The sequence below is a fragment of the Sphingomonas corticis genome (assembly GCF_012035195.1).
Taxonomy (GTDB): Bacteria; Pseudomonadota; Alphaproteobacteria; order Sphingomonadales; family Sphingomonadaceae; genus Sphingomonas; species Sphingomonas corticis.
This window is the reverse complement of record NZ_JAAVJH010000017.1, coordinates 1-47,910: the sequence shown is the minus strand read 5'-3', so window position 1 is coordinate 47,910 and position 47,910 is coordinate 1. Positions and strand designations below refer to the sequence as shown.

Sequence of the window (47,910 nt, the reverse complement as noted above, 5' to 3'; positions counted from 1 at the left end):
CCAGCATCCCGATCTCGCCGCCTGACACACCGCCAAGCGAGCAGCCTAGACCACCGGGATGAGGGGTCCTTTTTCGACGCCGATCACCCCGCTACCGGGGTCCCTTTTCCACGCCGATCCACAGCCATGTTCACCAGCGCCGTCTCGAACTGGCTCGGATCGGCCTCTACGTAGCAGATCTCGCAGTCCGTCCGAGTGACAAGGCTGACACAGCTTCCCACCACCGTCCGCAGCATGTCGGTAATCGCGTCGATCCGCTGACCGACGTTGAAGACTTCCGGCTTGAGCGCCTGCCGTCGCGAGAATGCCAGTAGCTGGCCGGTCAGCTTCGCGGCCCGGTCCGCGGTGTCGGCGATCGCCTCGACGTACCGTCCACGTTTCTCCTCAGCGAGGCTCGGCCGGCGCAGCATCTCGGCCGCGCCTTTGATGACCGTCAGAAGGTTGTTGAAGTCGTGGGCGACGCCGCCCGTCAGCTGCCCCACGGCCTCCAGTTTCTGGCTTTGCCGCAGCGCATCCTCGATCTTCATCCGCGCCGAGACCTCCTCGATGACGCGATGTTCGAGCGTTTCGTTCAGCTGCTTGAGGGCGGCCTCCGCTTCCTTGTGCGGCGTGAGATCGTGGATGGCGCCGACCATCCGCCTCGCAATCCCATCCTTGTCCCGCAACACGGTGCCTCGGTCGAGCACCTCGGCATAGCTGCCGTCCTTCCGTGCGAAGCGATATTGAGCCGTCCAGGACGTATCGCCGTCCGAGATCGCGTGCTCGATCCCACTGACGACACGATCGCGATCGTGCGGATGCACCTTGCTCTTCCACCAAGCGCCGGTTTCCTCGATGTCGGCGGGATCGTAGCGGGAGAGGCGCTCGATGGCCTCGTTCCAACGGAGGAAGTCCGTGTCTAGGTTCCAGTCCCAGATGACATCGTTGGTCGCCTGCGCCGCGAGACGATAGCGTTCTTCCGCTTCCTGAAGTGCCAGCTCGGAACGCTTCCGATCGGACTCGTCGCGCCCGATTTTGAGGAACGCGACCTCTTTCTCATTGGCGCGGCGCAGGTGATTGGATGATCCGTTGATGAAGACCAGACTTCCATCTTTGCGCACGTGCCAGCGCACGTCGGGGGCACTGCCGTTGCGACGAGCAAGATCGGCCTCTTGTGCCGGCACATCTTCCCGGCGATCCTGATCCGTGAAGAGGATATCCACTGGCTGACCGATCGCTTCCGAAGCCCCATAGCCGAAGGTCTCGGCTGCACCTGGCGACCAAGTGAGGATGCGTCGGCTTTGATCGAGTGTCATGATGGCGTAGTCGGTGGCGGAGTCGACGATCAGCTGAAGGCGCTGTTCGCGGTCACGCAGCGCCTCTTCCGTCTCGCGACGCTCGGTTACGTCGAGGACGAACTCGACCACTTCCTCGGTGCTGACACGACGTGGAGCGAACAGGCCCCACCAGCGGCTCCCGTCCTTGCGAAAATATTGTTTTTCGTAGGGCACCGCCTCGCCGAAGGTGTTGACCTGATAAACGGCAGCTTCCGACTGGGGCCAGAATTCCTTGGGTGTCAGCTCTTGCCACGTCAGCCCGATCGCCTCAGCGCGCGTGAAGCCCGTCATGCCAAGAAAGGCGTCGTTCACCTGTGTAAGGCGGAAATCGACGCCCCAATAGATGATCCCCACAGTCTTGATGTCGAAACTGCTGCGGACCCGCTGCTCCGCCAGCACCCGGTTGGTGACGTCGTTGCCCTGCACGAAGATACCAGTGACGGCGCCATCCGAATCACGGATGGGCTGCAGGATGAGGTCGAGAACCCTGTCCCTCGGCTCTCCCGGGATGCTCGTTTCAGACGGGAGGCGCACGCCCTCCAAGCGAACTGGCTCGCCCCGTTTGTAGGCTTCGTTGAGCCTTCTGACCGCGGCCGCGGAAAGCTCGGGAGGCAACACTTCACCAGCGGTGAGCCCGACGGTTCTACTCGCCCCGAACAATTGCTTAAACGCCTCGTTCGCCAAGACGATGCGGTGATTAGGCTCGCGGAGCAGCGCCATGAGGCTCGGCGCCTGGTCGAACATCTGCGCGAGGCGATCGCGCTCGTCGCCGTGAGTGAGGGATTGTTCAGGTGTAGGTGAAGCGAAAGACATGCACCAAAAACGCCGCTGTCTCAAATAGTTGCCGTCCGCGGCCCGAAAGGGGGTGCAGTATGGGCGCTTTATGGTTCGCGTGCTCAGCAACTCCTCTGGGTACGCCAGACAGCGGAACGAGCGGCCGGACCATCGATGCGCTCGGATTAGTATCGCCGTACCAGTCGGGATTAACGTACGGTCACTCTCGGGGACGCGGTATTCATCGTGCCATGGCCGATTATGGGTCTTGGCGTTTATGAGAAGCCAACAACCCTATGGGGGACGTAGGGCTCCTCCAGTCGGGCAATCTCGCTTTCAGACAGATCACGAGTGGGAAGCGGCGATCCACGACCGGCCGGATGCCGCTGGCATCGAGGGCGCGTACGAAGTCCTGCTGCTCGCGCCGGCTGCCGACGATCAGGCCCTGCAGCCGCGCCTGCTTCGCCATCAGCGCCGCGGTCGGCACCTCGCCGGCGCTGCCGGTCGGATCCTCCAGCGACACGTCCTTCAACATGATGCCCCCGGCACCGGCCCGGATCGCAGCGACGACGAGGTCGCTGTCGTCGAACGCGTTGGTTAGTCGGACGACCCGGGGGCTGGATGCCCGGCGAAACGCTCTCGCGATCGTAGTCGAGGACGTCACACTCCACATCGCCGCTCTGGATCGCTTCCAGAAGCTGCGATTTACCGGTCCCGTTGAGTCCAACGGCCCATGAAGTGGTCTGCCGAGCGACGAGCGGGCAAGCGTCGGCGAGACGAGAACATAAGGCGCCTTACCGCAGACGTCAGGCGCATGAGCAGTCGTGCAAGCGCGAAAAAGCCCGCCAAGCCTTTGGCCTAGCGGGCTAATTCGATGGTGGGCGTGGCAAGGATTGAACTTGCGACCCCTGCGATGTCAACACAGTGCTCTACCACTGAGCTACACGCCCACTCGGGAAGTGGCGCCTCTAGCCGCGTCGGCGGCGGGGCGCAAGCGGTTAAAGGCCGTTCGCCTCCCCCACCTGGAACAGTCGGTCGACCTCCATCACCAGGTCGCGCAGGTGGAACGGCTTCGACAGGACGCGCGCCTGCGGCATCGCGCCGCCCGCCTTCAGCGTCACCGCCGCGAAGCCGGTGATGAACATGACGCGCAGCCCCGGCACCATCGCCGCGGCCTTCTGCGCCAGTTCGATCCCGTCCATCTCCGGCATGACGATGTCGGTCAGCAGCAGGTCGAACGCCTCCCGCTCCAGCAGCGGCAGCGCCGCGGTGCCGCGATCGACGGCGGTGACGGCATAGCCCGACCGCTCCAGCGCCCGGGTCAGATACTCACGCATCACGTCGTCGTCTTCGGCCAGCAGAATGCGTATCATCGTGTCCCCGTTCTCCACGCGACGCCTTATGCCCTCCGCGGGTAAAACTTTCCACCCGCGCTTATGGTGAACATGGCCGCAACGCGCCGGATCGCCCGCATGTTGCGGCGCGGCGCGGTGTCACATAGGGTTCGTCCCATGCCCACCTCGTTCCGCGTCATCGGCAGCCCGTCGCCCGCCAGCCCGGTGGTGCTGTCCGTGCCGCACGCGGGGCGCGACTATCCGCTGTCACTGCGCGCCGCGCTGCGGGCGCCGTTCGCCAGCCTCGCCGCGCTGGAGGACCGCCACGTGGACGCCATCGCGCTGGCCGCGCGGGAGCGCGAGACGCTGCTGCTGCAGGAAATCCCGCGCGCCTGGATTGACCTGAACCGTGCCGAGCACGAGCGCGATCCCCTGCTGGACGAGGGCGCGCGGCCGGCGAACCTGTCGGCGAAGGTGCGCGCGGGGCTGGGCATCGTGCCGCGGCGGACCACGGTGGCGGGGGAATTGTGGCGCCGCCGGCTCGGCGCGGACGAGGTGGAGGCGCGGATCGCGGCCGATCACCGCCCGTACCATGGCGCGCTGGCGGAGACGCTGGCACAGGCGCGCGACCGATTCGGCACCGCGGTGCTTCTCGACATCCACTCCATGCCGCCGATCGCGGGCGGACGCGCGCGGATCGTGCTCGGCGACCGGTTCGGCCGCGCCGCGGCGGCACGCTTCGTTCACCGGATGGAGGCGGTGCTGGAGGCGGCGGACATGCCCTACGCGATCAACACGCCCTACGCCGGCGGCCACATCCTCGAGCGGCACGGCCGCCCGCACGATCGCATCCACGCCATCCAGCTGGAGATCGACCGCTCGCTCTACCTCGACGACCGGCTCGACGCGCCGGGGCCGGGCCTTGCGACGGTGACGCGGCTGGTGCGCGCGACGATCGACGCGCTGGCGGACGAGGCGTCGGCGGCGGGCCTGGCGCAGGCGGCGGAGTAACCGCATAAAAAAACCACCGCGTGCGACGCACGCGGTGGCCTAGGTTCAGGGAGGAGACACGCCAGACGGCGTGTCATACGGCCTCGCGAAAGGGGGGACACGAGAGCCGTACGGTATAAATGTAGGAGGCCCCCCGCAGGTTTCAAGCCCCGCGAAAAAAGCCCGACCTCTAGCGTGCGCTTGGCAGGATCCGGATCAAGGTGCGGTCGTGCAGGATGAGGTGGTGGCGCAGCGCCGCCGCGATGTGGAGCAGCACCAGCGCCGCCATCATCCAGCCCAGCACGCCGTGCACGTCGTACCCCATTCCCGCCTGCGCGGCCGAAACCGGCAGGTACGGGAGGTCGAAGGCGCCGAACCATGTCAGCGGGCGGCGGCGTTCCGGATTGGACGCCATCGCCCAGCCCGACAGCGGCATGAGCACCAGCAGCCCGTAGAGCGTCCAGTGCGTCGCGTGCGCCACCGCGCGCTCCCAGCCCGGGATGCTCCCCGGCAGCGGCGGCGAGCGATGCCCCAGCCGCCACACGATCCGCCCCAGCGTCAGCAGGAGGACGGTGATGCCGATCGCCTTGTGCAGCGGGAACAGCGCGCCGAGCGCGGGCACCGCGTCGCCGCCGAGCCCGCTGGCGAGATTGACGAGGACCAGAAGCGCGATCGTCCAGTGGAACGCGATCGCCACGGCCGAGTACCGGTCGTCCATCACCGGCCGTGTCGCCATCGCGCGTCCACCCGTTCGTGTCGCCTCAGACCAGCTGCGGCTGCGGCATCTTGCCCTGGGTCGCCTGGCGCGAGAAGATGTCGCGCATCAGCGCCAGCGAGAACAGGTGCGCGTAGATCAGCGGCAGCATGCCCGATTGCGTGATCTTGCGCAGCTGGTCCCCGCGCAGGTTCGTCAGCTTCTCCTCGTTCACCATCTGGAAGCCGCGGTAGACGAAGGGCTGCTCGACGCCGTCCTGCTGGATCGACACCTCGCCCTCCATCAGCAGCTCCATCTCGCGCAGCTCCTTTACGAACTGGCCGGTCTTCTGCGCGGCCTGCTCGAACTGCTCGGCGAAGGTGAGGATGTTGCGCGTAAACTCGGTCGGCTGCCCGTTCTCGAACAGCGCCTCGCCATCGTCGAACGCGCCGACCGTCGGTGCGGTGGGATCGAAGCACAGCGACAGCTCCTGCGCGTCGGGCCGCAGCCGGGCGAGCATGTACGGGTAGCGGCGCACGTAGGCGGGAACGTAGAAATTCTCTTCGGTCAGCGTGCCGTCCTCGCCGATGAAGACGTTGACGCCCTCGTTCAGGCCCATCAGCGCCAGCGGCACCGGTTCGTCGCCCGTGGCGAACACGATCGGCATGAAGCGCTGCACCATCGGGAATTCCTCCACGGTCAGCGGCACGGCGTGCTGGCCGACGAGGAACGGTGCGGCGTTGACGGAGCGCATCCGATAACCGGCGTGGGTCTCGCTCGAGAGCGGCTCCAGACCGTTGTAGAAGAGCGGAAGCTGCGGCGCGCTGGCCATGGTAATACTCCGTCGGATGGTTCAATGGCGCGCGGGCGCCGGGTGGCGCGGGCCTATTGCGTGGCGCGGCTGGGCGCAAGCGCGACGAGCTTGCCGGGATTGAGCAGTTCACCCGGATCGAAGGCTCGCTTGATCGCGCGCAGCGCGGCCATGCGCGCGGGCGAGGACAGGCGTTCCAGCTCCCCGCGCTTCATCTGCCCGATGCCGTGCTCGGCGGAGATCGAGCCGCCCGCGGCGGTGACGAGATCGTGGACGAAGGCGGAGACGACCGGCACGTCCTCGGCATACCAGCGCCCCGCATCGCGACCAGCGGGCGCGCGCACGTGGAAGTGGACGTTGCCGTCGCCCAGGTGGCCGAAGCCGGACGCGCGGGTGCCGGGGAAGCGCGCCTCGCACGCCGCCGCCGCCTCGATCATGAAGCGCGGCATCGTCGCGACCGGGACGGAGATGTCGTGCTGCGCCGCGGGACCGGTCGCGCGCTCCGCCTCGGAGATCGATTCGCGGATGCGCCAGAACGCGTCGGCCTGCGCCTCGCTGGCGGCGAGCGTGGCGTCGGCGGCGAGGCCGCGCTCGATCGCGTCGGCGAGCAGCCGTTCCAGCAGTGGCGCCGGATCGTCCTCCCCCGCTGCAACGGCCAATTCGACCAGCACGTGCCACGGATGCGCACCGGCCAGCGGTGCGCGGGTGCCGGGAATGTGGGCCAGCACCGCGGCGAGCGATTCGGCGGGCAGCAGCTCGAAGCTCTCCACAGCGTTCGTGACGGCGCGCGCGTGCCGCAGCAGCGCCATCGCCGCCTCCGGCGAGTTGACGCCGACCCACGCCACCGCCCGCGCCGCCACTGCCGGCACCAGCCGCAGGGTGGCGGCGGTGACGATCCCGAGCGTCCCCTCCGCGCCGACCAGCAATTGCGTCAGATCGTAGCCGCGGTTGTCCTTGGGCAGCGCGGACAGCCCGTCGTGCACCGCACCGTCCGCCAGCACCGCCTCCACGCCCAGCACCAGCGCGCGCATGTTGCCCCAGCGCAGCACCTGCGTCCCCCCCGCGTTGGTGGACACGAGGCCGCCGACCGTCGCCGACCCCTTGGCGCCCAGCGACAGCGGGAAGCGCTGGCCGGTGGCGGCGGCGGCGTCGTGCAGCTGCGACAGGATCACCCCGGCCTCGGCCACCGCCTGTCCCTCGCCCATCGCGCGCACGCGGGCCATGCGTCGCAGCGAGAGGATCGCGGCCGTGCCGTCCGCCGGCGGGGTCGCGCCGCCGACCATCGACGTGTTGCCGCCCTGCGGCACCAGCGGCACGCCCGCCGCGTGTGCGGCGGCGACGATCGCGCTCGCCTCCGCCGTGGTCGCGGGCTCGAACAGTGCGTGGGCGACGCCGTGGTAGCGGCCGCGCCAGTCGGTCAGCCACGGCGCGATCGCGGCGGGATCGGTCACGATCGCGCGCGGCGGCACGATCGTGCCAAGTCGGGACAGCAGCGTGTCGAGGGGCGTGGTCACGCGCGCCTCTTGAACGCAATTCATGCGTGGTTCAAACGACTCTGCGCATCGCGAAGGCTTCGCCATGATCGCCCGCTCCCTCCCCCTCCTGCTGGCTTGTGCCGCGCCGCTGCTGGTCTCGGCACAGGAGCCGCGCTCGCTGGACGGCACGCGGTGGGCGCAGCTGACGATCCGCGAGCGCATCGTCATCCGAATCCCGCGAGTGCGCCCTGTCACCGACGCCAGCGTGCGCAGCCTGTCCGCGCTGCCCGCGGCGGCGACGCCGGTGTGGATCGAGAAGCGCGCCGCGGACTGCGTGCCGGTGGCCGCGCTGACGGGCGCGTCGGTGGACCGGTCGGGCGCGGTGGATCTGACGACGGACGACGGGCGCCGGCTGCGCGCCAAGCTGGAGGACGAGTGCCCGACGCTCGACTTCTACTCCGGCTTCTACCTGAAGCGCACCGCCGACGGACAGGTGTGCGCGAAGCGGGACGCGCTGCGGTCGCGGTCGGGCGCGCATTGCGCGATCAAGGGTTTTCGGACGCTGACGGCGCGGCGCTGACGGCAAAGGTGGCTGTGGCGGCTTGACATCGCGCGCGCGATGGGGAAGCGCGTGGGGCGTGGGAAGGCGCGTCCGGCCGCCGTCCCGGCTAACCGGACATCTGCATGAGCTTCGCCGACCTCGGCCTTTCCGACGAACTCCTCCGCGCGGTGGGCGACACCGGCTATACCGAGCCGACGCCCATCCAGGCGAGCGCGATCCCCAGCGTGCTGATGATGCGCGACATGATCGGCATCGCGCAGACGGGCACGGGCAAGACCGCCAGCTTCGTGCTGCCCATGATCGACATCCTGGCGCACGGGCGCAGCCGCGCGCGGATGCCCCGCTCGCTGATCCTCGAACCAACCCGCGAACTCGCCGCTCAGGTGGCGGAGAATTTCGAGAAATACGGCAAGTATCACAAGCTTAGCATGGCGCTGCTGATCGGCGGCGTGCAGATGGGCGATCAGGTGAAGGCGCTGGAGAAGGGCGTCGACGTCCTGATCGCGACGCCGGGCCGGCTGATGGACCTGTTCCAGCGCGGCAAGATCCTGCTGAACGGCTGCTCGCTGCTCGTCATCGACGAGGCGGACCGGATGCTCGACATGGGGTTCATTCCCGACATCGAGGAGATCTGCACGAAGCTGCCCGCGCAGCGGCAGACGCTGCTGTTCTCCGCCACGATGCCGCCGCCGATCAAGAAACTGGCGGACAAGTTCCTGAGCAATCCGAAGACGATCGAGGTCGCGCGTCCGGCGTCGACCAACGTCAACATCACGCAGTGGGTGGTCCCGGTGAAGGGACCGGCGTTCGAGAAGCGCGCCACGCTGCGCCGACTGCTCGCGCAGGAGGAGGTGCGCACCGCGATCATCTTCTGCAACCGCAAGACCACGGTGCGCGAGCTGAACAAGTCGCTGAAGAGCCATGGCCTCGCCAGCGGCGAGATCCACGGCGACATGGATCAGCCGGCACGCCTCGCCGAGCTCGACCGGTTCAAGAAGGGCGACGTCAACATCCTGGTCGCCAGCGACGTCGCCGCGCGCGGGCTGGACATCAAGGGCGTCAGCCACGTCTTCAACTTCGACGCGCCCTGGCATCCCGACGATTACGTCCACCGCATCGGCCGCACCGGTCGCGCGGGCGCGACGGGCACGGCCTACACTTTCGTCGGACCGGACGATCAGGAGAATATCGACAATATCGAGAAGCTGACCGGGCAGAAGATCCAGCGGCTCTCCGACCTGCCCGATGCGCCTGCGCGCGACGAGCGTCCCGCCGCGCGCGAGGACCGATCGCGCCGCGTTCGCGCCGAGCGGCGCCCGCGCCGCCCGGAGACGGGCCCCGACCAGGCGGAGGCGCCGCCCCGCCGCGAGCGCGAGGAGCGGCGACCCCACCGGCAGGAGACCGCTCGCGACGACGCGCCCCGCACGGCGCAGCCGGAGCGGTCGCCCGATCCGGGCCGCGAGCGTCGCCCGCGCCGCGAAAGCTGGCGCGACCAGCGCGACGACCAGCGTGGCGAGGCGCCGGATGTGGGCTGGAACGGCCCGGTGCCCGATTTCCTCGGAGTGGCGCTGACCCGCTGACCCGCTGACCCGCTGACCCGCTGACCGGGCGATTGGCCGTGGACACCGACCCTCCATCCCCCTGCACGCTCGTCTGCACGATCGACGCGCGCACCGGCTGGTGCCTCGGCTGTCATCGCACGCTGGACGAGATCGCGGGCTGGAGCCGCGCGGAGGCGGACGAGAAGCGCGCGATCCTGGCGCGGGTGGCGGCTCGGTCGGGAAGCGACGGCTAGGGCACGGTCCATTTGGACCTGCCGATGACATCGCCTGCAATCGACTGTCGTCCGGCACGTGTCCCGGATAACGCGACGGGCGACGGATGATCGTCGGCCATCCTGCCGCCGCACTGCGCCTTCATGCCGCTTGTTGCGGATCGGCGCTGCCCTTAAAGCGGCGGCGACGATGATGTTCCTCCTGCATCGATGACCGCCGAGTTCGGCCTCGCCGCCTTGTGGCTCGCCGCGGCGCTGGCGGTGCTCCAGTGCGCGCTGGCGACGCTGGGCCTCGCGCGCGGCCGTGCCGAGGCGTTCGGCGCGGTGCGGGCGGCGGCGGTGGTGCAGGGCGCGCTGGTCGCGGCGGCGATGGCGGCGCTGATCGCGTGCTTCCTCGCCAGCGACATGTCGGTGGCGCTGGTGGCGACGAACAGCCACTCGATGAAGCCGTGGCTCTACAAGCTGGCGGGCGCGTGGGGGAACCATGAAGGCTCGATGCTGCTGTGGGTGACGATCCTCGGCCTCGCCGGCGGGGCGGTGGCGCGCTTCGAGCGGCGGTTGGCGGAGCGGACGCTGATGGCGACGCTGGGCGCGCAGGCGGCGATCGCGCTCGGGTTCTACGCCTTCCTCCTCTTCGCCTCCAATCCGTTCGCGCGGCTGGATCCGGCGCCTGCCGACGGCGCGGGGCTGAACCCGCTGCTGCAGGACCCTGGGCTCGCCTTCCACCCGCCGACGCTCTACGCCGGCTACGTCGGCCTCTCCGTCGCCTTCTCCTTCGCCGTGGGCGCGCTGGTGACGCGCGACGTCGGCCCGGTGTTCGCGCGCGCGATGCGGCCCTGGGTGCTGATCGCCTGGACCTTCCTGACGCTGGGGATCACCGCGGGCAGCTATTGGGCCTATTACGAGCTCGGCTGGGGCGGTTGGTGGTTCTGGGATCCGGTGGAGAACGCCTCGCTGATGCCGTGGCTCGCCGCCACCGCGCTGCTCCACTCGGTCAGCGTGCTGGCGACGCGCGACGGCCTGCGCGCCTGGACGGTGATGCTGGCGGTGGTCGCCTTTTCCATGTCGATGCTGGGCACCTTCCTCGTCCGCTCGGGCATCCTGACGAGCGTCCATGCCTTCGCCGTCGATCCGGCGCGGGGCAGCTTCATTCTGGCGCTGCTGGTGCTCTACATCGGCGCCGCGCTGGTGCTGTTCGCGCTTCGCATCGGTACCGTGCGGCAGGGGACGCCGTTCGATCCGCTGAGCCGCGAGGGGTCGCTGGTCGCGAACAACCTGCTGCTCACCGTGATCCTCGGCATCGTGCTGATCGGCACCTTCTACCCCATCGTCGCCGCCGCGTTCGGCACGCAATTGTCGGTCGGCCCGCCGTTCTTCGATTCGACTGCGGGGCCGGTCGCGCTGCTTCTGGTCGCCGTCATGGCGGCGGGGCCGCTGATGCGCTGGCGGCGCGAGGACGGCGAGGCGCTGCTTCAGCGCATGACCTGGCCGATCGCCGCGACGCTGGCGGCGGGCGCCGGCGTCTTCGTGCTGGCGGGGCCGATCCGCCCGCTGCCGCTGGCCGGCATTGCGCTCGCCGCCGGCCTGGCCGTCGCCAGCCTCGCGCCGCTCGCGCGTCGCAACCTGCGCCGGGCGCCGCTGTTCCTGTACGGCATGGTCGTCGCGCACCTGGGCATCGCCGTCAGCCTGGCCGGCATGGCCGCCTCCACAGCCTTCACGCGGGAGACGCTGGCCGCGGTCGGCGCGGGGGAGCCGGTGCGCGTGGCGGGCTATTCGGTGACGCTGGACGGCGTGCGGCCGGTCATCGGCGACAATTGGACCGCGCTGGAGGCGCGTCTGTCGGTGCTGGACGACGACGGCGCGCGCTTTGTCCTGCGCCCGCAGGTGCGCTACTTCACCGATCCCGTCACCTCCACCAACGAGAGCGCGATCGCGACGCTGGCGGGCGGGCAGCTCTACACCGTGCTGGGCGCGATGGGCGAGGACGGGCGCTGGCAGCTGCGGCTGTGGTGGAAGCCGTTCGTGACGCTGATCTGGTTGGGTGGCGCACTGATCGCGCTGGGCGGGATCCTCTCGCTCGTCGGTCACGTCCTGCGCGAGCGGCGGCAGCGACGGCCGGTCGCATCAGAGGTGCCGGCATGAGGCGCTGGTTGCTCTGGCTGCCGCTATGCGCGTTCGGCGTGATTGTGGCCGTGGTCGCCTGGGGCCTGTACCGGCCGGCAGATCGTACGGTCTACTCGCGCCTGGTCGGCCAGCCGCTGCCCGATTTCACGCTGGCGCCGATGGTGCAGGGCAAGCCGGGCGTGTCCAGCGCCGACTTTCGCCAGGGCACGCCACGGCTGCTGAACGTCTTCGCCAGCTGGTGCGTGCCCTGCATCGCGGAGGCGCCGCACCTGATGACGCTGAAGGCCGCGGGCGTGCCGATCGACGCCGTCGCGATCAACGACAAGCCCGATGCGGTCACGCGCTTCCTGCGCCGCAACGGCGACCCCTATGCGCGGATCGGCGACGACCGGCACAGCCGCCTCCAGCTCGCGCTCGGCTCGTCGGGCGTACCGGAGACGTTCGTCATCGACGCGCGCGGGCGGATCGTGAAGCAGCACGTCGGCGACATCCGCGCGGAGGACGTGCCCATCCTGCTCCAGACGCTGGCGGCGGCGAAGTGATCGCGGCGCTGCTGCTCGCCGCGGCGACGCCCAACCTCGCCTACACGCAGCTGCGCGATCCGGCGCAGGAGGCGGACGCGCGCGCGCTGATGGAGAGCATTCGCTGCCTGGTCTGCCAGGGCCAGTCGATCGCCGATTCGGACGCCGACATCGCGGGGGAGATGCGCGCGCTGGTGCGCGGGCGCATCGCCGCGGGGCAGACGCCGCGGCAGGTGCGCGATTGGCTGGTGGCGCGCTACGGCGCCTATGTCACCTACGATCCCCCGCTCGGCTGGGCCACCGCGCCCTTGTGGCTCGCGCCGGTCGCGCTGCTGGCGCTCGGCGCCTGGGTGGCGCGGGGTAGCTTCCGCCGCAGGGGCCGGTAGGCGGCCCCAACTTTTTGCTTGGCGCACGCCCGTCGGCGACATAGGTTCCGCACCAGAACAAAAGTTACGGCAGGAGAGCGGGCATGACGGACCGGCTGCGCTTCGGCGCCTTCATCGCGCCCTTCCACGCGCTGGACGAGAACCCGACGCTCGCGATCGAGCGCGATCTCGACCTCGTCGTCCTGATGGACCGGCTCGGCTACGACGAGGCGTGGATCGGTGAGCACCACTCGGCCGGCTACGAGCTGATCGCCTCGCCCGAACTGTTCATCGCCACCGTCGCGGAACGGACGAAGCGCATCCGGCTCGGCACCGGCGTCTCCTCGCTGCCCTATCATCACCCGCTGATGCTGGCCGATCGCATCAACCAGCTCGACCATATCACCCGCGGGCGCGTGATGTTCGGCGTCGGCCCCGGCGCGCTGCCGTCCGACGCCTTCATGATGGGCATCCCCGTCGCCAAGCAGCGCGACCGGATGGACGAGGCGCTCGACGTCCTCGTGCCCCTCCTGCGCGGCGAGACGGTGACGAAGACGACCGACTGGTTCACGCTGAACGAGGCGCGGTTGCAGATGACGCCCTATTCGCGCCCCTCGGTCGAGATCGCAGTGGCGAGCCAGGTGTCGCCGACCGGCGCCTCGGCCGCCGGTCGCCACGGCGTCGGCGTGCTGTCGATCGGCGCGACGCAGGCCGGCGGCTTCAACGCGCTCGCCACCAACTGGGCGATCGCCGAAGAGGCGGCGCGCGACGCCGGGCGCACGATGGACCGGTCGCAGTGGCGCCTCGTCGGCCCGATGCACGTCGCCCGCACCACCGAGGAGGCGCGCGCGCAGGTGCGCCACGGCATCGAGCAGTGGCTGTATTATTTCAGAGAGGTCGCCGCGCTGCCGCTGGCGCCGCAGGACGGGTCGGACCCGGTCGATTCGCTGGTGAACTCGGGCATGGCGGTGGTCGGCAATCCCGACGAGGCGGCGGCGCAGATCGCACGGTTGCAGGAGCAGTCGGGCGGCTTCGGTGCGTATCTGACGCTCGACACCAACTGGGCCGACTGGGCGGACAAGACGGCCAGCTACGAGCTGATCGCGCGCCACGTCATGCCGCGCTTTCAGGGAAGCAACACGAACCGCGATGCATCCTTGCGCTGGGCGGCGGACAATCGCCCGCGCTTCATCGGAGAGGCGCAGAAGGCGGTCGGCGCGCGCGTGGCGCAACACGTCGCGCAGAAGGGAACGGACAACATACGGCCGGAGATCCTGGCGGCGATGGGGTTGGACAAGAAGCCGGAAGCCGCGGAATGATGCGCGCGGTCGTCCGCCGCGGCCGGGCGCTGGCGCTCGACACGCTCGCCCGACCCGAGCCGGGGGCGGGGCAGGTGCTGGCGCGGACGCTCGCCTGCGGCATCTGCGGATCGGACCTGCACGCGGTCCACTCGATGGAGCAGATGGTCGAGCTCTCCGCCCGCGCGGGCGAGCCGGTGCTGATCGATCCCGCGCGCGACATCGTCTTCGGGCACGAATTCTGCGCCGAGATCGTCGATCACGGCCCCGGCACCGACCGCCGACTGAAAGCGGGCACGCGTGTCGTCTCCGTGCCGGTCGCGCCGACGCCGCTCGGGTTCGAGACGATCGGTTATTCGAACCGCTTCCCCGGTGGCTTCGCCGAGGCGATGGTGCTCACCGAGGCGATGCTGCTGGAGGTGCCGGGCGGCCTGTCCGAGGTCCACGCCGCGATGACCGAGCCGTTCGCGGTGGGCGAGCACGCCGTTGCCGAATCGGATGCGGGCGCCGACACGGTCAACCTCGTCGTCGGCTGCGGCCCGGTCGGCCTCGCCGTCATCGCCGCCCTGAAGGCGCGCGGTCTGGGGCCGGTGATCGCCAGCGACTATTCGCCCGCGCGTCGCCGCATAGCGGAGGCGTTCGGCGCCGACGTGGTGGTCGATCCGGCGCGGGACAGCCCGCACGCGCGCTGGCGCGACTGGGGTGTGCCCGTCAGCCGGACCGAGCGTTCGGTGCTGGCGATCGGCGGCACCGCGGGCAAGCGTGCCATCGTCTTCGAGTGCGTCGGCGTGCCTGGCGTGATCCAGTCGCTGGTGGAGGGCGTGCCGGTCGGCACGCAGATCATGGTCGTAGGCGTCTGCATGCAGACCGACGCGATCGAGCCGTTTCTGTGTATCAACAAGTCGATCGAGCTGAAGTTCGTGCTCGGCTACACGCCCGACGAGTTCGCCGCCACGCTGCACCGCATCGCCCAGGGCATGATCGACGTCGCGCCCGTCGTCACCGGGGAGGTGGGTCTGGAGGGCGTCGCCGATGCCTTCGCGGCGCTCGGCGATCCGGAGAAGCACTGCAAGATCGTGGTGCGGCCGTGAGGGCGCACCTGGGCAAGATCGTCGTGCGGCCATGGGGCCGCACGCGGGCAAGATCGACGTGAGACCCTAGACACCACCCCGTTCGCCCTGGGCGAAGTCGAAGGGCAGCCTCCCTGGCTTCGACTTCGCTCGGCCCGAACGGATGTTGCGGAGAGAGAGCATGCACCTCGTCAGCGACCGTATCATCGAAGGGCGGCAGGGCCCGACGCGACCGCTCGCTTATCCCACCGTGCCGGGGGTGGACCTGACCGACATCTACCGCTTCACGAACGGCCAGCCGTGGGACGATTTCCGCCGGATGCGCGAGACGGCGCCGGTGATGTGGCACCCGATGCCGCGTGACGGAGTGGGGTTTTGGGCACTCACCAGCTTCGCCGCGGTGAAGCAGGTGAACGGCGATCCGGAGGCCTTCTCGTCGGAGAAGGGAGGCATCCTGATGGCATTGGGCGCGGAGGAGACGCGGCACCCCACCTTGTTCTCCGCCTCCACCAACTCGATGATCAACCTCGACGGGCGCCCGCACCGCCAGCTTCGCAAGGAGCACATGCCCTATTTCACCGCTACCTATATGCGGTCCCTGCGCGACCGCGTGTCGGCGGAGGTGACGCGGCTGCTCGACACCATGGCGCCGCTGGGCCGCTGCGACTTCGTCGAGAAGTTCGCGCAGCGGCTGCCGATCTTCACCCTGTGCGAGATGCTGGGTGTGCCCGAGAGCGACCGCGAGCGCTTCATGAGCTGGATCCACTTCCTCGAGATGGCGCAGCAGATCGCGGTGGAGCAGATCGACCAGCTCGCCGGCCTGTCCGAACCCAATCCGCAGATCGCCGCCTTCATCGAGCTGTTCAACCGCAACGTGGCGGAGATGTTCGAGTACGGCCGCGACATGCTGGCCAAGCGCCGCGCCGACCCGCAAGCCGACCTGATGAGCGCGATCGCCAATGCCGAAGTGGAGGGCGAGAAGCTGCCGGGCGAGTATCTCGACGGCGCGTGGCTGCTGATCGTGTTCGCCGGCAACGACACGACGCGCAACTCGCTCTCCGGGGCCATGAAGCTGTTCACGGAGAATCCGGCGGAGAAGGCGGCGCTGCAGGCGGACGGCGGCCTGCTGACCAATGCGGTGCACGAGATCACGCGGATGGTCTCCCCCGTCATCTACATGCGCCGCACCGCGACTCGCGACGTGGAGGTGGAGGGGCAGGTGATCGCCGAGGGCGAGAAGGCGATCATGTACTACGGCGCCGCCAACCGCGATCCGGCCGTCTTCGCCGATCCCGACCGCTTCGACATCCGCCGCGCCAATGCGGAGAAGAACATCGCCTTCGGCCACGGCCCGCACATCTGCATCGGGCGGATGACCGCACAGTTGCAGCTGGAGGATGCGTATCGGCAGATCTTCGCCCGCTTCCCCGACATCCGCTGGTCGGGCGAGATGGACATCGCGCCGAACAACTTCGTCCACGCGGTGAAGCGGCTGGAAGTGGAATTCACGCCGGAGCGAAAGGCCGCGGCGGCGTAGGTCCGTCGCTCCGTTCGTACTGAGCGAAGTCGAAGCACAGGCTCGTCACCCGAGGCCTTCGACCGCGCTCAGGCCGAACGGCGGGCGCGTCGCCGTCAGCCCTTAGCCCGGCTTGTCCACCCCCCGCGCACATCTTGCTGGCGGGGCGCCGGCGCGCACGCCACATAGCCTGCCCATGACCGACGTTCCCGATCGCGCGCGTTTGCTGGAGGCGATGATCGCCCTCGCCGAGGAGGCGGGCGACGTGGTGTGGCGCCACTTCACCGCCGGCTGCGCGGTCATGCACAAGGCCGACGAGAGCCCCGTCACCGCCGCCGACCGCGACGCGGAAGCCGCGATCCTCGCCGGCCTGGCCGAGGCCGCCCCCGGCATCCCCGTGGTCGCGGAGGAGGAAGCCGCCGCGGGGCGGGTGCCGGACGTGGACGGCGCCTTCTTCCTCGTCGATCCGCTGGACGGGACGAAGGAGTTCGTGGCGCGGGGCGACGATTTCACCGTCAACATCGCCCTGGTCGAGGGCGGCGCGCCGACGATGGGCGTCGTCTACGCCCCCGCGCGCAACGCGCTCTACTGGGGCGACGTGAGCGCGGACGCGCACGTCGCGGTGCGCCGGCCCGGTGCGGTGCGGGGGTCGGCACAGCGGATCCGCGTACGCGCGCCCGGCGCGCCGCTCGCCGCGGTCGCGTCGAAGAGCCACGCCATGCCCGGGCTGGACGACTGGCTCGCCGCCGCCGGCATCGCACGGCGCGTGTCGGTCGGCTCCAGCCTGAAGTTCGCGCTGGTGGCGGCGGGGGAGGCGGACGTCTATCCGCGCACCGGCCCGACGATGGAATGGGACACCGCAGCCGGCGACGCGGTATTGCGTGCGGCGGGCGGACGGACGCTCGACGTGGACGGTGCGCCGTTCCGCTACGGCAAGCCGGGGTTCCGCAATGCCGGCTTCGTCGCCACCGGCGGCTACGATCCCGCGCCGCTCAGGCCCTATCTGCCATGAACCATCTCGATCGCCTGGAAGCGGAGAGCATCCACATCATTCGCGAGGTCGCCGCCGTCGCGCAGAAGCCGGTGATGCTCTATTCGATCGGCAAGGATTCGGCGGTGATGCTGCACCTTGCGCGCAAGGCCTTCTTTCCCGCCCCGCCGCCGTTCCCGCTGCTCCACGTCGACACCACATGGAAGTTCCGCGCCATGTACGCGCTGCGCGAGAAGGCGGCGGCGGACGCGGGGATGGAGTTGATCGTCCATCAGAACCCCGACGCCAAGGCGCGCGGGATCAACCCGTTCGACCACGGCAGCCTCCACACCGACCTGTGGAAGACCGAGGGGCTGAAGCAGGCGCTGGACGCCGGCGGCTTCGACGCCGCGTTCGGCGGCGCGCGGCGCGACGAGGAGAAGGCGCGGGCCAAGGAGCGGATCTTCTCCTTTCGCACCGCCACGCACCGCTGGGATCCCAAGGCGCAGCGGCCGGAGCTGTGGCACCTCTACAATGCGCGCCACGCCAAGGGCGAATCGATGCGCGTCTTCCCGCTCAGCAACTGGACCGAGCTGGACGTGTGGCAATATATCGCGCGCGAGCGGATCGAGATCGTGCCGCTCTACTTCGCCGCGCCGCGTCCGACGGTGGTGCGCGACGGCCTGCTGCTGATGGTCGACGACGACCGCTTCCCGCTCGCGCCCGGCGAAGTGCCGGTCGACCGCTCGATCCGCTTTCGCACGCTCGGCTGCTACCCGCTGACCGGCGCGGTGGAGAGCGAGGCGGCGACGCTGGACGACGTGATCCGCGAAATGCTGCTGACGACGACCAGCGAGCGGCAGGGGCGCGCCATCGACAAGGAGGCGGGAGCGAGCATGGAGCTGAAGAAGCAGGCGGGGTATTTTTGATGGAGGTGTCGCGTATCCTCCCCGGCACGGGGAGGGGGACCAGCCGTAGGCTGGTGGAGGGGGCTTGCCGCATGCGGTGCGCCTCGTGGCACTCCCCCTCCACCACCGCGCTGCGCGCGGCGGTCCCCCTCCCCGTGCCGGGGAGGATACGATGACCGCCTACCAGCCCGACGACCTGATCCGCACCGACATCCGCGCCTATCTCGCCCAGCATGAGCAGAAGTCGCTGCTGCGCTTCATCACCTGCGGCAGCGTGGACGACGGCAAGTCGACGCTGATCGGGCGCCTGCTCTACGATTCCAAGCAGATCTTCGAGGACCAGCTGACCGCCCTGGAGGCGGACAGCAAGCGCGTCGGTACGCAGGGGCAGGCGATCGACTTCGCGCTCCTCGTCGACGGGCTGGCCGCGGAGCGCGAGCAAGGGATCACGATCGACGTCGCCTACCGCTTCTTCGCGACGGAGAAGCGCAAGTTCATCGTCGCCGACACGCCGGGGCACGAGCAATATACGCGCAACATGGTGACGGGCGCGTCGACCGCGGACCTCGCCGTCATCCTGGTCGACGCGAGGAAGGGCGTGCTGACGCAGACGCGGCGTCACTCCTTTCTCGCGCACCTGCTGGGCGTCCGGAACATCGTTCTGGCGATCAACAAGATGGACCTCGTCCACTACGATCGCGCCGTCTTCGACCGCATCCGCCTCGCCTATCGCGCCTTCGCGAGCGAGATCGGCGTCACCGACTTCAAGGCGATCCCGGTATCGGGCCTCAACGGCGACAATATCGCGGCGCCGACGCAGAACATGGCCTGGTACGAAGGGCCGACACTGATCGAGCATCTCGAAACGGTGCCGGTCGATGCCGACCGCGAGGCACGCGGGCCGTTCCGCCTGCCGGTGCAGTGGGTCAACCGCCCCAATCTCGACTTTCGCGGCTTCGCGGGCACGATCGCGGCCGGCGCGGTGCGACCCGGCGACGCGGTGCGCATCGTGCCCTCGGGCCGGACGACGACGGTCGATCGCATCGTCACCTTCGACGGCGACCTGAATGAGGCGCGCGCGGGCCAGTCGGTCACCGTCACGCTGGCGGAGGAGGTCGACTGCTCGCGCGGGGACGTGATCGCCGCCGCGGGCGATCCGCCCGAGACGGCCGACCAGTTCGAGGCGACGATCGTGTGGATGGCGGACGAGCCGATGCTGCCCGGCCGTGCCTATGTGCTGCAACTGGGCACGCAGACCGCCTCGGCGACGCTGCGCACGCCCAAGTACCAGGTCAACGTCAACACGCTCGAACAGACCGCCGCGCGCACGCTGGAGCTGAACGCGATCGGCGTCGCCACGCTGGCGCTCGACCGACCGATCGTGTTCGAACCGTATGAGAAGAGCCGCGAGCTGGGCGGTTTCATCCTGATCGACAAGGGGACCAATGCCACCGTCGCGGCGGGCATGATCCGCTTCGCGCTGCGCCGCGCCGCCAACGTCCATCGCCAGCATCTCGACGTCACGCGCGAGCGGCGCGCAGGGCTGAAGAACCAGCGGCCCGCGGTGCTATGGTTCACCGGGCTGTCGGGCGCGGGCAAGTCCACCATCGCGAACCTGGTCGAGACGAAGCTGGCCCGGATGAACCGCCACACCTTCCTGCTCGACGGCGACAACGTCCGCCACGGCCTGAACCGCGACCTGGGCTTCACCGACGCCGACCGGGTGGAGAACATCCGCCGCGTCGGCGAGGTGGCGCGGCTGATGACGGATGCCGGGCTGATCGTGCTGACCGCCTTCATCAGCCCGTTCCGCGCCGAGCGCGACCTGGTGCGCCAGCTGATGGCGCCGGGCGAGTTCGTCGAGGTGCACGTCGACACCACGCTGGCCGCGGCGGAGGCGCGCGACGTGAAGGGCCTCTACGCCAAGGCGCGGGGCGGGCAGCTCGCCAACTTCACCGGCATCGACAGCCCCTATGAGGCACCCGAGGCGCCCGACCTGCACGTCGATACGGCGACGGAGAGCGCCGAAGACGCGGCCGAGCGGATCGTACGCTGGTTGCTGGAGCGCGAGGAGGCCTGACCGGCCGTTCAGCCCAGCCCCGCCGCCAGCACCGCGCGCGTACCCCGGTGCGCGGAGTCGTATTCCACCACGCAGTCCAGGCTCTGCGCCATCGCGCGGATCAGGCGGGTGCCCACGCCCGTGCCGCGCGGCACCGCATCGGCGACGATGCCGACGCCGTCGTCCTCGACGGAGAGGCGGAAGCGGTCTGAGTCCTCGCGCGCCAGGATGACGCGCACCGCGCCCGGCCCGTCCGGATAGGCATATTTGCAGGCGTTGCTGACCAGTTCGGTCACGATGACGCCCAGCGACACCGCACGGTCGGTGGGCAGGCGCAGTGGCTCGGCCGTCAATTGCAGGTCGCGCGGGCGCTCCGCGGTGGACCAGGTGGCGGACAATTCGGCGATCAGCGCGGCGAGATACTCGCGCATGTCCACGCTCTCCACGTCGTCGCCGGTGTAGAGGCGACGATGCACCTGCGCGATCGCGGTGATGCGCGCCTGCGTGTCCTCCAGCGCGGCGCGCGCGGCCTCGTCCGCCACCGCGCTCGCCTGCATCCGCACCATGGCGGAGACGATCTGCAGCGAGTTGGCGACGCGATGGTTCACCTCCGCCAGCAGCGCCTCCAGCCGCGCGTTGCTGGCGCGCACGTCCTCTTCCGCGCGCGCGGTCTGGCGCGTCAGCTCGCTGCGGCGGATCACCTGCGCGAAGGTGGCGTCGAGCAGGTCGAAGAAGTCGTCGCCGACCGACTTCACGACATAGTCTGCCGCACCCGCGCGCAGCGCCGCCACGGCGACGCGGCTCTCCTCCGATCCGGTCACGTAGACGACCGGCGGCGCCTCGGGCAGCGCGCGCAGCCGCTCCAGCGTCTCCAGCCCGTCGATGCCCGGCATGTAATGGTCGACCGCGATCAGGTCGAACGGCTCCGCCGCCGCCGCCGCGATCCCCGCCTCGCCGCCATCCGCGGTCGTCACCGCGTGGCCGCGCCGCTCCAGCGCGCGCGCGACCAGCCGGCGGATGCCGGCATCGTCGTCGATGTAGAGGACGCGCGCCACTTGGCGTCCGTCAGCCGTCGGCCTGGTCGGGGATCTGGATCACCGACAGGAACAGGCCCAACTGGCGGATCGCCTGAGCGAAATTCTCGTAATTGACCGGTTTGGTGATGTAGACGTTGGCGCCGAGATCATAGCAGCGCTGGATTTCCTGCGCGTCGTCGGTGGTGGTCAGCACGACGACGGGGGTGCGGCGGACGGGGCCGTCGGAGTTCTTGATCTTCGCCAGGATGTCCGTCCCGCTCATGTCCGGCAGGTTGAGGTCGAGCAGGACCAGCGCGGGGCCGTTCAGCTGCGGCCCGCCGGCGTCGTTGAAGATATAGTCGAGCGCGGTCGTGCCATCGGTGAAGTGCCGGATCGGGTTCATGATCCCGGCACGTCGGATGTTCTTCTCGATCAGCCGGGCGTGGCCCTCGTCGTCCTCGATCATCACGATGCCGACGGATTGGTGCGCGTTCATTCCTTGCTTTCCTGCAGGTCGAGGGTGAGCGGGAGATTCAGGCGAAAGGTCGTGCCCTGCCCGAGCGTGGATGTCACGTCGATCGTCCCGCCCAGCCGGAAAACGAGCGCGCGGACGGTAGCGAGGCCGATGCCCTCGCCGGCGACGTCCTGCGTGCCGGACCGGCGGAACAGGTCGAAGACGCGCTGGTGGTCGCGCGCATCGATCCCGCGGCCGTTGTCCGCCACCTCGATCACCGCGCGCGCGCCGGCGCGATAGCCGCGCACGACGATGCGGCCGGGCACGCCGCGGCGCAGGTATTTCACCGCATTGTCGACGAGGTTGGACAGCACCTGATCGATCGAGAATCGGTCGGTGACGATCACCGGCAGCTCGCCCGCCACCTCCAGCGTCGACTCCGTCTCGTCCAGCCGGTGCGCCAGCGTCTCGCCGATCTGCGCGACCAGGGCGGCGAGATCAATCGGCTCGGGCGCCAGCACGCGGCGGCCCTGGCGCGAGAGCTGGAGGATCGCGTTGATGAGCCGGTCCATCTTCTGCGTGGAGGAGCGGATGAAGCCGATCGCCTCGGGCAGGTCCTCGCGCGCGGCCAGCCGGTCGTCCTCGGTCACCACGTCGCTGCCGGCGGCGTCGGCGCGGTCGACCAGGGCGCGCAGCGTGTCCGCCGACGCTTCCAGCTCGGCGGTGAAGCCCATCACGTTGACCAGTGGCGAGCGCAGGTCGTGGCTGACGATATAGGCGAAGCGCTGGATCTCGTCGTTGGCGCGGGTGAGGTTGGCGGTACGCTCGTCGACGATGCCCTCCAGGCTCTCGTTCAGCTGCGACAATTGATCGCGCGAGTGCGCCAGGTCGCGGGTGTACGACAGGATCGTCGCCAGCGAGGTGAGCGCCACGCCCAGCAGCAGCAGCCCGGCGACGAGAAGGATGGCGTAGAACAGCTTCTCGCTGCGCTCCAGATCGGCATCGCGCATCGCCAGCAGCCGGCGCTCCTCCTTCAGCATCGCGTCGAAGGTGGCGCGGATCGCGCGCATCCGGCCCGCCGCGCTGTCGGTGCGGAACGCCTCGCGCGCCGCCGCGGCGTCGCCCGCCTGCAACAGGTCGAAGGTGCGCTGCCGCCGGACGGCGAGGTCCGCCACCTGCGCTCCCAGCACCGCGTTCGCGCGCTGCTGCACCGGATTGTCGCGCGTCAGCCGCGTGAGCCCGCGCAGCTTGGGCGACAGCGCCTCGCTGGCTTCGCGATAGCTGCGCAGGAAGCCGGCCTCTTCGGGGACCAGCAGGAAGCCGCGCCGCGCCGTCTCCCCCTGTTCCAGCAGGCGGCGGGTGTCGAGGATGACGTTCTCGACCTGATAGGTGTGCGCCACCCAACGGGCGTGGCGCTGGTTCTCGGCCACCACCCACGCCGCCGCGATGCCGGCGCCGATCAGCGCGAGGAAGCCCAGCAGCATGAAGGTCGCCAGCCGCCGGCCCAGCGGGCTGTCGCGGACAGCGAGGAGGGGCGGGGCGGTAACGGCCATCGGCCCCGTGGTTAGCGCCACGCGGCGGAGGGCGCCAGTGACTTAGGTCAGGCTGCGTGTCACAGCAGCAGCTCCTGCGCGGTGGCGCGCCCGACGTGGCCGCCGCCGCGCCGACGCGCCATCTCCGTTTCCGCGGTGAAGCGGATGTCGGGATCGCGGTCGGTCAGGAACTTGACCAGGCTCTCCTCCTCGATCTCGCGCCAGTCCTTGCCGCGATCGGGGCCGTAGCGGACGCGCGGCAGCAGGCCTGGCGCCTTGGTCCACTCGATCAGCTGCGCCACCGACGCCTCGTTCAACTGGTCGCGCAGGTGGTGCGCGGTGACATAGGCGTCGGGAAAGGCGCGGTGCGCGGGCAGGCCGCGCTCGTGCACCAGCCCGTGCGGCTTGCGCCAGTAGCGCAGCACCTGGTTGGAGAAGCTGGGTGAATCCGGCCACAGCCGCAGCGCGCACTTCCACGTGCAGATCCAATCGGCGCCGTGGGTCAGCGCGGGCGTACAGAATTGCTCCTCGAACGCGGAGCGATGCGCCGCCAGCGCGACGCGGCGCGGATAGGGATCGAGCACCTGCCGCGCGACGTCGTGCCACCACGGCGCGTCGGCCACGTCCTCGTCGCGGATGTGGTGCACCGCCTGCGTGATCGGCGGCATCGAGCGGCCGGGATTGACGAGGATGTTGCCGCCTTCGCCGTACAATTCCCAGCGCCCGTCCTCGCCCAGTGCCACGTCCTGCCAGCCGACCTCGCACACCGCGTGGGCGGGCGGGGCGGAGCCGGTGGTCTCGAGGTCGACGACGCGGATGATCTGGGGCTGGGGACGGCGCACGCCCGTTACATGGGGCTTCAGGCGCGCGAATACCACCACACGCCGTCGCGCGTGGTGCGCACCGCCCGTCCCGTCACCTCCAGACGGCGCAGGTGCGCCAGCGTCTCGCCCGTGGCCATGCCGATCACGTCCGGTCCGATCGGGCGACGGAACAGCTGCGCGAAACAATCCACCGCACGGCGCGGCTCGGCGAGATGCGCGTGGAGCGCCTCCAGCCGGTCGAGATGCTCCCGCTCCAGCGCATCGAGCCGGGCATGGAGGCCGGTGAACGGATCGCCGTGTCCCGGCAGCACCAGAAGGTCGTCGGGCAGCCGGCGAAAGCGCGCGATCGACGCCAGCCACTCGCCCAGCGGGTCGGCGCCCGGCTCGTTGACGTGGAGCGACACGTTGGAGCTGATCCGCGGCAGCACCTGGTCGCCCGCGATCAGGATGCGGCGCTCCTCGTCCAGCAGGCAGGCGTGCTCGGGCGAGTGGCCGCTGCCGACCACCACGCGCCATCGTGCGCCGCCGATCGTCAAGACCTCGCCATCGACGATGCGCGTGTAGCCGAGCGGCAGCCGCGCGATCATCTTGCCGAACCGGGCAAACCCGCCCTTTTCCGCGCTCGCGATCTGCTCCTCGCTCCAGCCGCAGCCGCGCCAGAAGTCGATCTGCTCGTCGGGCACCCGGTCGCGCTGGTCCGACGACAGCATCCGCGCCATCAGCCACTCGGTCCGCGTCATCAGGATGGGCGCGTCGAAGCGGCGCGCGAGCCAGCCGGCGAGACCGATGTGGTCGGGGTGCATGTGCGTGCACAGGATGCGCGTGACGGGCGTTCCGGCCAGCGGCCCGTCGAGGATCGCGTTCCACGCCTCGGTCGAGCGTGGGGACGCGGTGCCGGTGTCGATCGCCATCACGCCCTCACCGTCGTCGAGGATCAGGCCGTTGACGTGCTTCAGCGGTCCCGACATCGGCACCCGCCACCAACGGATGCCGGGGGCGACGGTCAGCAGCTCGCCCGGCTGCGGCGCGCGGTCGCCGAACGGGAAGGTGAGGCCGGCGGCGCTGGTGGGCGTCAGGCTCTCGTCGCCGATCAATGCGCGCTGGTAGTGGGTTGCCATGCGCGCGACGCTATCAGGCCGGCGGGCGCAAGTGAAGCGATCGGCTTAGCGCGCCGTGCAGGGCGCTCCGAGAATGACGAACAATGCGACGACAAGCTCAGCACCAACGACAGTCGGGCGTGGCTTCAGCGGCTCCCTCCAACCCCCGTTCGCCCTGAGCGAAGTCGAAGGGCACGCACAACGCATGGGCTTCGACTTCGCTCAGCCCAAACGGATCGGGATGCGCGGCTCAGCGCCGGAACGGATCGACGAACCCGCCCGGCAGCGTCGGCGCATCCTCGCCCGCGTGCTCGGCATCGCGCGCGGCCTGCTCGCGCTCGGCACGCAGCGAGGCGATCAGCGCCTCGCGGTCGCCGTCCAGCCGCGTGTCGGTCGGCGCGTTCTCGATCCCCGCCGCCTTCGCCGCCTTCGACACCGCGGCGTCCAGCTCGCGCTGCGACGTCAGGCCCAGCGTCACCGGGTCCTTTGGCGTGATGTTGGCGATGTTCCAGTGGCTGCGGTCGCGGATCGCCGCGATCGTGGTGCGCGTGGTGCCGATCAGCTGGCTGATCTGCCCGTCGGTGATCTCCGGATGGTTGCGGATGATCCAGGCGATGCCGTCCGGCTTGTCCTGCCGCTTGCTGACCGGGGTGTAGCGCGGGCCCTTGGTGCGGCGCACCTGCTCCGGCCCCTTGGTCATCGTCATGCGATAGTCGGGATCGGCCTGCGCCTTGTCGATCTCCTCCTGCGTCACCTCGTGCGCGCGCACGGGATCGCGCCCGGTCAGCTTCGTCGCGGCGGTGTCGTCCGCGATCGCCTGCACTTCGAGGATGTGGAGGCCGCAGAAGTCGGCGATCTGCTCGAAGGAGAGCGCGGTATTGTCGACCAGCCAGGAAGCGGTGGCGTGGGGCATGAGCGGCTGGGCCATGCGGAACTCCTGAAAACGTAAAACGGCCGCCCCTGCGCGGAGCGGCCTGTACGGCGGCAGACTTAGTGCGGTCGCGCCGCGAGGGCAAGTCGTCAGGCGGCGAGGCGGTCGGGCGGCAGGGGAGCGAGCGCGGCGAGGAACTGGCACGCGGCCGCGGTCCAGTCGAAGCGGGCGCCTCGGCGCGCCACCGCCGCCCGGTCGAGCGCGAGCGCGGCGGAGACCGCACGGGCAAGGTCCGCGTTCATCGCGCCGCCGCCCCCGGCCAGCACGTCGAGCGGCCCGGCCACCGGAAAGGCGGCGACCGGGGTGCCGCACGCCATCGCCTCCGCCATGACCAGGCCGAAGGTGTCGGTCAGGCTGGGGAAGACGAGCGCATCGGCCGCGCGGTAACAGGCCGCCAGCGCCTCGCCGCCGCGCTGGCCCAGGAACAGCGCGCCAGGGAATCGCGCGGCCAGCGCAGCGCGCGCGGGGCCGTCGCCCACCACCACCTTCGTGCCGGACACGTCCAGCGACAGGAAGGCGGCGATGTTCTTCTCCACCGCCACGCGGCCGACGTGGAGCAGGACCGGACCGGGCAGCGCGGCCATCGCCGCGTCGCGCGGCCCCGTGGTGCGGAACAGCGCCCGGTCGACGCCGCGGCCCCAGCGGCGCACCTGCGCGATGCCGTGCGCGCGGAGCGTCGCCTCGACCGAGGGCGTCGCCGCCAGCACCGCGGCGGCGGGACGGTGGAACCAGCGGATGTAGCTCCACACCCATTCCGGCCGCAGCCCGGTGCGCGCCGCGACATAGTCGGGGAACTGCGTGTGATAGGCGGTGGTGAACGGCAGGCCGCGCGTCAGGCACCAGTGCCGCGCGGCGAGGCACAGCGGCCCCTCCGTCGACAGGTGGATCGCGTCCGGCGCGAACGCCGCCAGCCGCTGCCCGACGCCGCGCGGGGCCAGTGCGAGCCGGATCTCGGGATAGGTGGGGCAGGGGACGGAGCGGAACAGGTCGGGCGAGACCACCATGACCTCGTGCCCCATCGCGACCAGCGCCGCGCGCGTGGCGGTCAGCGTGCGCACCACGCCGTTCACCTGCGGCGCCCAGGCGTCGGTGACGATTGCGATCCTCATGCGATTTTGCCCCAGGGCATCGAGAAGGCCACTAGCTGCCGTTCGCACTGAGCTTGTCGAAGTGCGTGCCCGTGGCACGGACTTCGACAAGCTCAGCACGAACGGGGAGGGGATTGTGGATGTGGAGAAGAATGCCCATCACGCCGCGATCGTCACTGCGGCGACCACCTCGCTCGCCGCCCGCGCGGCGATGACGTCGGCCCAGTGCAGCACCTCCATCCGGCCGTCGTGATGTTCGACCAGCGCGGTGCAGCTCTCCACCCAATCGCCGTCGTTGTAATAGGCGACGCCGGCGATCTCGCGCATATCGGCGGTGTGGATGTGACCGCACACCACGCCGTGGACGCCGCGCGCGCCCGCCGCCTCCGCGACGATCTCCTCGAACCGGGAAATGAAGGCGACCGCGTTCTTCACCTTCGCCTTGGCGTGCTTGCTGAGCGACCAATAGGGCATGCCGAAGCGCCGCCGCACCGCGCTGACCCGGCGGTTCAGCGCCATCAGCAGCGTGTAGGCGGCGTCGCCGACATGGGCGAGCCAGCGGTGCGACAGCGTGATCGCGTCGAACTCGTCCCCGTGGAGCACCAGCAGGCGACGCCCGTCGGCGGTCTCGTGGATCGCCTTGCGCCGGATCTGTATCCCGCCGAAGTCGAGGCCGGCGAACTGGCGGAACATCTCGTCGTGGTTGCCGGGGATGTAGATCATGCGCGTGCCCCGCCGCGCCCGCTTCATCAGCCGCCAGATGACGTCGTTGTGCGCGGCCGGCCAGAAGAAGCGGCGCTTCAGCTGCCACCCGTCGATGATGTCGCCGACCAGGTACATCGTCTCGCTGTCGACATGGTCGAGGAAGTCGATCAGCAGGTCGGCGTTGCACCCGCGGCTGCCCAGGTGGACGTCGCTGATGAAGATGGTGCGGTAGCGCGTGCGCGAAACGCTCGCCTCCGGCCGGCTGGGCCGCGCACGGGGCGAGAGGCGGGCGATGGTGGCGGTCGGCATGGCAGGTTCCCGCGTGATCCTGCCGGCGGCGTAGCGCGGCGATGTTACACCGGCGTCGCGGCACGGTGACAATCGCGTGGCGCGATCATGCCGGTTCGGCGACAATCATGTCGCACAAGTGCAACACGTCGGTGCTTTAGCCGTCGCGCCACGCGCGCCCCGTTGACTCGGCCAGCCGGGCGGCGAAGGGAGCACGCGACAGGGAGACACCAACATGCGCATCATCTCGATCCTCGCCGGGTCGGCTCTTCTCGCCGTTTCCACCGCCGCCAGCGCCGCGCCCGCCGCACCCGCGCCGGCGAACGGGGCCGCGTCGCTGTCCGTCGCGCGCGCGGCGTCCAAGGCACCGAAGGCAAGCCGCATCGGCGCGGACGTCGGGTCGTCGACGCTCATCAACATCGGCATCCTGGCGGCGCTGACCGCAGGCGTGCTGGTGCTGACCTCGGACGACGACGACGACAGCGACAGCAACTGATCGCCACGCCGATGGCAGGGGGAACGGGTCGTGCCGGCGTCGGTGCGGCCCGTTCTCTCGTTTTCGGCCCGCGGGGTGCAGGCCGGCGGGCGTCAGTCGCGCGCCATCGTCAGCACGATCTTGCCGACATGGTCCCCCGCCTCCATGCGGGCGTGCGCCGCCGCGGCCTCGGCCAGCGGGTAGGTGCAGTCGATCACCGGCTTCACCCGCCCGGCCTCCACATGCGGCCACACCGTGCGTGCGATCTCGTCCGTCACCAGCGCCTTGAAGCCGGCCTCGCGCGCGCGCAGCGTCGATCCCGTCAGCGTCAGGCGGCGGCGCATGACGTCGAACAGCGGAATCGTCGCCGACGCGCCGCCCTGCACCGCGATGGAGACGTGGCGCCCGTCGTCGGCCAGGCATTGCAGGTTGCGCGGCACGTAGTCGCCGCCGACCATGTCCAGCACGACCGCACACCCGCGACCGCCGGTGATCTCCTTCACCCGCGCGACGAAATCCTCCGCGCGATAGTCGATCGCGTGGTGGGCGCCCAGCGCCAGCGCGGCGGCAACCTTCTCCGGCGAACCGGCGGTGACGATGATCCTCAGGCCGAAGGCGCGCGCCAGCGCGATCGCCATCGTGCCGATGCCGCTGGTGCCGCCATGGACCAGCACGGTATCGCCCTCGGTCGCGAAGCCGCGCTCGAACAGGTTGGTCCACACGGTGTAGAGCGTCTCCGGCAGCGCCGCCGCCTCCACCGCGGTGAGCGCGGCGGGCACGGGCAGGCACTGGTCCGCGGGTGCCACCGCATATTCGGCATAGCCGCCGCCCGCCACCAGCGCGCACACAAGCTGGCCCAGCAGCGCCGGCTCCGCGCCCTCGCCCAGCGCGACCACTTCGCCTGCGAACTCCAGCCCCAGCGTCGACGGCGCGCCCGGCGGGGGAGGATAGTGGCCGCGGCGCTGCAGCACGTCCGGTCGGTTGACGCCCGCCGCGGCGACGCGGACCAGCACCTCGCCCGGCGCCGGCCGCGGCACGGGGCGCTCCACCGGCACCAGCACCTCCGGCCCGCCCGGCGCCTCCGGATCGATCGCCCGCATCGTCTTCGGCACGTCGTTCATGCGTCTGCCCGTCCTCGACCGTGCCTCGTCGCACCGCCCGCGACGCGCTTATTGACTTCGCCCCGGCGCGGGTCAACGTTCGCGCTCGTGGACCTCGACGACATCCTCGGCCCGCGCCCGGGCGATCCGCTGGCCGCGCTGCTGGCGCAGGACCTGGATCGTCTGTCCGTCGCCGAGCTGGAGGCCAGGATCATCGCGCTGGAGGCGGAGGTCGCGCGCTGCCGCCGCCGGATCGACGGCGCGGCGCAGCATCGCGCCAGCGCCGACGCGCTGTTCAAGTCGTGAACGCAGGCGCACCGGCCCCGCGACCCGATCGCCGCCGGTGCGTTGGTGTCCCGCTTGATGCGGGGGCCCTGCCTTCCGACATAGGTGGAAAGGAGCCGCGCCTCCCCCGCGGTTCGATCGGAGTACCGTAATGCCCTCTTTCGCGAGCGCCCTCGAAACCACGCTCCACAAGGCGCTGGAAGCCGCTTCCTCGCGCCGCCACGAATATGCGACGCTCGAGCACCTGCTGCTCGCCCTGGTCGACGACGAACATGCCGGTCAGGTGATGAGCGCGTGCGGCGTGGAACTGGCGGAGCTGAAGACCACCGTCGCCCATTATCTCGACACCGAACTCGGCGCGCTGAAGGTGGAGGGGGCGACCGATCCCTCGCCGACCAGCGGGTTCCAGCGCGTCGTCCAGCGCGCGATCCTGCACGTCCAGTCGTCCGGTCGGGACGAGGTGACCGGCGCCAACGTTCTCGTCGCGCTGTTTTCCGAGCGGGAGAGCTACGCCGTCTACTTCCTCCAGCAGCAGGACATGAGCCGCCTCGACGCGGTCAGCTTCATCAGCCACGGCGTCGGCAAGGGCAGCGCCACGCCCGAGGCGACCAGCGCCAAGGGCGCGGGCGAGGAGGAGAAGAAGGAGAAGGCGGACGCCGGCGGCAAGAAGGGCGAGAGCGCGCTGAAGCAGTTCACCGTCGACCTGAACGAGAAGGCGAAGGTCGGCAAGGTCGACCCGCTGATCGGCCGCATGGCCGAGGTCGACCGGACGATCCAGATCCTGTGCCGCCGGTCGAAGAACAACCCGCTCTACGTGGGCGATCCCGGCGTCGGCAAGACCGCCATCGCCGAGGGGCTGGCGCGCAAGATCGTCGAGGGCGACGTGCCCGACGTGCTCAAGCCCGCGGTGATCTACTCGCTCGACATGGGCGCGCTGCTGGCCGGCACGCGCTATCGCGGCGATTTCGAGGAGCGGCTGAAGGCGGTCGTCAACGAGCTGGAGAAGCTGCCGCACGCGGTGCTCTTCATCGACGAGATCCACACCGTCATCGGCGCCGGCGCGACCAGCGGCGGGGCGATGGACGCGTCCAACCTGCTGAAGCCGGCGCTGTCGGGCGGCACGATCCGCTGCATCGGATCGACCACGTACAAGGAATTCCGCAACCACTTCGAGAAGGACCGCGCGCTGCTGCGCCGTTTCCAGAAGATCGACGTCAACGAGCCTTCGATCGAGGACACGATCAAGATCCTCGCCGGGCTGCGCTCCGCGTTCGAGACGCATCACAGCGTCAAGTACACGCCCGACGCGATCAAGAGCGCGGTGGAGCTGTCGGCGCGCTACATCAACGACCGCAAGCTGCCCGACAAGGCGATCGACGTGATCGACGAGGTGGGCGCGATGCAGATGCTGGTGGCGCCCGCCAAGCGGAAGAAGACGATCACCGCGCGCGAGATCGAGGCCGTGATCGCGACCATGGCGCGTATCCCGCCGAAGAGCGTCAGTACCGACGACAAGAAGGTGCTGGAGCATCTCGAGACCGACCTGAAGCGCGTCGTGTTCGGGCAGAACAAGGCGATCGAGAACCTGGCCAGCGCGATCAAACTGTCCCGCGCGGGGCTGCGCGATCCGGAGAAGCCGATCGGCAACTACCTGTTCACCGGCCCGACCGGCGTCGGCAAGACCGAGGTCGCCAAGCAGCTGTCGCAGATCATGGGCATCCCGCTCCAGCGTTTCGACATGAGCGAGTATATGGAGCGGCATTCGGTCAGCCGGCTGATCGGTGCACCCCCCGGGTACGTCGGCTTCGACCAGGGCGGCCTTCTGACCGACGCGGTGGACCAGAACCCGCACTGCGTGCTGCTGCTGGACGAGATCGAGAAGGCGCATCCCGATCTGTTCAACATCCTGTTGCAGGTGATGGACAACGGGCGCCTGACCGACCAGCACGGCAAGACCGTCGACTTCCGCAACGTCATCCTCATCATGACGACGAACGCGGGCGCCAGCGACATGGCGCGCGAGACGCTGGGCTTCGGCAACCTGACGCGCGAGGGCGAGGACGAGCAGGCGGTGCAGCGGATGTTCACGCCGGAGTTCCGCAACCGCCTGGATGCGATCGTGCCGTTCGGCTACCTGCCGCCGGAAGTGGTCGCCCGCGTGGTGGACAAGTTCGTCCTGCAGCTCGAGCTCCAGCTCGCCGACCGCGACGTCCACATCAAGCTGGACGACGAGGCAAAGGCGTGGCTGACCGAGAAGGGCTACGACAAGCTCTACGGCGCGCGTCCGATGGGCCGCCTGATCCAGGAGAAGATCAAGCAGCCGCTGGCCGAGGAGCTGCTGTTCGGCAAGCTGGTCCACGGCGGCGAGGTGACGGTGAAGCTGAAGGACAATGCCCTGTCCTTCGCGATGGAGGGCGCCGCGCCGAAGAAGCGGCCCGGCAAGAAGAAGGGCGGACGCGCCGCGCCGGTGAAGGCGTAGGCGACCCGGCGGGGCGGCCCGGCGCGGCCGCTCCGCCCCCCTTCGACCGCGCGCCGTATCCGTCGTCACCGCGCGGTTTACGCAAAATTGTCGATCCGCCCCCTAGGCCCCACGGCATGGGGCCGCGTCGATTCCTGAAGCTGCTTGTGGCCGTGTGGCTGGCACTGGCGGTCTCGCCGGCGACGGCGCAGAACGCCGAAGTGGGCGCGCGCGTCGCGGTCTGCGTCGCCCCGGCACGCGCCGGCGAGGGCGCGCGGGAGATGCTGGCGCTGCACCCCCGCTACGATTGCGCGACGCGGCAGCAGCGCTTCGGCGCGGGCGACTTCTTCGTCCTCGCCCCGCGTCTGCCGCAGGGTGCGGGCACCGAGCCGCGCCGCCTGCGCAGCGCCAGCCTGTGGCAGCGGCGCTCCACGCTGACGATCCTCTACGCCGACGGCGCGACCGTCAGCCGGGTGCGCGACGATCGCGCGGCCGCACGCTCGCTCCAGCTGGGGGCGATGTTCGAGGATCCGATCCCGGTGCGCGGCGTGCCCGCGCTCGCCGCGCTGTGGAAGGTGGAGGGCGCCACCAACATCCGCGGCATCGTCGCCGATCCGCGCGTCGCGACGCCGGAACAGGCGGTGCGATCGAACCTGCTGCTCGGCACGCTGTACGCCGCATTCGGCGGCCTCAGCCTCGCGCTGGTCGTCTACAACCTGTCGCTCTTCGTCGTCCTGCGGCACCGCTTCCAGCTCGCCTATTGCGCGATGCTGGTGGCGATGGCGGGCTATGCCGCCTCGTCCTCGGGCGCGGTGACGTGGTGGATCGACATCGCGAACACCGATCGCATCCGGCTCAACTACCTGCTGCTGGCGACCACCGGCATCCTGGCGGTCGCCTTCGCGCGCTGGTTCTTCGAGCCGCGCGTCTTCCGCGGCGCGACGGGACGTGTGGCGGTGGCGGTGTGCGCGCTGCTGGGCACCGCCGGCATCGCCTTCGCGCTGCTCGCACCGTGGCAGGCGCGGCTGCTCGACGCGCTGTACGGCGGCTCCTTCCTCGTGCTGATGGCGTTCACCGCCGCGGTGATGTGGCGGGCGTGGCGGCTGCGCAGCAACCATCTGTGGATCTTCACGCTCGCCTGGGCGGCGCCGATCGCCTTCGCCGCGGTGCGCGTCGCCTCCGTGTTCGGCTTCGTGCAGCTCAGCTTCCTGCTCGACAATTCGACTCTGGCGTCGATGACCGTGGAGGCGCTGATGTCCGCCATCGCGATCAGCTATCGCATCCGCCTGCTGATGCACGAGCGTGACGCGGCGATGGCGGGGGAGGCGGCGGCGCGGGCGCTGGCCGACACCGACCCGCTGACCGGGCTGCTCAACCGCCGCGCCTTCCTGCGCGAGGCGATCGGCGGGCGGGAGCGGCGCCGCCTCGTGCTGGCCGACATCGACCATTTCAAGCGCATCAACGACACGTTGGGGCACGATCGCGGCGACGAGGTGCTGCGCCGCTTCGCCCGCGCCTTGCGGGCGGCGGCGCCCGCCCCCGCGCTGGTGGCCCGCATCGGCGGTGAGGAGTTCGCCATCCTGGCGCCGGACGACGACCACGCGATGGCGCAAGAGGTGCTGGACGCGGTGCGCGCGACGCGAATGCCCTACGATCTCACCGTCACCGCCTCGCTCGGCAGCGAGGCGGCGGTGGTCGCCTCGGAAAGCGACTGGGCGCGGCTGTACCGCCGCGCCGACCAGGCGCTGCTCGAGGCCAAGCAGGCGGGCCGCGACCGCGTGCGCTGGGCCACGCCCGCGCTGGCCGCCTGACCCCGCGGGCCCTGTCGCGACGGCCGTTTATGGTCTATGGCGTCGGGCAGGAGGATCCGATGGACCAGCAGCCGAACTACCGTCGTCGCCGTGCCGCCGTCGCCGCCGCCGCGCTGGCGCTGCTGGTCGTCGCCAACCGGGACGAGCCGACCTTCGGCACGCTCTCCATCGCCTTCGATGGCGGCCATGCGCCGCGGATCGATGCCGCGCTGGCGCCGCCGCTGGACGCGTTGGCCGCCGCCGCGACCTTCGCCGCGGAGCGACTGGTCCGCTGATCGCCCGAGTTGTTGACGCGGGGCGCCCGTCGCTTACACGTGTGTCAATGACGGACCATCACGACTGGCGCGCCGGCTATCGCCACCCCCGGCCGTGGACGACGGCGGTGCCGCCGCTGTCGATGACGGCATTGTTCGACAACAGCGCCCGCCGTCACGCCGCACGGCCGCTGATCGACTTCATGGGCCGCCGCTACAGCTATGCGGAGGTGGCCGACGGCACCCGGCGGGTGGCGACGGGGCTCGCCCGGATGGGCTATGGCAAGGGCGATCGGATCGGCATGTTCCTACCCAACGTGCCGCATTACCTCGCCGCCTATTTCGGTGCGCTGCGGCTGGGCGCGACCGTGGTGAACTTCTCGCCGCTCTACTCGGTGGACGAGCTGGTCCACCAGGTGGAGGATTCGGGCACCCGGCTGCTGTTCACCCTGTCCGCTACCGCGCTACTGCCGACCGCGCTTGCGGTACTGGGGAAGAGCTCGCTGGAGCGGGTCGTGGTCGGCTCGGTGGCGGGCGCGCTGCCCGGCGGCAAGTCGCTGTTCTACCGCCTGTTCCGTGGCAAGGAGGTGTCGACACGGCCCGCCGACCCGCGCGTCACCGCCTTCTCCGCGCTGATCGACAATGACGGCGCGCATCCGGCGGCGGCGATTCAGCCCGTCCGCGACGCCGCGCTGATCCAGTACACCGGCGGCACCACCGGCACGCCCAAGGGCGCGGTGCTGACCCATGCCAACGTCGCGGCCAACGCGCGGCAGGTGGCCGGCCTCGATCCCCATTTCGACCTGCCGGACCGCATTCTCGGCGTGCTGCCGCTGTTCCACGTCTTCGCCAATACCTGCGTCATGAACCGCACGATCGTGACGGGGGGCGAGATCGTGCTGCTGCCGCGCTTCGACGCGGGGCAGGCGCTGGCCGCGATCGCGCGGACGAAGGCGACCGCGCTGCCCGGCGTGCCGACGATGTACCAGGCGCTGCTGGATCACCCGCGGCTGGCGCGCACGGACCTCTCCTCGCTGCGCACGTGCATCTCCGGCGGCGCCGCGCTGAACGCGGATCTGAAGGCGCGGTGGGAGGCGGCGACGGGATCGACGCTGGTCGAGGGGTACGGCCTGTCGGAGAGCGCGGGCGTGCTGACGGTGAATCCCTACGAGGGCGAGCAGAAGCCCGGCACGATCGGCCAGCCGATCCCCGGCACCTGGCTGCGCCTTGTCGACAAGGAGGATCCCCGCCGCCCGGCGCCCGCCGGTCAGCCGGGCGAGATCGTCGCCGCCGGGCCGCAGGTGATGGCGGGCTATTGGAACCGCGCGGAGGCGGACGACGCCGCCTTCGTCGACGGCTGGCTGCGCACCGGCGACGTCGGCACGATCGACGCCGACGGCTATGTCACGATCGTCGACCGGCTGAAGGACATGATCGCGGTCGGCGGGTTCAAGGTCTTCCCCAGCCGGATCGAGACGGTGCTGCACCAGCATCCCGCGGTGCGCGAGGCGCTCGTGATCGGCATTCCTGACGCCTATTCGGGCGAACGGGTGCGCGCCTATGTCACGCTGGAGGCGGATGCCCCGGCGACGGACGGCGTGGTCCTTCGCGACTGGCTCAACCCGCAAGTAGGCAAGCACGAGCGCGCCGACGCGGTGGTGGTGCGCGACGCGCTGCCCAAGACGATGATCGGCAAGCTGAGCCGCAAGGACCTGATCGCCGAGGTGCGTGCGGCGGAGGGATGGTAGGAACGGGCGGGCAAGGCGCTCTTCTTGACCGTGATATGGCGCGTGCCCCATAGCCGCGCGCATGGATCAGCCGCCCCCCGCCGCCGTCGATAGCCTGTCGTTCGAAGCGGCATTGAAGGAGCTGGAACAGATCGTCGGCCGGCTGGAATCGGGTGACACCCCGCTGGACGACGCCATCGCCCTCTACGAACGCGGCAGCGCGCTGCGGGCGCATTGCGCGGCCCGGCTGGACGCAGCGCAGGCGCGGATCGAATCGATCCGGCTGGGCGCCGATGGTGCGCCCGCCGGCACGACGCCGTTCGCTGCCGGATGAACGATCCCCTGCTTCGCAATGCGCTGGCGGAGGTGCAGACCGATGTCGACTCCCGCTTCGACTCGCTGCTGCCGGTGCCCGACGACGCGCGGGCGCGGCTGTACCAGGCGATGCGACACGCCGCGATCGGCGGCGGCAAGCGGCTGCGCCCGCTGCTGGTCCATGCCACCGCGCGCCTGTTCGACGTCTCGCGCGAGGCCGCCGGACGCGTGGCGGTGGCGCTGGAGGCGATCCACGTCTACTCGCTGATCCACGACGACCTGCCCGCGATGGACGACGACGACCTGCGCCACGGCAAGGCGACCGTCCACAAGGCCTATGACGAGGCAACCGCGGTGCTGGCGGGCGACTGCCTCCACGCGCTCGCCTTCGAGGTGCTGGCGGACCCGGCGACGCACCCCGACCCGTTCGTGCGTGCCGAGCTGGTGGCCGATCTCGCCCGCGCGTCCGGTCCCGCCGGCATGGCCGGGGGGCAGGCGATGGACCTGGCCGCGGACGGAGGCAGCTTCGACCTCGGCACCGTCACCCGGTTGCAGCAGATGAAGACCGGCGCGCTGATCGCCGCGGCGGTGGAGGCGGGTGCGATCCTGGGCCGCGTGGCCGAGGACGGCCGCCGCTCGCTGCGCGGCTACGCGCACGACCTCGGCCTCGCCTTCCAGATCGTCGACGACCTGATGGACGTGGAAGGCGATGAGGAGCTGGCCGGCAAGAAGCTGCGCAAGGACGGCGAGCAGGGGAAGGAGACCTTCGTCTCCCTCCTCGGCATCGAGCGCGCGCGCGCGCAGTCGCGCCTGCTGGTCGATCAGGCAATCGACCATTTGCGCCACTACGGCCGCGAGGCCGACCTGCTTCGCGCCATCGCCCGCTACGTGATCGAGAGGGACCGCTGAATGAAGGCTCGCATCGGCGTCTATCCCGGCACGTTCGACCCGCTGACGCTCGGCCACATGGACATCATCCGCCGCGGCGCGAAGCTGGTCGATACGCTGGTGGTCGGCGTGACGACGAACCCCAGCAAGTCGCCGATGTTCACCGTGGAGGAGCGGATCGCCACCGTCGAGCGCGAGGTCGCGGCGCTGGACGGCGACATCCGCGTCGTCACCTTCGATTCGCTGCTGATGGACTTCGCCGAGCGCGAGGGCGCGAGCGTGATCGTGCGCGGCCTGCGCGCGGTCGCCGATTTCGAGTACGAGTACCAGATGGCGGGCATGAACCAGCAGCTGAACGCGCGGATCGAGACCGTCTTCCTGATGGCCGACGTCAGCCTTCAGCCGATCGCGTCCAAGCTGGTGAAGGAGATCGCGATCTACGGCGGCGAGATCGCCAAGTTCGTGACCCCCGCCGTGCGCGAGGAGGTGGTCGCGCGCATCGACCGGATCGGGCGGCGCGGCAGCTGACGCGATCCATTCACGTTGGCGCAAGCGGCGATCTGTTCTAGACCGCGCGCCAGATCCCTGCACCTTCCCATCGAAAGTCGCCATGCGTCCGTTCGCCATCCTCGCCGCGTCGCTCGCCTTCACGTTGACCCCACCCGCCGCGGCGCAGACGCCGCCCGCCGCGCCCGGGCCGGTGACGACGACGCAGGCTCCGGCGGAACCCGCCGCCACGCCGCCAACGGCCACCCCGACCCCTGCGGCGGCGCCCGTTCCCACGCCGGCGATCAACGATCCCGCCAACACCTGGCTGCTGGATCTGTCGACCGGCGGGCGCGTGCGCATCTGGTTGCGGCCGGACGTCGCGCCGCTGGCGGTGGAGCGGATCAAGACGCTGACGCGCCAGCGCTTCTACGACGGCCTGACCTTCCACCGCGTGATCGAGGGGTTCATGGCCCAGGGCGGCGATCCCAAGGGCGACGGCACCGGCGGATCGACGCTGCCCGACCTGAAGGCGGAGTTCAACGCGCTGCCCCACGTGCGCGGCGCGGTGGCAGCGGCGCGCGCGCAGGACGAGAACAGCGCCAACAGCCAGTTCTACATCGTCCTCCAGCCGCGGCTGCAGCTCGATCGCAAGTACACCATCTTCGGCCGCGTCATCGAGGGCATGGCCTATGTCGACGCGATCGAGAAGGGCGAGCCGCCCGCCGATCCGACGCGCATCGTCCACGCCTATATCGCCAGCGACAACCCGCCGCCCTTCGTCGCCGCGCCCGCCGCCGCGCCGCCCGCGGCGACGCTGCCGACGCTTCCCGGCACCGCGGCGAAGGCGCCCGCGCCGGCGCGCAAGGCTCCCGCGCGCCGCCGCTGAGGCGACATGCAGGTCGACCTGTTCGATTTCGCGCTGCCGCCGGAGCGGATCGCGCTGCGCCCGGCCGTGCCGCGCGACGCGGCGCGGCTGCTGCATGTCGACCGAAGCGGGATGGCGGACCGCGTCGTCGCCGAGCTGCCCTCGCTGCTGCGCGTCGGGGACATGCTGGTGTTCAACGACACCCGCGTCATCCCCGCGCAGCTCGACGGGCGCCGCGGCGAGGCGCGGGTGGGCGTGACGCTGCACAAGCGCGAGGGTCCGCGCCGCTGGCAGGCGTTCGTGCGCAATGCCCGCCGCCTGCGTGACGGCGACGTCGTCGCGTTCGACGCCGACGTGTCGGCACGCGTGGCGACGCGCCACACCGACGGCAGCCTGTCGCTCGACTTCCTGGGCGAGGAGCCGGTGGAGCTGCTGCTGGAGCGGGCCGGGCGGATGCCGCTGCCCCCCTATATCGCGGGAAAGCGCACGCCCGACGCGCGCGACGCCGACGATTACCAAACGATGTTCGCCGCGCAGCCAGGCGCCGTCGCCGCGCCGACGGCGGCGCTGCACTTCACGCCCGCGCTGATGGCCGCGCTGGACGCCGCGGGCATCGCCCATCGCACGCTGACGCTGCACGTCGGCGCGGGCACGTTCCTGCCGGTGAAGGCGGAGGACACGGACGACCACGCCATGCACGCCGAATGGGGCCGCCTCGACCCCGCCACCGCCGCCGAACTGAACGCGGTGCGCGCGGGCGGCGGGCGCGTGATTGCGGTCGGCACCACCAGCCTGCGCCTGATCGAGAGCGCCGCGGACGAGGACGGCACCATCCGCCCGTTCGAGGGCGACACCGCGATCTTCATCACCCCGGGCTACCGCTTCCGCGGGATCGACGGCCTGCTAACGAACTTCCACCTGCCGCGATCGACGCTGTTCATGCTGGTGTCGGCACTGATGGGGCTGGATGTGATGAAGGCGGCCTACGCCCATGCCATCGAGAATGGCTACCGTTTCTACTCCTACGGCGATGCGTCTCTGCTTCTGCCCTGAAGGCGCGTGCTGTTCGAGGCCGACGACCTTCACGACGTGAGGGTGCGGGCGGGCGCTTCGGCTCTGGTCCTGGGCACGCCCGGCGAACCGCGGATCATCGGCGCCACCCTGCGGCCACCGGCGACAGGAGCGGTCGACAGGCTGACTTCGATCAATAATCGGGCTACAAGAAGCAGATGCCGCCCGCACTGCTTCTTGAATCGGTCTGGATGGTGGCGCGCAGCCGGGCGTTGGCGGCCGCGTCGCGCGACGCCATCGGGCGGTCGCGCGAGCGGATCGAGCGGACCGCGCAGATCATCATGAGGACGCACAGCCTGCCGGACTTCGAACTCTCCGTGCGAGAGATGGACCCCCTGCGACAGGCCGCTCTGATCGAGGCGTCGGTGAGGAGGGCGCAGCAGCGCGAGATCGATCGCGAGATGCGCGGCCCCCCTGCCAAGTGACGCGGGCGGCCGGTCAGCCCCTTGCGGCCCGGTGCAACTCCGTCCAGGCGCGCTGCTCCGTCAGCAGGTCGCGGTTGTGGCGCATATGGTCCCACGCGCGTCGGATCGTCGGCGTGGTGACGGTGCGCGGCAGCGGGGCGGGGCGCACCCCGCTCATGGCACGGCGCAGCGCGGCCGACAGCGCGGCGCCGGTGAACGGCTTCTCCAGCAGCGGCACCCCCTGCCACTCGCGCGGCAGCGCGGCGCGGCCGTAACCGGTGAGGAACAGGAACGGGAGACGGCGCGCCAGCAGGATCGCGGCGACGGAATAGACCGGCTCGCCGCGCAGGTCGACGTCGAGCACCGCGCCGCGGATCGGCAGCCGCTGCGCCGCCGCCTCCGCCTCCGCGATCGTTCCGGCGACGGCCGCGACGGCATATCCCGCCTGCTGAAGGTCGCGCCGTATCTTGGCCGCGATGATCGCGCGGTCCTCCGCGATCAGGATGGCGGGAAGGTCGGCCGCATCGCTCACTCGCGCCAACCTACGCCGTCGCTTCCTTGCCGCCAAGCCGCTACAGGAGAAGGGACACGACGCTCTGGCGAGCGGCGGTTCCGGCCGATAGACGCACCCGGCCGGCACCCTCTTCCGCAGCGCTTATCGGAAAGTGGCATGGCCGAGAAATCCGTACCCGAACCGCAGTTCGAAGACCTGCTGCGCTACATCCAGGAGAGCCGCGGGCTCGATTTCCGCGGCTACAAGCGCACCAGCCTGCGCCGCCGCATCGCGATCCGCATGGAGGCGGTCGGCGTGGAGGACTTCGCCGCCTATCAGGCGCACCTCGAGGTGCATCCCGGCGAGTTCGAGGACCTGCTCAACACCGTCCTCATCAACGTCACCTCCTTCTTCCGCGATCCCGATGCGTGGGAGGTGCTGAAGACCGACGTCGTGCCGGAAATCGTCGCGACCGCGGGGGACCAGCGCGCGATCCGCGTCTGGAGCGTCGGCTGCGCCAGCGGGGAGGAGCCTTATTCGATCGCGATGCTGTTCGCCGAGGCGCTGGGCCTGCAGACGTTCTGCGAGCGGGTGAAGATCTACGCCACCGACCTGGACGAGGAGGCGCTGAAGACCGCGCGCGCCGCCACCTACACCGCGCGCGACGTGGAAGGGGTGCCGCCCGACCTGCTCGACCGGTATTTCGAGCGGACGAACCATCACTACGTCTTCAACCGCGAGGTGCGCCGCTGCGTCATTTTCGGCCAGCACAACGTGGTGCGCGATGCACCGATCAGCCGGATCGACCTGCTCGTGTGTCGCAACCTGCTGATCTACCTGGAATCGGAGACGCAGGACGTGGTGCTGCCGCGGCTCCACTACGCGCTCGCGCCCGACGGCTTCCTGTTCCTCGGCAAGGCGGAGACGCAGCTCGCCCGTTCCGCGCTGTTCCGCCCGGTGGAGATGCGGCACCGGATCTTCGCCAAGGTGCCGCAGGAATGGCGGCGCACCGCGGGCAACACGCTGCCCGTGGCGCGCGCCGATCGCGGCGACGCACCGCCGCAGATGTTGCTGGCCGAAACCGTGCTGAACGAGGCGGGGACCGCCTATCTCGTGATCGACGAGGCGGGGAAGGTCGCGCTGGCGAACGCGGCCGCGCGCCAGCTGGTGAGCGTGGGCGAGGCGGACATCGGCCGCCCGTTTCAGGACCTGCCCATCTCCTACCGCCCGCTGGAACTGCGCGCGCCGATCGAGCAGGCGATGCGCGAGCGGCGCGTGATCCGGCTGGAGCACCAGGAATACCACCAGTCGCCGGCGGAGACGATCCGGCTGACGATTGAGCTTCGCCCGCTGTTCCACCCGCAGGACGGCAGCGTCTACGCCTCGCTGCTGTCCTTCACCAACACCACCCAGATCCACGCCATGCAGCGCGAGCTGGAGGCGGCGCAGGAGAGCCTGGAGCAGTCGATCGAGGAACTGCAATCCGCCAACGAGGAACTGGAGACGACCAACGAGGAGCTCCAGTCGACGAACGAGGAGCTGGAGACCACCAACGAGGAGCTCCAGTCGACGAACGAGGAACTCGAGACGATCAACGAGGAGGCGCGCTCCTCCAACGAGGAGATGGAATCGACCAACGAGGAGCTGCGGCTCCAGGCGGAGCAGGCGGTCAGCTACAAGACCTATCTCGAGTCCGTGCTGCGCTCGATGAACGTCGGCGTGGTGGTGATCGACGCCGCGCATGTCGTGCGCAGCTGGAACCGGTGGAGCGAGAACGCCTGGGGCCTGCGCGCGGAAGAGGTGGTGGGCACCGCATTCGACGCGCTCGACATCGGTTTTCCCGTCCACCTGCTGCGCGGCGACCTGCTGACGGTGCAGTCGGGTCGCGAAGCGGCGGAACAGGTGCTGGAGGGCGTGGACCGGCGCGGCCGGCCGATCCTGTGCCGCGTGCGGGTCGCCCCGCTCTCCGCCGAGGACGCCGGCATGGTGATCGCGTTCGAGGACATCACCGAGGAGCGGCGGCGCGAGGATTACACCCGCTATCTCGGCCGCATCATGGGTCAGGCGCTGAACGAGATCTACTTCCTCGATCCCGACACGCTCCACTTCACCCTGTCCAATCGCGGCGCCGAGAAGAAGCTGGGATGCACCGCCACGCAGCTGACGCAGATGACGCTGGCCGACGTGATGCCGTCGGTCGGCATGGACGAGTTGAAGCGCCTGTTCGAGCCGCTGATCGCGGGCGAGAAGCCGGAGATCGTCGTCGAGACCGTCATCCGCGCGGTGGACGGCCGTGAATATCCCGCCGAGATCTGCGTGCAATATTACGGCGAGGAGGTGCCCCGCATCCTGGTCGCGGTGGTCCACGACACCAGCGACCGCCAGCAGCTGCCCGCCGCGTGACGCCGCGGGGCTAGGCGTGGGCAGCGGCCCTTCCGGCATCGCGGCCAGGCTGGCGGCGGCAACCGCGGCGATGGCGCGCTCGCACGGCCGGATCGAGGCCAGCCTGCGTCGGCTGGCGCGATCGAGGGCGCGCTTCGACCGTGCAGCCGACGATCTGTCCGACGAGGCGATGGCCGCGGCGCTGCGACGCTCGCAGGCGCGGTTCGAACAGGGCGAGATCGAGCGCGAGGTGCGGCTGACGTGCCTCCAGCCCGGGTTCGACGACGCCGCGGGGCGCGACGGCGGCGAGTGAACCTACGCTTCGCCGTCTGCCCGCGGCTTGCGCAACACGCTGGTCGCCTGTTCCAGCGCGGCCAGCATCTGCGCCGATTCCTCGCGCGCCAGCCGCCAGCGCCGGCTGGCGTGTGACAGGCCGCGCGCCTCTGCGCTGTCATGCATCTGCTCGAACAGGCGCAGCCGGTCGCGGTGCGTGCGCACCGCGATGCTCAGCGCGCGCTCCAGCTCCTCGCTCTGCGCATCCGCCAGGCCCAGCGGCGTGAAGGCGTGGCCGACCTGGCAGCGGAAGCGCACCTCGTGTTCCGCCTCGATCTGGTTCAGCACGCCGCCACAGTCCGGACACGACAGGTGGCTCGGCGTGCCCGGCGTCTCGATTTCCGTTTCCGTCACGGCGAACTCCTGTGCGGCGATGCGGTCCTCGGTGCGATAGTCGGAGGGCAGCGGGATGGTGGGGCCCGCCTCGCTCGCGGCGAGTTCGGCGAGGAGGGCGGGAAGCGCGGCCAGCGGGGCGACGCGATCGACATGATCGCGCATCACCGCGTTGCGCGGCATCGACGGCCATTCCGCGTCGTCGGGATCCTGCACCACTGACGTGCCGCCGGCGGCCTTGATCGCGATCAGCCCCTCGGTCCCGTCGTCCAGCAGCCCCGTCAGCACGACGCCGATCACGCGCGCGCCGTACGCGACCGCCGCCGACCGGAACAGCGCGTTCACCGCCGGGCGGGTGCGGTTCTCGTACGGGCCGCGGCGGATCAACAACCGCCCCTCGCGCAGCAGCAGGTGGTGGTCGGGCGGCGCGACGTAGATGTGGCCGCGCTCGAACCGCTGCCCGTCCACCGGCGACGAGGCGGGCAACGGTCCGGCCCGCGCCAGCAGCTGCGGCAGCACGCTGCGCGAGGTGGGCGAGATGTGCTGCGCGATGAAGACGCTGGCCGGCAGGTCCGCCGGCAGCCCGGCGCACAGACGCGTCAGTGCGTCGATCCCCCCGGCGGAAGAGCCGATCGCGATGATGTCCTTCGTCGGCATGGCCGCCTCCCGTCCCCGCTCCAACGCGGCTTGGACTTATGAAGTGCCGCGCGTTGGGCTAAAGTGTTGTTTCCGCGTTGTCTGAGGGGGGGCTCGAGGTAATCCTATGCGCGAGCATCAGTCGGGGCGCAGGAACGACGAGGTCGCTCGTCTCGCCGACGAGATCGAGCAGCTGCGCACCGCACTGGAGGCAGCGCAGGACGAGGTCTCGCGGCTTGCCGAGGATCGCGCGCGGTTGCTGCGGCAGCTGACGGTGCAGGCGCGCGACCTTCAGGCGGTGACCACCCTCTACGATCAGGCGAAGCAGGGCGCGGGCGGCTTGCCGGACGCGGACCGGATGGCGGCGGCGAGTGAGCAGGAGGAACTTCGCGTCGCGCTGGAGGAGATGCAGGTCCTCACCGAGGAGCTGGAGGTCGCCAACACCAGCCTGCACGAGAGCAATCGCGTGCTGGACGAGCGCGTGAACGAACGCACGCGCGAGCTGGGGGAGAAGAACGCGGCGCTGGCCAGTAGCGAATTGCGTTTCCGATCGCTGGTCGAAGGGATGCCGCAGCTGGCCTTCCGCGCGAGCGAAACCGGCGTCTGGACGTGGGCAAGCCCGCAATGGCAGGCCTATACCGGACAGGACGACGCGGACAGCCGTGGCTGGGGCTGGCTCGACGCCCTCGATCCCGAAGATCGCGATCGTGCCAGCGCCGCCTGGACCGAGGCGGCGGCAACGGGGCGGTTCCAGCTGGAATACCGGATCTGCGGCCAGGCCGACGGCACCTGCCGCTGGTTCCAGACCCGTGCCGCGCCCGTCCGCGACGCGGACGGCACGATCGTCGAGTGGCTGGGCACCTCCACCGACATCCACGACCTGCGCGAGTTGCAGGAGAGCCAGCGCGTGCTGGTGGCGGAATTGCAGCATCGCACCCGCAACCTGATGGGCGTGGTGCGTTCGGTCGCGGACAAGACCGCGCGCAGCAGCGGCGACCTGGACGATTTCCGCCACCGCTTCCGCGACCGGCTGGAGGCGCTGTCGCGCGTGCAGGGGCTGCTGTCCCGCCTGACCGAGCACGACCGCGTCACCTTCGACGATCTGATCGAGACCGAACTGTCCGCGCTGCGCGGCGATCGCGACCGGGTGGTGCTGGACGGGCCGGCGGGCGTGCGCCTGCGCTCGTCGACCGTGCAGACGCTGGCCATGGCAATCCACGAACTGGCCACCAACGCGGTCAAGTACGGCGCGCTCGGCCAGCCCAGGTCCAGCCTGACCGTCGGCTGGACGCACGAGCCCGTCGGCGAGGGCGGGCTGCCGTGGCTGCACATCGACTGGCGCGAGCGCGGCGTCGTCATGCCCGCGTCGGGCGCCGAGCCGCTGGGCACCGGGCAGGGACGCGAGCTGATCGAGAAGGCGCTGCCCTATCAGCTGAGCGCCAGGACCACCTACGTGCTCGGGCCGGACGGCGTGCATTGCACCATCTCCGTCCCGGTCTCGGCCAGCACCGGCGGGGGAGCGGGCGGCCATGGCTGACGCCGGATTGGAGGGGTGCCGGATCCTGGTGGTCGAGGACGAATATTTCCTGGCGGACGAGATCGCGACCGATCTGCGCGAGGCGGGCGCGGTGGTCGTCGGCCCGGTGGCGGACCTCGACGGGGCGCTGGCACTGATCCGCGGCGGATCGTCGCTCGACGGCGCGATCCTCGACGTGAACCTGCGCGGCGAGATGGCTTTCGCCGCCGCCGACCTGCTGATCGAGCGAGCGGTGCCGTTCGTCTTCACCACCGGCTACGAGAATACGGCCGTGCCCGTCCGGTTCGACGGAACCGCGCGCTGCCAGAAGCCGATCGACCTGCGCCGGGTCGCGCGGGCGATCGGACGGGTGCTCCGCCACTGACGAAGGCTACAGCGCGGCCAGCAGCTCCTGTTCCTCGAGCGGAAGGTGGAAGCGGACGCCCATCCGCGTCCCCTCGCGCCAGCGCACCGCGGCGTCGCGCGCGAAGCCGCTCGCCGCCAGCGTCACCGTCGCGCGCGGCGCAGCGCCGTCGCGGCAGTCGATCAGCGCTCCCGCCCGCGACAGGTTCAGGATGTGGCAGCGCGCCGTCGCCGGCGCCACGCCGACCTGCGCCACGCGAAAGACCTTCAGGCGCTGCGTCTCGCGAAGGTCGGCTTCGCGGCCCGCGCTCAACCCTTCTTCCCCTTCAGCAGCTCCTCCAGCTTCTTCGCGGCTTCCTCGGCCTGCTTCCCGGTGTCCTTGACCACCTGGTCCGCGGCCTTGGTCGCATCCTTCAGCAGTTGGTCGGCGGTCTTCTGCGCGTCCTTGGCCGCCTTCTCCTGCGCCTTGGCGGCATCCTCGGCGGCCTTGGCGGCGGCCATCTCCGCCTCCCGCGCGGCCTTCTCCGCGTCTTTGGCGGCCTTGTCCTGCGCGGCTTTCTCCGCCTCCCGCGCGGCCTTCTCGGCGTCCTTGGCGGCCTTCTCCGCCGCCTTGTCCTGCGCGGCCTTCTCCGCTTCCTTCGCGGCCTTGTCCGCATTGGCGCGGGCGGCGTCCTCGGCCGCCTTGTTCGCCTTATCCGCGGCCATCGCGGCGTCGCGCGCGGCCTTCTCCGCCTCCTTCGCGGCATCGCCGTTGGCCTTGACGGCGGCGTCATGCGCGGCGGCGAGCGCCGCCTTCGCGGCGTCGGCGATCTGCTGCGCCAGCGCCTTCATCGTTTCGCGCGACGCCTTCTCGCGCGTGGCGGCATCCGCGGCGGCGGCGGCCTGCGCGGCCTGCTCGGCGGCCCTGGCGGCGTCGCGTGCGGCACGGTCGGCGGCAGCCTGCGCCGCGGGATCGTTGCCGCGTGCCGCGTCCTCGGCGGCCCGGGCCGCCGCTTCGGCCGCCTGACGTGCCGCATCGCCCGCCGCCACCTTCTGCGCTTCGAAGCGGAGTCGCTCGGTCTCCGCCGCGGCGTCGGCGGCCGCGGCGCGCTCGGCCTCCGCGGCGCGCGCCGTGGCATCGGCGGCGGCGACGGCGGCCTGCGCGGCCTCGGCGGCGGCGTGGTTGGCGGCATTGGCGGCGGCGGCGCGCGCGGCCTCCGCCGTGGCGGCGGCTTCC

The 47,910-nt window shown here is 70.4% G+C and carries 48 protein-coding genes and 1 tRNA gene; 29 read left to right on the top strand and 20 right to left on the bottom strand.

The window, feature by feature from the left end:
* Positions 1–83 precede the first annotated feature (83 nt).
* From HBH26_RS17735 to cpdR, 4 genes are all read right to left on the bottom strand, one after another.
* Positions 84–2,129: a PAS domain-containing protein gene (locus HBH26_RS17735; protein WP_168135976.1), complete on the bottom strand. Its 2,046-nt coding sequence runs from the start codon at positions 2,127–2,129 to the stop codon at positions 84–86.
* Positions 2,130–2,349: 220 nt separating this feature from the next.
* On the bottom strand, positions 2,350–2,625 hold the full coding sequence (locus HBH26_RS20885; RefSeq protein WP_239024912.1) for a hypothetical protein: 276 nt from the start codon (positions 2,623–2,625) through the stop codon (positions 2,350–2,352).
* Between the two features lie 340 nt (positions 2,626–2,965).
* A tRNA-Val gene (locus HBH26_RS17725) sits at positions 2,966–3,040 on the bottom strand.
* A 48-nt stretch (positions 3,041–3,088) separates the two neighbouring features.
* Positions 3,089–3,463: a cell cycle two-component system response regulator CpdR gene (cpdR, locus tag HBH26_RS17720; protein WP_168135975.1), complete on the bottom strand. Its 375-nt coding sequence runs from the start codon at positions 3,461–3,463 to the stop codon at positions 3,089–3,091.
* Between the two features lie 138 nt (positions 3,464–3,601).
* Between cpdR and HBH26_RS17715 the strand changes: the two genes are divergently transcribed.
* Entirely contained in the window at positions 3,602–4,435 is an 834-nt protein-coding gene (locus HBH26_RS17715) for an N-formylglutamate amidohydrolase (RefSeq protein WP_168135974.1), read from the top strand.
* A gap of 169 nt (positions 4,436–4,604) precedes the next feature.
* On the opposite strand, the gene HBH26_RS17710 is transcribed toward HBH26_RS17715, so the two are convergent.
* From HBH26_RS17710 to HBH26_RS17700, 3 genes are read right to left on the bottom strand one after another with little or no spacing between them, the layout of a single operon-like run.
* The gene (locus HBH26_RS17710; protein WP_168135973.1) at positions 4,605–5,150 is read right to left on the bottom strand and encodes a cytochrome b; all 546 of its coding nucleotides are present in this window, start codon (positions 5,148–5,150) and stop codon (positions 4,605–4,607) included.
* A 25-nt stretch (positions 5,151–5,175) separates the two neighbouring features.
* Positions 5,176–5,940 carry a SapC family protein gene (locus HBH26_RS17705; protein WP_168135972.1) on the bottom strand — a complete coding sequence of 255 codons (765 nt, stop codon included), beginning with the start codon at positions 5,938–5,940 and terminating at the stop codon, positions 5,176–5,178.
* 53 nt (positions 5,941–5,993) lie between these two features.
* A complete protein-coding gene (locus tag HBH26_RS17700) occupies positions 5,994–7,457 on the bottom strand; it encodes an FAD-binding oxidoreductase (protein ID WP_168135971.1) in 1,464 nt (487 codons plus the stop codon).
* 40 nt (positions 7,458–7,497) lie between these two features.
* Here HBH26_RS17700 and HBH26_RS17695 point away from each other — a divergent pair, with 40 nt between their 5' ends.
* The 12 genes from HBH26_RS17695 (at position 7,498) to cysN (ending at position 20,582) form a co-directional block, all read left to right on the top strand.
* Complete coding sequence (locus HBH26_RS17695; protein ID WP_239024911.1) at positions 7,498–7,974, top strand: hypothetical protein; 477 nt, start codon at positions 7,498–7,500, stop codon at positions 7,972–7,974.
* A gap of 104 nt (positions 7,975–8,078) precedes the next feature.
* Positions 8,079–9,536 carry a DEAD/DEAH box helicase gene (locus HBH26_RS17690; RefSeq protein ID WP_168135969.1) on the top strand — a complete coding sequence of 486 codons (1,458 nt, stop codon included), beginning with the start codon at positions 8,079–8,081 and terminating at the stop codon, positions 9,534–9,536.
* A gap of 38 nt (positions 9,537–9,574) precedes the next feature.
* On the top strand, positions 9,575–9,751 hold the full coding sequence (locus HBH26_RS17685) for a DUF1289 domain-containing protein (protein ID WP_338057452.1): 177 nt from the start codon (positions 9,575–9,577) through the stop codon (positions 9,749–9,751).
* Between the two features lie 189 nt (positions 9,752–9,940).
* Positions 9,941–11,872, top strand: coding sequence for a heme lyase CcmF/NrfE family subunit (locus HBH26_RS17680; protein WP_168135968.1), 1,932 nt, complete (start codon positions 9,941–9,943; stop codon positions 11,870–11,872).
* Positions 11,869–12,396, top strand: a complete 528-nt coding sequence (locus HBH26_RS17675) for a redoxin family protein (RefSeq protein ID WP_168135967.1) — start codon at positions 11,869–11,871, stop codon at positions 12,394–12,396. Before HBH26_RS17680 ends, HBH26_RS17675 begins: the two co-directional genes overlap by 4 nt.
* Positions 12,393–12,761: a cytochrome c-type biogenesis protein CcmH gene (locus tag HBH26_RS17670; RefSeq protein ID WP_168135966.1), complete on the top strand. Its 369-nt coding sequence runs from the start codon at positions 12,393–12,395 to the stop codon at positions 12,759–12,761. Before HBH26_RS17675 ends, HBH26_RS17670 begins: the two co-directional genes overlap by 4 nt.
* A gap of 83 nt (positions 12,762–12,844) precedes the next feature.
* Positions 12,845–14,059 (top strand): LLM class flavin-dependent oxidoreductase, encoded by a 1,215-nt coding sequence (locus tag HBH26_RS17665; RefSeq protein WP_168135965.1) that lies wholly within the window; start codon positions 12,845–12,847, stop codon positions 14,057–14,059.
* Entirely contained in the window at positions 14,056–15,129 is a 1,074-nt protein-coding gene (locus HBH26_RS17660; RefSeq protein ID WP_239024910.1) for a zinc-binding dehydrogenase, read from the top strand. Before HBH26_RS17665 ends, HBH26_RS17660 begins: the two co-directional genes overlap by 4 nt.
* Before the next feature lie 160 nt (positions 15,130–15,289).
* On the top strand, positions 15,290–16,645 hold the full coding sequence (locus HBH26_RS17655) for a cytochrome P450 (RefSeq protein WP_168135964.1): 1,356 nt from the start codon (positions 15,290–15,292) through the stop codon (positions 16,643–16,645).
* A 175-nt stretch (positions 16,646–16,820) separates the two neighbouring features.
* Complete coding sequence (cysQ, locus tag HBH26_RS20880; RefSeq protein ID WP_239024909.1) at positions 16,821–17,636, top strand: 3'(2'),5'-bisphosphate nucleotidase CysQ; 816 nt, start codon at positions 16,821–16,823, stop codon at positions 17,634–17,636.
* Positions 17,633–18,523: a sulfate adenylyltransferase subunit CysD gene (gene cysD / locus HBH26_RS17645; RefSeq protein ID WP_239024908.1), complete on the top strand. Its 891-nt coding sequence runs from the start codon at positions 17,633–17,635 to the stop codon at positions 18,521–18,523. Before cysQ ends, cysD begins: the two co-directional genes overlap by 4 nt.
* Positions 18,524–18,674: 151 nt before the next feature.
* The gene (gene cysN, locus HBH26_RS17640; RefSeq protein WP_168135962.1) at positions 18,675–20,582 is read left to right on the top strand and encodes a sulfate adenylyltransferase subunit CysN; all 1,908 of its coding nucleotides are present in this window, start codon (positions 18,675–18,677) and stop codon (positions 20,580–20,582) included.
* An 8-nt stretch (positions 20,583–20,590) separates the two neighbouring features.
* Here the strand turns inward: cysN and HBH26_RS17635 are convergent, their stop codons facing one another.
* The 8 genes from HBH26_RS17635 to HBH26_RS17600 form a co-directional block, all read right to left on the bottom strand.
* Positions 20,591–21,616, bottom strand: a complete 1,026-nt coding sequence (locus tag HBH26_RS17635; protein WP_168135961.1) for a histidine kinase dimerization/phosphoacceptor domain -containing protein — start codon at positions 21,614–21,616, stop codon at positions 20,591–20,593.
* A gap of 10 nt (positions 21,617–21,626) precedes the next feature.
* On the bottom strand, positions 21,627–22,073 hold the full coding sequence (locus HBH26_RS17630) for a response regulator (protein ID WP_168135960.1): 447 nt from the start codon (positions 22,071–22,073) through the stop codon (positions 21,627–21,629).
* The gene (locus tag HBH26_RS17625) at positions 22,070–23,584 is read right to left on the bottom strand and encodes a sensor histidine kinase (protein ID WP_168135959.1); all 1,515 of its coding nucleotides are present in this window, start codon (positions 23,582–23,584) and stop codon (positions 22,070–22,072) included. The genes HBH26_RS17630 and HBH26_RS17625 overlap by 4 nt, the downstream gene beginning before the upstream one ends.
* Before the next feature lie 59 nt (positions 23,585–23,643).
* A complete protein-coding gene (locus HBH26_RS17620; protein WP_168135958.1) occupies positions 23,644–24,405 on the bottom strand; it encodes an exonuclease domain-containing protein in 762 nt (253 codons plus the stop codon).
* Positions 24,406–24,422: 17 nt separating this feature from the next.
* On the bottom strand, positions 24,423–25,505 hold the full coding sequence (locus tag HBH26_RS17615; RefSeq protein WP_168135957.1) for an MBL fold metallo-hydrolase: 1,083 nt from the start codon (positions 25,503–25,505) through the stop codon (positions 24,423–24,425).
* Positions 25,506–25,734: 229 nt separating this feature from the next.
* Positions 25,735–26,412 (bottom strand): DUF1013 domain-containing protein, encoded by a 678-nt coding sequence (locus HBH26_RS17610; RefSeq protein WP_168135956.1) that lies wholly within the window; start codon positions 26,410–26,412, stop codon positions 25,735–25,737.
* Positions 26,413–26,504: 92 nt separating this feature from the next.
* The gene (locus HBH26_RS17605; protein WP_168135955.1) at positions 26,505–27,524 is read right to left on the bottom strand and encodes a glycosyltransferase family 4 protein; all 1,020 of its coding nucleotides are present in this window, start codon (positions 27,522–27,524) and stop codon (positions 26,505–26,507) included.
* Positions 27,525–27,662: 138 nt separating this feature from the next.
* On the bottom strand, positions 27,663–28,517 hold the full coding sequence (locus HBH26_RS17600; protein ID WP_168135954.1) for a UDP-2,3-diacylglucosamine diphosphatase: 855 nt from the start codon (positions 28,515–28,517) through the stop codon (positions 27,663–27,665).
* 214 nt (positions 28,518–28,731) lie between these two features.
* Between HBH26_RS17600 and HBH26_RS17595 the strand changes: the two genes are divergently transcribed.
* Complete coding sequence (locus tag HBH26_RS17595) at positions 28,732–28,992, top strand: hypothetical protein (protein ID WP_168135953.1); 261 nt, start codon at positions 28,732–28,734, stop codon at positions 28,990–28,992.
* A gap of 92 nt (positions 28,993–29,084) precedes the next feature.
* Here HBH26_RS17595 and HBH26_RS17590 read toward each other — a convergent pair whose 3' ends face one another.
* Entirely contained in the window at positions 29,085–30,092 is a 1,008-nt protein-coding gene (locus tag HBH26_RS17590) for an NAD(P)H-quinone oxidoreductase (RefSeq protein ID WP_209308660.1), read from the bottom strand.
* Positions 30,093–30,179: 87 nt separating this feature from the next.
* Between HBH26_RS17590 and HBH26_RS17585 the strand changes: the two genes are divergently transcribed.
* From HBH26_RS17585 to HBH26_RS17535, 11 genes are all read left to right on the top strand, one after another.
* Positions 30,180–30,377, top strand: coding sequence for a DUF1192 family protein (locus HBH26_RS17585; RefSeq protein WP_168135952.1), 198 nt, complete (start codon positions 30,180–30,182; stop codon positions 30,375–30,377).
* A gap of 130 nt (positions 30,378–30,507) precedes the next feature.
* The gene (gene clpA, locus HBH26_RS17580; RefSeq protein WP_168135951.1) at positions 30,508–32,835 is read left to right on the top strand and encodes an ATP-dependent Clp protease ATP-binding subunit ClpA; all 2,328 of its coding nucleotides are present in this window, start codon (positions 30,508–30,510) and stop codon (positions 32,833–32,835) included.
* Between the two features lie 116 nt (positions 32,836–32,951).
* Positions 32,952–34,625 carry a GGDEF domain-containing protein gene (locus tag HBH26_RS17575; protein WP_168135950.1) on the top strand — a complete coding sequence of 558 codons (1,674 nt, stop codon included), beginning with the start codon at positions 32,952–32,954 and terminating at the stop codon, positions 34,623–34,625.
* Positions 34,626–34,684: 59 nt separating this feature from the next.
* Complete coding sequence (locus HBH26_RS17570; RefSeq protein WP_168135949.1) at positions 34,685–34,900, top strand: hypothetical protein; 216 nt, start codon at positions 34,685–34,687, stop codon at positions 34,898–34,900.
* 47 nt (positions 34,901–34,947) lie between these two features.
* Positions 34,948–36,627, top strand: a complete 1,680-nt coding sequence (locus tag HBH26_RS17565; protein WP_239024907.1) for an AMP-binding protein — start codon at positions 34,948–34,950, stop codon at positions 36,625–36,627.
* Between the two features lie 61 nt (positions 36,628–36,688).
* On the top strand, positions 36,689–36,940 hold the full coding sequence (locus HBH26_RS17560) for an exodeoxyribonuclease VII small subunit (protein WP_168135948.1): 252 nt from the start codon (positions 36,689–36,691) through the stop codon (positions 36,938–36,940).
* Positions 36,937–37,830 (top strand): polyprenyl synthetase family protein, encoded by an 894-nt coding sequence (locus HBH26_RS17555; RefSeq protein ID WP_168135947.1) that lies wholly within the window; start codon positions 36,937–36,939, stop codon positions 37,828–37,830. Before HBH26_RS17560 ends, HBH26_RS17555 begins: the two co-directional genes overlap by 4 nt.
* Positions 37,831–38,337: a pantetheine-phosphate adenylyltransferase gene (coaD, locus tag HBH26_RS17550; protein WP_168135946.1), complete on the top strand. Its 507-nt coding sequence runs from the start codon at positions 37,831–37,833 to the stop codon at positions 38,335–38,337.
* 82 nt (positions 38,338–38,419) lie between these two features.
* Positions 38,420–39,184 carry a peptidylprolyl isomerase gene (locus HBH26_RS17545; RefSeq protein WP_168135945.1) on the top strand — a complete coding sequence of 255 codons (765 nt, stop codon included), beginning with the start codon at positions 38,420–38,422 and terminating at the stop codon, positions 39,182–39,184.
* Positions 39,185–39,190: 6 nt separating this feature from the next.
* Positions 39,191–40,216, top strand: a complete 1,026-nt coding sequence (gene queA, locus HBH26_RS17540; protein WP_168135944.1) for a tRNA preQ1(34) S-adenosylmethionine ribosyltransferase-isomerase QueA — start codon at positions 39,191–39,193, stop codon at positions 40,214–40,216.
* Between the two features lie 176 nt (positions 40,217–40,392).
* On the top strand, positions 40,393–40,659 hold the full coding sequence (locus HBH26_RS17535; protein ID WP_168135943.1) for a hypothetical protein: 267 nt from the start codon (positions 40,393–40,395) through the stop codon (positions 40,657–40,659).
* A gap of 13 nt (positions 40,660–40,672) precedes the next feature.
* Here HBH26_RS17535 and HBH26_RS17530 read toward each other — a convergent pair whose 3' ends face one another.
* A complete protein-coding gene (locus HBH26_RS17530) occupies positions 40,673–41,170 on the bottom strand; it encodes a response regulator (RefSeq protein WP_168135942.1) in 498 nt (165 codons plus the stop codon).
* A 138-nt stretch (positions 41,171–41,308) separates the two neighbouring features.
* Here HBH26_RS17530 and HBH26_RS17525 point away from each other — a divergent pair, with 138 nt between their 5' ends.
* On the top strand, positions 41,309–43,534 hold the full coding sequence (locus HBH26_RS17525; protein WP_168135941.1) for a CheR family methyltransferase: 2,226 nt from the start codon (positions 41,309–41,311) through the stop codon (positions 43,532–43,534).
* A 16-nt stretch (positions 43,535–43,550) separates the two neighbouring features.
* Entirely contained in the window at positions 43,551–43,826 is a 276-nt protein-coding gene (locus HBH26_RS17520) for a hypothetical protein (protein ID WP_168135940.1), read from the top strand.
* A gap of 2 nt (positions 43,827–43,828) precedes the next feature.
* Here HBH26_RS17520 and HBH26_RS17515 read toward each other — a convergent pair whose 3' ends face one another.
* Positions 43,829–44,836 carry a chemotaxis protein CheB gene (locus HBH26_RS17515; protein WP_168135939.1) on the bottom strand — a complete coding sequence of 336 codons (1,008 nt, stop codon included), beginning with the start codon at positions 44,834–44,836 and terminating at the stop codon, positions 43,829–43,831.
* 106 nt (positions 44,837–44,942) lie between these two features.
* On the opposite strand from HBH26_RS17515, the gene HBH26_RS17510 reads away from it, so the two are divergent.
* Both HBH26_RS17510 and HBH26_RS17505 read left to right on the top strand, forming a co-directional pair.
* A complete protein-coding gene (locus HBH26_RS17510; protein WP_168135938.1) occupies positions 44,943–46,352 on the top strand; it encodes a sensor histidine kinase in 1,410 nt (469 codons plus the stop codon).
* Positions 46,345–46,716, top strand: a complete 372-nt coding sequence (locus HBH26_RS17505) for a response regulator (RefSeq protein ID WP_168135937.1) — start codon at positions 46,345–46,347, stop codon at positions 46,714–46,716. The genes HBH26_RS17510 and HBH26_RS17505 overlap by 8 nt, the downstream gene beginning before the upstream one ends.
* Before the next feature lie 6 nt (positions 46,717–46,722).
* Here the strand turns inward: HBH26_RS17505 and HBH26_RS17500 are convergent, their stop codons facing one another.
* Positions 46,723–47,007 carry a PilZ domain-containing protein gene (locus HBH26_RS17500; RefSeq protein WP_168135936.1) on the bottom strand — a complete coding sequence of 95 codons (285 nt, stop codon included), beginning with the start codon at positions 47,005–47,007 and terminating at the stop codon, positions 46,723–46,725.
* A partial coding sequence (locus HBH26_RS17495) for a hypothetical protein (protein ID WP_420824997.1) occupies positions 47,004–47,910 on the bottom strand: 907 nt, incomplete at its 5' end. The genes HBH26_RS17500 and HBH26_RS17495, both read right to left, overlap by 4 nt.

What these genes read in the sequence shown, in the direction of transcription:
- HBH26_RS17555 (WP_168135947.1), top strand. Translation starts at nt 36,937, where the DNA reads ATGAACGATCCCCTGCTTCGCAATGCGCTGGCGGAGGTGCAGACCGAT.
- cysQ (WP_239024909.1), top strand. Translation starts at nt 16,821, where the DNA reads ATGACCGACGTTCCCGATCGCGCGCGTTTGCTGGAGGCGATGATCGCC.
- HBH26_RS17565 (WP_239024907.1), top strand. Translation starts at nt 34,948, where the DNA reads ATGACGGACCATCACGACTGGCGCGCCGGCTATCGCCACCCCCGGCCG.
- HBH26_RS17525 (WP_168135941.1), top strand. Translation starts at nt 41,309, where the DNA reads ATGGCCGAGAAATCCGTACCCGAACCGCAGTTCGAAGACCTGCTGCGC.
- HBH26_RS17570 (WP_168135949.1), top strand. Translation starts at nt 34,685, where the DNA reads ATGGACCAGCAGCCGAACTACCGTCGTCGCCGTGCCGCCGTCGCCGCC.
- HBH26_RS17625 (WP_168135959.1), bottom strand. Translation starts at nt 23,584, where the DNA reads ATGGCCGTTACCGCCCCGCCCCTCCTCGCTGTCCGCGACAGCCCGCTG.
- HBH26_RS17610 (WP_168135956.1), bottom strand. Translation starts at nt 26,412, where the DNA reads ATGGCCCAGCCGCTCATGCCCCACGCCACCGCTTCCTGGCTGGTCGAC.
- HBH26_RS17575 (WP_168135950.1), top strand. Translation starts at nt 32,952, where the DNA reads ATGGGGCCGCGTCGATTCCTGAAGCTGCTTGTGGCCGTGTGGCTGGCA.
- HBH26_RS17690 (WP_168135969.1), top strand. Translation starts at nt 8,079, where the DNA reads ATGAGCTTCGCCGACCTCGGCCTTTCCGACGAACTCCTCCGCGCGGTG.
- HBH26_RS17665 (WP_168135965.1), top strand. Translation starts at nt 12,845, where the DNA reads ATGACGGACCGGCTGCGCTTCGGCGCCTTCATCGCGCCCTTCCACGCG.
- HBH26_RS17545 (WP_168135945.1), top strand. Translation starts at nt 38,420, where the DNA reads ATGCGTCCGTTCGCCATCCTCGCCGCGTCGCTCGCCTTCACGTTGACC.
- HBH26_RS17560 (WP_168135948.1), top strand. Translation starts at nt 36,689, where the DNA reads ATGGATCAGCCGCCCCCCGCCGCCGTCGATAGCCTGTCGTTCGAAGCG.
- queA (WP_168135944.1), top strand. Translation starts at nt 39,191, where the DNA reads ATGCAGGTCGACCTGTTCGATTTCGCGCTGCCGCCGGAGCGGATCGCG.
- HBH26_RS17705 (WP_168135972.1), bottom strand. Translation starts at nt 5,940, where the DNA reads ATGGCCAGCGCGCCGCAGCTTCCGCTCTTCTACAACGGTCTGGAGCCG.
- HBH26_RS17535 (WP_168135943.1), top strand. Translation starts at nt 40,393, where the DNA reads ATGCCGCCCGCACTGCTTCTTGAATCGGTCTGGATGGTGGCGCGCAGC.
- HBH26_RS17595 (WP_168135953.1), top strand. Translation starts at nt 28,732, where the DNA reads ATGCGCATCATCTCGATCCTCGCCGGGTCGGCTCTTCTCGCCGTTTCC.
- HBH26_RS17505 (WP_168135937.1), top strand. Translation starts at nt 46,345, where the DNA reads ATGGCTGACGCCGGATTGGAGGGGTGCCGGATCCTGGTGGTCGAGGAC.
- HBH26_RS17680 (WP_168135968.1), top strand. Translation starts at nt 9,941, where the DNA reads ATGACCGCCGAGTTCGGCCTCGCCGCCTTGTGGCTCGCCGCGGCGCTG.
- HBH26_RS17600 (WP_168135954.1), bottom strand. Translation starts at nt 28,517, where the DNA reads ATGCCGACCGCCACCATCGCCCGCCTCTCGCCCCGTGCGCGGCCCAGC.
- HBH26_RS17590 (WP_209308660.1), bottom strand. Translation starts at nt 30,092, where the DNA reads ATGAACGACGTGCCGAAGACGATGCGGGCGATCGATCCGGAGGCGCCG.
- HBH26_RS17700 (WP_168135971.1), bottom strand. Translation starts at nt 7,457, where the DNA reads ATGAATTGCGTTCAAGAGGCGCGCGTGACCACGCCCCTCGACACGCTG.
- cysD (WP_239024908.1), top strand. Translation starts at nt 17,633, where the DNA reads ATGAACCATCTCGATCGCCTGGAAGCGGAGAGCATCCACATCATTCGC.
- cpdR (WP_168135975.1), bottom strand. Translation starts at nt 3,463, where the DNA reads ATGATACGCATTCTGCTGGCCGAAGACGACGACGTGATGCGTGAGTAT.
- HBH26_RS17630 (WP_168135960.1), bottom strand. Translation starts at nt 22,073, where the DNA reads ATGAACGCGCACCAATCCGTCGGCATCGTGATGATCGAGGACGACGAG.
- HBH26_RS20885 (WP_239024912.1), bottom strand. Translation starts at nt 2,625, where the DNA reads ATGTTGAAGGACGTGTCGCTGGAGGATCCGACCGGCAGCGCCGGCGAG.
- HBH26_RS17515 (WP_168135939.1), bottom strand. Translation starts at nt 44,836, where the DNA reads ATGCCGACGAAGGACATCATCGCGATCGGCTCTTCCGCCGGGGGGATC.
- HBH26_RS17660 (WP_239024910.1), top strand. Translation starts at nt 14,056, where the DNA reads ATGATGCGCGCGGTCGTCCGCCGCGGCCGGGCGCTGGCGCTCGACACG.
- clpA (WP_168135951.1), top strand. Translation starts at nt 30,508, where the DNA reads ATGCCCTCTTTCGCGAGCGCCCTCGAAACCACGCTCCACAAGGCGCTG.
- coaD (WP_168135946.1), top strand. Translation starts at nt 37,831, where the DNA reads ATGAAGGCTCGCATCGGCGTCTATCCCGGCACGTTCGACCCGCTGACG.
- HBH26_RS17735 (WP_168135976.1), bottom strand. Translation starts at nt 2,129, where the DNA reads ATGTCTTTCGCTTCACCTACACCTGAACAATCCCTCACTCACGGCGAC.
- HBH26_RS17655 (WP_168135964.1), top strand. Translation starts at nt 15,290, where the DNA reads ATGCACCTCGTCAGCGACCGTATCATCGAAGGGCGGCAGGGCCCGACG.
- cysN (WP_168135962.1), top strand. Translation starts at nt 18,675, where the DNA reads ATGACCGCCTACCAGCCCGACGACCTGATCCGCACCGACATCCGCGCC.
- HBH26_RS17695 (WP_239024911.1), top strand. Translation starts at nt 7,498, where the DNA reads ATGATCGCCCGCTCCCTCCCCCTCCTGCTGGCTTGTGCCGCGCCGCTG.
- HBH26_RS17675 (WP_168135967.1), top strand. Translation starts at nt 11,869, where the DNA reads ATGAGGCGCTGGTTGCTCTGGCTGCCGCTATGCGCGTTCGGCGTGATT.
- HBH26_RS17615 (WP_168135957.1), bottom strand. Translation starts at nt 25,505, where the DNA reads ATGGCAACCCACTACCAGCGCGCATTGATCGGCGACGAGAGCCTGACG.
- HBH26_RS17710 (WP_168135973.1), bottom strand. Translation starts at nt 5,150, where the DNA reads ATGGCGACACGGCCGGTGATGGACGACCGGTACTCGGCCGTGGCGATC.
- HBH26_RS17605 (WP_168135955.1), bottom strand. Translation starts at nt 27,524, where the DNA reads ATGAGGATCGCAATCGTCACCGACGCCTGGGCGCCGCAGGTGAACGGC.
- HBH26_RS17715 (WP_168135974.1), top strand. Translation starts at nt 3,602, where the DNA reads ATGCCCACCTCGTTCCGCGTCATCGGCAGCCCGTCGCCCGCCAGCCCG.
- HBH26_RS17510 (WP_168135938.1), top strand. Translation starts at nt 44,943, where the DNA reads ATGCGCGAGCATCAGTCGGGGCGCAGGAACGACGAGGTCGCTCGTCTC.